The 42,753-nt window shown below is 69.7% G+C and carries 29 protein-coding genes and 1 riboswitch; of the genes, 13 read left to right on the forward strand and 16 right to left on the reverse strand.

Annotation, left to right across the window (positions count from 1 at the left end):
- Positions 1-65 precede the first annotated feature (65 nt).
- The 5 genes from ACFVM3_RS30345 to ACFVM3_RS30365 all read right to left on the reverse strand — a co-directional run bounded on the left by ACFVM3_RS30345 (position 66) and on the right by ACFVM3_RS30365 (position 6,063).
- Positions 66-245, reverse strand: coding sequence for a hypothetical protein (locus ACFVM3_RS30345; RefSeq protein ID WP_378443364.1), 180 nt, complete (start codon positions 243-245; stop codon positions 66-68).
- 39 nt (positions 246-284) lie between these two features.
- Entirely contained in the window at positions 285-1,241 is a 957-nt protein-coding gene (locus ACFVM3_RS30350) for a Ppx/GppA phosphatase family protein (protein ID WP_378443365.1), read from the reverse strand.
- A 204-nt stretch (positions 1,242-1,445) separates the two neighbouring features.
- Positions 1,446-2,486: an LLM class F420-dependent oxidoreductase gene (locus ACFVM3_RS30355; RefSeq protein ID WP_378443366.1), complete on the reverse strand. Its 1,041-nt coding sequence runs from the start codon at positions 2,484-2,486 to the stop codon at positions 1,446-1,448.
- 120 nt (positions 2,487-2,606) lie between these two features.
- Complete coding sequence (locus tag ACFVM3_RS30360) at positions 2,607-4,061, reverse strand: M28 family peptidase (protein ID WP_378443367.1); 1,455 nt, start codon at positions 4,059-4,061, stop codon at positions 2,607-2,609.
- 214 nt (positions 4,062-4,275) lie between these two features.
- Positions 4,276-6,063, reverse strand: coding sequence for an amino acid adenylation domain-containing protein (locus ACFVM3_RS30365; RefSeq protein WP_378443368.1), 1,788 nt, complete (start codon positions 6,061-6,063; stop codon positions 4,276-4,278).
- A 586-nt stretch (positions 6,064-6,649) separates the two neighbouring features.
- Between ACFVM3_RS30365 and ACFVM3_RS30370 the strand changes: the two genes are divergently transcribed.
- Genes ACFVM3_RS30370 through ACFVM3_RS30420 form a run of 11 tightly spaced genes read left to right on the forward strand, consistent with a single transcriptional unit; the run spans position 6,650 to position 24,366 of the window.
- Positions 6,650-10,387, forward strand: coding sequence for a condensation domain-containing protein (locus ACFVM3_RS30370; protein ID WP_378443369.1), 3,738 nt, complete (start codon positions 6,650-6,652; stop codon positions 10,385-10,387).
- An 11-nt stretch (positions 10,388-10,398) separates the two neighbouring features.
- On the forward strand, positions 10,399-14,103 hold the full coding sequence (locus ACFVM3_RS30375; protein ID WP_378443370.1) for an amino acid adenylation domain-containing protein: 3,705 nt from the start codon (positions 10,399-10,401) through the stop codon (positions 14,101-14,103).
- The gene (locus ACFVM3_RS30380; RefSeq protein ID WP_378443371.1) at positions 14,100-14,279 is read left to right on the forward strand and encodes an MbtH family protein; all 180 of its coding nucleotides are present in this window, start codon (positions 14,100-14,102) and stop codon (positions 14,277-14,279) included. Before ACFVM3_RS30375 ends, ACFVM3_RS30380 begins: the two co-directional genes overlap by 4 nt.
- Positions 14,234-15,550: an acetyl-CoA carboxylase biotin carboxylase subunit family protein gene (locus tag ACFVM3_RS30385; protein ID WP_378443372.1), complete on the forward strand. Its 1,317-nt coding sequence runs from the start codon at positions 14,234-14,236 to the stop codon at positions 15,548-15,550. Before ACFVM3_RS30380 ends, ACFVM3_RS30385 begins: the two co-directional genes overlap by 46 nt.
- A gap of 23 nt (positions 15,551-15,573) precedes the next feature.
- Entirely contained in the window at positions 15,574-17,145 is a 1,572-nt protein-coding gene (locus tag ACFVM3_RS30390) for a condensation domain-containing protein (RefSeq protein WP_378443373.1), read from the forward strand.
- Complete coding sequence (gene glyA, locus ACFVM3_RS30395) at positions 17,142-18,494, forward strand: serine hydroxymethyltransferase (RefSeq protein ID WP_378443374.1); 1,353 nt, start codon at positions 17,142-17,144, stop codon at positions 18,492-18,494. Before ACFVM3_RS30390 ends, glyA begins: the two co-directional genes overlap by 4 nt.
- Complete coding sequence (locus tag ACFVM3_RS30400; protein ID WP_378443375.1) at positions 18,494-19,210, forward strand: hypothetical protein; 717 nt, start codon at positions 18,494-18,496, stop codon at positions 19,208-19,210. The genes glyA and ACFVM3_RS30400 overlap by 1 nt, the downstream gene beginning before the upstream one ends.
- Positions 19,211-19,214: 4 nt before the next feature.
- Positions 19,215-21,014: an amino acid adenylation domain-containing protein gene (locus ACFVM3_RS30405; protein WP_378443376.1), complete on the forward strand. Its 1,800-nt coding sequence runs from the start codon at positions 19,215-19,217 to the stop codon at positions 21,012-21,014.
- Entirely contained in the window at positions 21,011-22,309 is a 1,299-nt protein-coding gene (locus ACFVM3_RS30410; protein ID WP_378443377.1) for a cytochrome P450, read from the forward strand. The genes ACFVM3_RS30405 and ACFVM3_RS30410 overlap by 4 nt, the downstream gene beginning before the upstream one ends.
- A gap of 30 nt (positions 22,310-22,339) precedes the next feature.
- Positions 22,340-23,134: a thioesterase II family protein gene (locus ACFVM3_RS30415; protein ID WP_378443378.1), complete on the forward strand. Its 795-nt coding sequence runs from the start codon at positions 22,340-22,342 to the stop codon at positions 23,132-23,134.
- Complete coding sequence (locus ACFVM3_RS30420; protein ID WP_378443379.1) at positions 23,131-24,366, forward strand: MFS transporter; 1,236 nt, start codon at positions 23,131-23,133, stop codon at positions 24,364-24,366. The genes ACFVM3_RS30415 and ACFVM3_RS30420 overlap by 4 nt, the downstream gene beginning before the upstream one ends.
- A 53-nt stretch (positions 24,367-24,419) precedes the next feature.
- On the opposite strand, the gene ACFVM3_RS30425 is transcribed toward ACFVM3_RS30420, so the two are convergent.
- Complete coding sequence (locus tag ACFVM3_RS30425; protein ID WP_378443380.1) at positions 24,420-27,731, reverse strand: DUF885 domain-containing protein; 3,312 nt, start codon at positions 27,729-27,731, stop codon at positions 24,420-24,422.
- Positions 27,732-27,867: 136 nt separating this feature from the next.
- Here ACFVM3_RS30425 and ACFVM3_RS30430 point away from each other — a divergent pair, with 136 nt between their 5' ends.
- On the forward strand, positions 27,868-28,860 hold the full coding sequence (locus ACFVM3_RS30430; RefSeq protein ID WP_378443381.1) for an AsnC family protein: 993 nt from the start codon (positions 27,868-27,870) through the stop codon (positions 28,858-28,860).
- A gap of 252 nt (positions 28,861-29,112) precedes the next feature.
- Here ACFVM3_RS30430 and ACFVM3_RS30435 read toward each other — a convergent pair whose 3' ends face one another.
- The 9 genes from ACFVM3_RS30435 to ileS form a co-directional block, all read right to left on the reverse strand.
- Positions 29,113-30,039: an RluA family pseudouridine synthase gene (locus ACFVM3_RS30435; RefSeq protein WP_378443382.1), complete on the reverse strand. Its 927-nt coding sequence runs from the start codon at positions 30,037-30,039 to the stop codon at positions 29,113-29,115.
- Positions 30,036-30,599 carry a signal peptidase II gene (lspA, locus tag ACFVM3_RS30440; RefSeq protein WP_034319164.1) on the reverse strand — a complete coding sequence of 188 codons (564 nt, stop codon included), beginning with the start codon at positions 30,597-30,599 and terminating at the stop codon, positions 30,036-30,038. The genes ACFVM3_RS30435 and lspA overlap by 4 nt, the downstream gene beginning before the upstream one ends.
- 24 nt (positions 30,600-30,623) lie before the next feature.
- Positions 30,624-31,226: a hypothetical protein gene (locus ACFVM3_RS30445; RefSeq protein ID WP_378443383.1), complete on the reverse strand. Its 603-nt coding sequence runs from the start codon at positions 31,224-31,226 to the stop codon at positions 30,624-30,626.
- Positions 31,227-31,245: 19 nt separating this feature from the next.
- On the reverse strand, positions 31,246-32,586 hold the full coding sequence (locus ACFVM3_RS30450; protein ID WP_378443384.1) for an aminotransferase class V-fold PLP-dependent enzyme: 1,341 nt from the start codon (positions 32,584-32,586) through the stop codon (positions 31,246-31,248).
- A gap of 32 nt (positions 32,587-32,618) precedes the next feature.
- Positions 32,619-32,733, reverse strand: a riboswitch (SAM riboswitch).
- Between the two features lie 128 nt (positions 32,734-32,861).
- On the reverse strand, positions 32,862-33,545 hold the full coding sequence (locus tag ACFVM3_RS30455; protein ID WP_378443385.1) for a M23 family metallopeptidase: 684 nt from the start codon (positions 33,543-33,545) through the stop codon (positions 32,862-32,864).
- Positions 33,546-33,676: 131 nt separating this feature from the next.
- Positions 33,677-35,155, reverse strand: a complete 1,479-nt coding sequence (locus ACFVM3_RS30460; RefSeq protein ID WP_378443386.1) for a potassium/proton antiporter — start codon at positions 35,153-35,155, stop codon at positions 33,677-33,679.
- A gap of 112 nt (positions 35,156-35,267) precedes the next feature.
- Positions 35,268-35,951 carry an ArsR/SmtB family transcription factor gene (locus ACFVM3_RS30465; protein WP_378443387.1) on the reverse strand — a complete coding sequence of 228 codons (684 nt, stop codon included), beginning with the start codon at positions 35,949-35,951 and terminating at the stop codon, positions 35,268-35,270.
- 43 nt (positions 35,952-35,994) lie between these two features.
- The gene (locus ACFVM3_RS30470; RefSeq protein WP_378443388.1) at positions 35,995-37,602 is read right to left on the reverse strand and encodes a penicillin-binding transpeptidase domain-containing protein; all 1,608 of its coding nucleotides are present in this window, start codon (positions 37,600-37,602) and stop codon (positions 35,995-35,997) included.
- A gap of 209 nt (positions 37,603-37,811) precedes the next feature.
- On the reverse strand, positions 37,812-40,973 hold the full coding sequence (ileS, locus tag ACFVM3_RS30475) for an isoleucine--tRNA ligase (RefSeq protein ID WP_378443389.1): 3,162 nt from the start codon (positions 40,971-40,973) through the stop codon (positions 37,812-37,814).
- A 477-nt stretch (positions 40,974-41,450) separates the two neighbouring features.
- Here ileS and ACFVM3_RS30480 point away from each other — a divergent pair, with 477 nt between their 5' ends.
- Positions 41,451-42,002: a hypothetical protein gene (locus tag ACFVM3_RS30480; RefSeq protein ID WP_378443390.1), complete on the forward strand. Its 552-nt coding sequence runs from the start codon at positions 41,451-41,453 to the stop codon at positions 42,000-42,002.
- A gap of 40 nt (positions 42,003-42,042) precedes the next feature.
- Here ACFVM3_RS30480 and ACFVM3_RS30485 read toward each other — a convergent pair.
- Positions 42,043-42,753, reverse strand: a 711-nt coding sequence (locus tag ACFVM3_RS30485; protein ID WP_378443391.1) for a DUF222 domain-containing protein, incomplete at its 5' end; no start/stop codon positions are given.

Consider the following 42,753-nt stretch of genomic DNA (forward strand, 5'->3'; position numbering starts at 1 on the left):
CTATGAACGGTCCTTTCCTTGCAAATTTTGCAAGGAAAGGACCGTTCATAGCACGCGCGACAAGCTCAGTCCGGCGGTTCGACCGGCACTTCGCCGCTACCCGGCACGCCGTCGACCTCCTTGGTCCCGTGCGGGCCGATGTCGGGGTTGGGCGCGCTGGGCACGTCGGTCTTCGGCTGGATCCCGCGAAGGTCGTCGAGGTCTTCTTCCTCGTCCTGCCCGAAGCTCTTCTTGCTTTCCCTCATACGTCCGGGGTACCCGCTCCCGGCCGGATGCGCCAGTCTTCAGGCGGCTTTCGCCGGTTCGCCTTCCAGCGTGACCAGCCCGTCGAGCATGCCGAGCAACAGCCCGTCCCTGGTGGACCACGGGCAGATGGCGACCTGACCACCCGAAAGCGTCAGCAGCGCCTCGGCGACGATCGCACCGGCGAGGGCCTGGTGGGAGCGCTGCCGCGAGATACCCGGCAGTTCGGCGCGGCGTTTCGCGGGTAGCTTCGCCAGCCGCGGGATCCACGCGCGGAGATCGTCGAGGTGCAGTTCCCTGGAGCGGGACGGCCGGTCTCCGGCGAGCCGGGCGAGCTGCCGCAGCACCTTCGAGCAGCCGACGGCGCGGTGGTCGCGGATCTGCGGGAGTACGTCCTGCATCGCGTCGCGGACCTCGTCGAGGACGTGTTCCCGCATCGCCCGCACGACCTTGGGCGACGGGCATTCGGTGGCGAACCAGTCCCTGGTCAGTGACCGGGCGCCGAGCGGCAGGGAATGCGCGAATCCGGCCTCCTCGCCGTCCCCCGCGGCGAGTTCGACGGTGCCGCCGCCGATGTCGAGCACCAGCAGCCCGCCTGCCGAAGCGCCGTACCACCGGCGGGCGCCGACGTAGGCCAGTTCGGCCTCGCGGCGACCGGTGAGGAAGCGCAGCTTGACCCCGCTGGCCTTCTCGACGTCGCGGACGACCTGCTTGACATTGTTCGCGTCGCGGATTGACGAGGTCGCGAGCGGATACACGTTTTCGACACCGTGCTTGGCGGCCATCGTCATCCCCGCCTCGACCGCGGAAGCGACCGCGTCGATACCTCGGCGGGTCAGGTTCCCGTCATCGTCGAGTTCCCGGTCCAACCGCAGCCGCGTCTGGTGGCTCAGCGCGGGGTCGAGCGGAGAACCGCCCTTGGCCAGAACCACCAGCCGCGCACTGAACGACCCGACGTCCAGGACCGCGGCGGACGGCTCGCCGATCTGCTTGCGCACGCGAGGCACCTCACCTTCGTCGCGAACGGATTCCCCCGAGGTCTCGCTTTCACTCCTGATAATGGCGGATTTTCCGGCCGTTCAGGCGTGGTTTACGTGCTCTTTCCACCGGGAGGACGTTTTTTGACCACGAAGGGGGTACACCGGCGCAGGTCAAGTGTACCGGATCGATACAGGTGAGAGGTTCGCCTCCCCGCCGCGTGCCTAACCGATGAGTTCGCGCAGCTTCGAAACCTGCCCGACGCGGGCCTCACGACCGGGCAGCAGCGGGTTGACCACCAGCGTGGTCGCTCCGGCCTCGCGGAAGGCGGCGAGGCGCTCCTTGACATAGCCCTCGGGCCCGATCAGCGAGATCGCCCTGATCAGCTCCTTCGGCACCGCCGCGGCGGCCTCGTCCTTCTTGCCCTCCAGGTAGAGGTCCTGGATGAGCTTCGCTTCGGCCTCGTAACCGTACCGCTGAGCGAGACTGTTGTAGAAGTTCTTGCCGCGTGCGCCCATGCCGCCGATGTACAGCGCCAGCATGCCGCGCAGGTGGTCCAGCAGCCCTTCGACGTCGTCACCGATCGCCAGCGCGGTGCCGACGAAGGTGTCCAGCTCGCCCAGCGACGGGTCGCGCTTCGCCTTGCCCTCGGCCAGCGACGCGCCCCAGACCTCGGCGGCCTTCTCGGGATGGAAGAAGATCGGCTCCCAGCCCTCGGCGAGTTCGGCGGTGAGCGCGACGTTCTTCGGGCCGATCGAGGCCAGCAGGATCGGGATCCGCTCACGCACCGGGTGGTTGATCAGCTTCAACGGCTTGCCGAGGCCGGTGCCCTGCTCGGGCGGCAGCGGGATCGAGTAGTGCGTACCGGAGTGCACCACCTTCTCCCGCCGCCACACCTGACGGCAGATGTCGATGATCTCGCGGGTCCTGCCGAGCGGAGCGTCGTACTTCACGCCGTGGAAACCCTCGATGACCTGCGGCCCCGACGCGCCGATGCCGAGCGTGAACCGGCCGTCGGACACGAAGTCGAGCCCGGCGGCGGTCATCGCGGTCAGCGTCGGCGTCCGCGTGTAGATCTGGAAGATGCCCGAGGCGATCTGGACCCGTTCGGTCTTCGCCGCGACGTAGCCGAGCTGGCTGACCGCGTCGAACGAGTAGGCCTCGGGGACGAAGACGATGTCCAGCCCGGCCTTCTCCAGCTCGACGATGTCCGCCACGCTGTCGGCGAAACCGCCGGCGTAGCTGATCGCGGTCCCGATCCTCATCGGCATCTCCCTTGTTACTGAGCGCTCGCTTAGCGCCAGTGTCGCGTGCCGCCCGCGTGAAGGCAAGACGAGGACGGGAGGGCGGCGAGTGCGCTTGCACACCCGCCGCCCCCGCTCCGGTCAGTGACGACCGTTGACGTCCGCCGTCGTGACCGCGAACCGGCCGACCGCCCAGGCCATGGACCGGCTGAACTGGTCGAAGATGGTCTGGTTCACGTTGTCGTAGCCGTCGCAACGCTGGTGGTAGCACGGATCCAGCATCTGGCCCGCGACACCGCCGAACAGCTCCACCCATTCGGCGGGCTTCACCCGGTCGGACCCGGCGTTCACGCCGCCGGCGGCGATCCCGGCGTTGACGAACGCGGTGTGGTCGGAACGGCCGTCCAGCACCAGATCGACGGTCGGCAGTTTCTGCTCCGCGAAGTAACCCCGGACCAGCTGCGAGATCTTCGTGGAGCCCGCGGGCGCGGGTCCCTCCGGCGTCTGTCCACTGTAGACCTGACGGGCGAAGTTCGGTGAGCCGATCATCTCGAGGTTCAGGTACAGCGCGGTCTGCGTCCGCTGTTCCGGGGTCAGCTGGTCGACGTAGTACTGCGATCCGGAAAGCCCCTTCTCCTCCGCCGCCCACCAGGCGAAGCGCACCTTGTTGCGCAGCAAGGGCGCGTAGCGTTTGAGCTGCAACGCCGTCTCCAGCACGGTCGCGGAAGCGGCCGCGTTGTCATTGGCGCCGGGGGTGGTGTCCACACTGTCCAGGTGCGCGCCCATGACCACCGTGTTGTCCGCCCGCCCGGTCGGCGTGTCGGCCAGCAGGTTGAACGTCTTGGTGTTCGTGTCCGCCCCGCGCAGGTCGAGCCGGACGGTGACCGGCCCGCCCGCCGCGTCGGCCGCGAGCTGCTCCGATTCACCTCGGGGCAGGGTCGCCACCGGGATCTTGGCGTCCTCCGGCGGAACCATGCGGTAGCGCAGATTGAGGTCGGGGTTGGGCGAATCGGCGTTCATCAGCATCGCCACCGCGCCCACCGACGCCGCGGTGAGCTGCTTCTGAGTGATGAAGCAGTCCCCGACCCGAACCAGGACGATCTTGCCGCGAACGTCCTGCCCCGCGTAGTCGGCGGCGGTGCAGCCCGTGTCCTTGACCGCGGGCACCGCGACGGCCGCGGTCAGCCCTGCGGCCGGCGTGGAAACGGTGAACCGGGCGATGAGCGGCCTCAGCGAACGGGGGTTCGGCGAAACCACCTCGGCACGCTCGGAGTGGATGGCGTAGTCGCGGAAGGTGAATTCCTGGCGCTGCACGCGGTAACCCGCCGCCTGCAGTTTCCCGGTCAGATAATCGGCCGAAGCGGAGTAAGCGGGAGACGCCGAATCACGGTGCCCGCCGTTCGCCGCGGTCAATTTCATCAATTCCCGCAGGTGGCTTGCCGCGTTCGCGCCGGTGACCTGCTCCGACATCCGGCTCGCCAGCCAGTCCGCGGTATCGGCGCCGGTCGCCTGCGCCGTGCTCGTGGCCAGCTGCGGCAAGACCAGCGCCGCGGCGGCGATCACCGCCGCGATCCGCTTGGCCGGTGTTCTAGTCATACTGAAGTACCCCCAACTGTTCGTTTCGACGAAGTCGTTCGGTAACCCACGCGCCCGAGGAACCACACCGGAAACCGGTGGGTGCGAAACCGTGTCGAGCCAATTCCCCAGACATGCCGTCCGATTGGTCACGGAAGGCCCCGGTGCAGGATATTCAGCACCGCGAGGTGTCCAATACCGCCAAACTGATGTTCCGTCCGGCGACCCCGGCCGGTCAGAGTTCGACGACCGGAACAGGCGCCGCTCGGTCACCCCCGCCGAGCGCGCGGGCGAGGGCCGCGATCGTCGGCTCTGCGAAAAGCTGGGCGACGGTGACCTCGGGATAATGCTTCCGCAGGCGCGCGAATACCGCCAGCGCCTTGAACGAGTCGCCACCGCTCTCCAGGAACCGCTCGTTCCGCCCGATGTCGGCCCGTCCCAGCACATCCCACCACACCCGGGCGATGACGTGTTCGTGCTCCGATTCCGGCGACTCGGCGGGCGTACCGTCCGGGCCGGGCGGCCGCTCGGCGAGCGCGCGCAATTCCGCGCCATCGACCTTGCCGTTGACGGTGACCGGGATCCGGGGTACCAGGTGGAAACGGCTCGGCACCAGTTCGGGAGGCAGGAACTCCAGTAGTTTCCGACCGAGACCCGCCTGATTCTCGAGGCCGACGACATAAGCGACGAGCTCCATCGGACCGTCGTCCGTCCGTTCACCGGTCACGACCGCCTGGCGGATTCCCGGCAGGGCGAGCAAAGCCGCCTCGACCTCGCCCGGTTCGATCCGGTGGCCTCTGATCTTCAGCTGGCCGTCGGCGCGGCCGAGGTACTCCAGTACACCCCCTTGACGGCGCACGACGACGTCATCGGTGCAGTAGAAGCGGTTCTCCCCGATCCGAGGGAACTTCGCCGCGGTCAGCCCCGGGTCGTCCCGGTAGCCCCGCGCGAGGGACGCACCTCCGATGTAGAGGACTCCAGACTCCCCGTCCGGCACCTCTGCGCGCTGTTCGTCCAGCACCAGGAACTCGGTGCCCGCCAGCGGCAGGCCGATCGGCACCCGGCGCGCACCGGGCTCCACCTCGACCGGGTGCATGGTCACCACGATCGTCGCCTCGGAAGGGCCATATCCGTTGTAGACACGCAGATCCGGGCGGGCGGCCAAGATGGCTTCGGCCAGCCGAGGCGGAAACGCCTCCCCCGCGAGCATGACCGCGCGCGTTGGCAGGACGGCGGCGAGGTCGCCCGCGCCGGCGATCGCTTCCACCTGCGACGGCACCAGGGTCGTCCAGTCGACCGGATGGTCCCGGATCTCCGCGGCGAAGGCGGCCGGATCCAAGATGGTCTCGCGGTCGTAGATGTCGAGCCGGGCACCCGTGAGCAACGCGCCGTACACCGAAACTTTGCCGAGGTCTGCCGCGAAGGTCGTCGCCAGGCCGTAGCTGCGGATTTCCAGATCGCCGAGGCCCCGCCGGAAACCGTCGAGGTAATTGGCCACCGCGCCGTGCGTGACCTCGACCGCTTTGGGTTTCCCGGAAGAACCCGAGGTGAAAACGAGGTAGGCCAGCTCGTCGGGTGTCCGGCCGGGATCGACGCGATATTCGGCGAAAGCGGTGCGTTCGGCCACGACCACCCTGTCCCGCAGGGCATCGGGCAACCTGCTTTCGTTGTGTTCATCGACGACGACGGCCACCGGTGCCGCCAAAGCGAGCACCTCGGCCAGCCGCGAATCCGGATGCGCACTTTCGAAGTGGACATAAGCGGCACCGACCGCCCATGCCGCCGCCACGCCCATCACCGACAAGGGCGAACGATTCACGAGAATCGCCACCACCGTGCCCGGACCGGCTCCGAGCTCACGCAGCCTTTCCGCGATACCACCCGCGGCAGCGCCCAGCTCGGCGTAACTCACCGTCATTCCGCGGTGCCGTACGGCCGCCCGTGTCCCATTCACCGAAATCGTGTGCCGTACCAGCTCCGCCACGGTCGAGGTGCGGTTCTCCCGCACAGGTAACGTCGACACTCGCCCTACTCCATTCTCGTGAAAAACTTTCCGGCGCCACTGACGCGCACGGCATCGCGTGTATGTTGAGCTGGGCAGGAGCGGCAAGATCGAATGTGATCGTAGCATAATAGAACGATTCACCGGGGCACATCGATCGTCCGAAGTAGTCACTCTCCATTGATTACCGACCAGGCTCACCTGGGGATATATAGACACGATCGGGAACCCGACACCCGATCGTGCTCCTTGACGAGCAATACGCGAGTGTTACAGTCGATTTGATCGCGACACGCGATCAAGGGGGAACGGGGGGCAGTGCACCGATACTCACTTTCTCTTCATGGCGGAACCGCTGCGGGAAACTGGGGTTGACCAGCGTATTTCTCTCCGCCACCGAGCTCACACCTGGGGCGCCACGAGTTCGGGCAAGCACCACGGTCATCCGGCCTTCCATGACCTGATGCGCCGAAAAAGATTTTCTCGGGTGATCGATTAATCACCTCTTCGCAGGATGCGGATCAGCGCGTCCTGGCGTTTCCCGTGCCCGGCGAACGCGGCGACCTTCAAACCCGAGATCCGAGAGCGAGGAGAATCAGTGTCAGGCGTGGCCGACATTTCTGTCGCGATCATCGGCGTTTCTTACGAATTCCCCGGTCACCCGGATTGGGATTCGTTGACCGCCCTCCTCCGTTCCGGCACCGATCGCGTGGGGCGGATGCCCGAGGACAGGGCCGCGGAAACGGGGCTGGAACCGGACTCCGACGGGCAACCCGGCGCATGGCTGAACCACATCACCGGATTCGATGCCCGGTACTTCGGAATATCGCGAGCGGACGCGGAACTGATCGACCCGCGCCAGCGCCGAATGCTCCATTTGGCCGTCGGCGCGCTCGGCGACGCGGGTTACGCGCCCGCTGAACTGCGGGGCAGCGACACGGCCGTCGTCGTCGCCGCGTACGGCGGGACGGAACCCACGCTCCGGGAATTACTACCCGACGACCTCGCGGCACAAGGGCCCGCGGTCATCGGCAGCATGCCCGCCTATTCCGCCGGGCGGATCGCCTACCACCTCGATCTGCGTGGCGCGGCCACGGTGGTGGACACGGCCTGTTCCTCGTTCTTGGTCGCCTTGCACGAAGCACGGTGGAAGGTCGCGCGGGGCGAAAGCTCTCTAGCCCTCGTGGGCGGCTTCGAGCTCATCCTCGGCCCGCCGCCGCGACGGCCGGAAAACGGCGACGGGCTCGGCGTGCTGTCACCGAGCGGCCGCTGCCGCCCGTTCGACGCGGAGGCCGACGGCACCACGTTCGGCGAGGGCGGCGGTTTCGTCGTGCTCAAAAGGCTTTCCGACGCGCGCCGGGACGGCGACACCGTGTACGCCGTCCTCCGCGGAAGCGCCGTGAACCAGGACGCGGGGCGCGCCAACGGACTCACCTCACCCAGCCCCACCGGACAGGCCGAGGTGATCGCGAAGGCGTGGCGCGACGCCGCTGTCGGACCGGCCGATATCGGTTACCTGGAAGCACACGGCACGGCGACCCGGATCGGTGACCCGATCGAACTGCAGGGTATCGGCCAGGCCGTCGCCCGCTGGCCGGGGTACACCGGGCAGATCCCGATCTCGTCGGTGAAGGGCAACTTCGGTCACCTGGACTGCATGGCCGGATTCGCCGGTCTTCTCCGCGTGCTCGCCCAGTTCCGCGACGGCCGGTTGTTCCCGACCGCGCATTTCCAGCAGGCCAATCCCTTGGCGGATTTGGCATCTGGACCGGTTCGCGTCCTCGGCGAGGTCCAGGACTGGCCGGGCGGGACGCCCAGGATCGCGGGTATCAGCAGCTTCGGGCTCAGCGGCACCAACGCGCACGTCGTGGTGGAAGAAGGCCCGCGCCCGGTTCCGCCCTCCTCGCCGGACCGCCCTGCCACGATCATGATCTCGGCCCGCGATCGGGCAGGCTTGCGCGACCTCGTCGGTCGGCTGCGTTCGGCTATCGCGGAACCCGGCGGGGCGGGCATCGGCGACCTCGCGCGCCAGCTGGCCATCGGTCGCGAGCATTTCGCGCATCGGGCCGCGTGGGTCGTACGCGACCGGGCCGCGCTTTCCCGTGAGCTGGCCGGGGAACTCGACGAGACGGTGGTGGCGACACCGCCGCCGGTCGTACTGGCCCTCGGTGGCGAACACACGCCACCCGGCGTGGAGACGCTACTGGGCTTGGCCCGCGACTATCGCGGGTTCGCCGACGTCACCACCGCGGCGAGCGCGATCAAACCGGCCGAGAGCTGGTCGATGACCGAACGGGCGGCGATCCACTCCGCCGGGCTCCGTTCGGTTCTGGCGGACCTGCGGATCGTCCCGGTGCTGGTGCTGGCCCACGCGTCCGGCGCCGCGGGCGTGGCGTTCGCCGAGGGCGGCCGCGACCTGACGGTGACTCCGAACGCGGCACCGCCGGACGGCACCAAGCTGCGCGCGGCGCTGGCCTCCGTCCCCGACGAAGCGATCGTGCTGGACCTCGCCCCCGGCAGCGAGCTCAGCATCGCGTTGAGCGGCCACTACCCCGCCGCGAACGTGCGGCCCGCCGGAACCCCGGCGGAGCTACTGCGCGTGCTGTACCTGCTGGGCTTCACGCCGGATTGGCGGTCCACGCTGCCGTCTCCCCGGATCCGATCGAGGCTGCCGGTGGCGCCGCTGCTGGACGAGCACTGCTGGCCGCTCGAGACGACACGGCCCGACACCACCCCGACGCCGGAATTGTCGGTGGCGGAACAGGTCCTCGAATTCGTGCGGTCTGTGCTCAAGGAGCCCGACACCACGCTGGACGACGACTTCTTCGCGATCGGTGGCGATTCGCTCAACGGCACCCGGCTGGTGAACCGGATCAACGAGCACTTCGGCACCGACATCGCCGTGCTGGATCTGTTCGACCACAGCGACATCGGCGGGATCGCCGAAGCGGTCGAGGAGGAACTCCCGGAACCGTCGCCCGCGCCGAGCATCCCCGCCGCCGAACCCGCCGCGTCCGGACCGTTGTCCGGGCAGCAGTTGTCGATCTGGGCGGCCGGGCAGCTCGACCCGGAATCGAACGCCTACAACGTGCCGGAGATCCTGTTGTTCGACGGCGTCGTCGAGGCGGGCTTGATCCGCGAACGGCTGGCGGCGCTGACCCGCAGGCATCCGATGTTGCGGGCTGTCCTGCGGGACACCGAATCCGGCCCGCGTCAGGTCGTGGAGGCGGACAGGACCGTCGAGCTGGAAGAGATCCGGCTCGACCTCTCCCACCGGCCGTACGCCGTCGCACGGGCGGAACTGGAGGCCGGTCTGGCCGGACTTGTCCGGCCGCCGCTTTCGCCCTACGACCGGCCGGTCCGGGCCCAGCTCGTCCGGATCCGGTTCGCCGACACGGAGCGGGACGCGCTGACGCTGACCGTGCACCACCTCTTCTGCGACGGCTGGTCGTGGCGGATCCTGCTGCCAGAACTGATCCGTGGGCCGTCCGGCGACGCTCCCGCCCGCACCTATTTCGACCTGGTGCGTGAACAGAGCGAAACGCTGGCGGGCGAACGCGGACGGCGGCTGACCCGGTTCTGGACGGACTACCTCGGCGGCGCGCCCGAAGCGCCCTTGCCGACCACCCACCGGGAACAGGTGATCATGCCCGGCTCCGGTGGGGTGCTGCCCCTGGAGCTGGACGCCGTCCTGTTCGACGGGCTCAAGGAACTCGCCCGGCGGGAGCGCGCGACGGTGAACATGGTGCTGCTGGCCGCGTGGTCGGTCCTGCTGTCGAAGATCACCGGCGTCCCGGACCAGAGCGTCGCCATCCCGGTCAACGGCCGAGGGCAGCAGGACGAGGAGGTCGTCGGCTGCTTCGTCAACACTGTCGCGATCCGCTCGAAGCCGTCGCCGGACACCGGGTTCACCGACTATCTCGCCGAGATCCGCGGCTCCCAGCTGGCCGCGCTCGCGCACGCGGACCTGCCCACCGACCGGATCGTGCGCCTGGCACATCCGCGGGGCAGCGCCATGCTCGCGACGACCAACTTCGCCTACCACGCGGGGGTCGAGCGGATCGCGGAGTCCTTCGGCGACGGCGGGCCCGGCGTCGAACTGCTCGACGTCGACCCGTCGGCGCCCGCTTTCCCGATCAGCGTGTCGATGCTGGAGTACGGCGCCGAACTCCGCGGCCGGGTCAAGTACGCGGCCGACCTCTTCGACCGGGAGACGGTCGAAGGGTGGCTGACGGATTTCGAAGCCTTGTTGCGGCGGTTGACCGAGAACGGCGAAAAGGAGTCACTCCAAGAGCTGACCGGCGCCGCACCCGCCGGCGTCGCACTGCCCGATTTCCGGTTCTGAGAGGGAGCGGTATGAGCATCAGTTTCAGCCCATCGGCGAGCCGCGACGGCGCGTTGCGGGACGGTGACACCGCCGTCGCGGGGCTTTTCGACGCGCTCGGCGCCGAACCTGCCGAAGCCTCCGCGAACTGGGCCGCGGGCACGGCCGGACGGCTGGCCGCGATCACCGGTGGCGATCCCGTCCTCTGCTGGACGGTCGTCGCGGCCGCGACCGCGGTCGTGTTGCGGCGATTCGGTGCGTACCAAGGCATCACCCTCCAGGCCGGGCCTCCGTCGGGTGAACGGTTCCCGCTGTTCCTCCGGCCCCTGCCCGAGCTGACCGTGCGGGATTGGCTCGGCGAGGTCCGCGTCGCGGTCGCCGAAGCGATGACGCACGAGACGCCCGGCGAGAGCCACACGCTGGAACTCGTCTGGGGTGACCGGCCCGGCACGGCCCCGCTGGCGCTCGCCTGCGACGCGCACGGCGTCCGTGCCCGCTCGACGCTCGCCGACGCGGCGCGGCTGCGGTATCTGGTCGACGGGATCGGGATCGTGCTGGAGGAGGGCCTCCACGACCTGAGCCGGACGGTCAGCGAACTCGGCGTGCTCGACGACGCCACGACGGCGCTGCTCGCCGGATTCAACGAAACCGCTCCGCTGGACAGCACCGTCCCTTATCGGGAACTGCTGCTGCGGCAAGCACACCTGGCGCCCGGCGCCCCCGCCGTCGAGGACGACACCGAGTCGTTCGGTTACGCGGAACTTTGCCGTCACGCCACCGCGATCGCCCTGCGACTGCGGGCCGAAGGCATCGGCAGGGAAAGCCTCGTCGCGTTGGCCGCCCCGCGTGACGCCTGGTTCCTGGTGACGGCGGTCGGGATCCTCTTCGCGGGGGCCGCGTACATGCCGGTCGACCCGGCCACACCACCGGCGCGGCAAACGGATCTGATCGAGCGGGCGGACGCGCTCATCGCCGTCCCCGGCGTACCGGGACCGGCCGGGCGGCCGCGATTCGACTTGGCGGAACTGCGGAACGCGCCAGACGGAGACGTCACCGACCTCGGCCCTGCGCCCGAGCCCGGCGACCTCGCCTACGCCATCTTCACGTCCGGCTCGACCGGGCGGCCCAAGGGTGCCTGTATCGAACACCGGTCCTTCCTCAACCTGCTGGCCACCCGGGTGCCCGACTACGGGCTGAGGCCCGGCACCATCGTCCCGCAGACCGCGCCGCTGACCTTCGACCTCTCGATCTGGCAGATGTTCGCCGGTCTCACCGCCGGCGCGACCGTGCGGGTCGTCCCCGACGACACCGTGCGCGATCCGGCCGCGCTGCTCGCGCTCGCCGTGCGGCACCGGTTCGGCTGCCTGGCACTGGTGCCGACCTACATCGCGGTCCTGCTGGACGAACTCCGCGACGATCCAGGGCTCACCGCGAGCCTGCGCGAGCACCTGAAGCTGATGATCTCCACTGGAGAGGTCCTCAGCCCCGGCCTGGCGGCCCGCTGGCACGACCGGTTCCCCCGCGTCCCGCTGCTCAACGCCTACGGCCCCGCCGAGGTCGCCGACGACACCACGGGCGGCCCCGTCGGCCCCGACGAGCCACGGCACACGCCGATCGGGCTGGTACTGCCGAACGTCACCGTGCACATCCTCGACCCGGATCAGCGGCCGGTGCCGCCGGGCGTCACCGGGGAGATCCACATCGGCGGGCGCAGCGTCGGACGCGGCTATCTCGGCGAACCCGCGATGACCGCGTCGTCGTTCGTGCCGGATCCGTTCGCCACCGTTCCCGGAAGCCGTCTGTACCGGACCGGCGACCTCGGGTACTGGCGCGCGGACGGCGCGGTCGTCCTGCTCGGCCGGGCGGACAGCCAGGTCAAGATCCGCGGCAGGCGGGTCGAGATCGGCGAGATCGAGCACCTGCTGGAGACCTCGCCCGACGTCGCGAGGGCCACCGTCGAACTGCTGGACGAACACGGTCTCGCCCGGCTGGTCGCCTTCGGCACCGCCGCTCCCGGCAGGCGGCTCGACGCCGAAGAGCTGCGGCGGTTCGCCGCCGAACGGCTGCCGGACTACATGGTCCCGAACCAGGTGATCGTGCTGGATTCCTTGCCCTGGAACGCCAACGGCAAGGTCGACCGGCGGGCATTGCGGGCCGTGGCCGCCGAGAAGCGGGCTCACGAGGAGTACGTCGCGCCGCGCACCCCGGTGGAGGAAACGCTGTGCGAGGTGTGGGCGGCACATCTGCCCACTGCGGACCGGATCGGCATCCGGCACGAATTCTTCGCGCTCGGCGGAGACTCGATCGTCGGGATCCGCATTGTGCAGGAGGCCAAACGGCGCGGTATCGCGCTGCGGCCGCGGCACATCCTGGAACACCCGACGGTGGAGAACCTCGCCGAGGTAGCCATCCCGTTCGAGGACCTGTCCGAAGCGAACGGCGAGCCGAACGCCGACAGCGGCCCTCTCACGCCCGCTCAGCTGTCCTTCCTCGCCCGTGAGGTGCCGAACCCGGATCACTGGAACCACGGCGTTTCCTACGACCTCGGACGCGGCTACGAGCTCGGCGAGATCACGGCCGCGGTGCGGGTGTTGGCCCGGCGGCATCCCGCGGTGCGCACGCGGCTGGACCTGACCGGTGAGCCGCGGCAGTACGCGTCGCCGGAAGCGCCGCCGGTCACCGAATTCGACCTGACCGGGGTGCCCGCCGCCGAGGTGGAGGAGCGGGCGCATCGAGCGGCGACCGAACTGCACGAAACGCTCGACCTGCGCTCGGGCCCCGTGGCGCGGTTCGGTCTGCTGAGGATCGACGGCGCACCGGACCGGCTGGTCGTGGTGATCCATCACCTGATGGTCGACCTGTTCTCCTGGGATCTGATCACCGACGAGCTGTCCGCGATCCTCCGCGACGGAGACGACGGCGCGCTCGCGCGGCCCGGCCCGTCCCCGGCGGCGTGGGCGGCGGCCTTGACCGGCTACGTGCGGACCGATCCGACCCGGCTCGACGTGGGCCACTGGCTCGACCGGGACTGGTCGGGCACCGCCCAGGTCGTCCAGGACGGTGTCGCGGGGGTGGAAGGCGCCGTCGGCGACGTCCGCACCCTGCTGGACGAAGCGGCGAGCCAGGCCATCGCGGAGACGGCGCGCGAACGCGGGCTCTCGGTCTACGAATGCCTTCTCGGCGCGCTCGGCACCGCGTTGCGCGAGTGGACCGGCGCCGACGGCGAGATGCTGGTCCAGCTCGGCGGACACGGCCGTGAGGACGTCCTCGACCTCGACCCCGGCCGGATCGTCGGGTACTTCAACTCGGCTTATCCGTTCGCGTTGCCGCTTTCCGCGGACTCGGCCGAGATCGCCGCGCTGCACCGCGCGGTACCCGGCCGCGGCTTCGACTTCGAGACGGCGCGGTTCCTGCACCCGGACGCGGAAGTGCGGGCCCGGCTCTCGGCGCTGCCCAGACCGCGGCTGTTGTTCAACTTCTGGGGTACACCCGCCTATCTCGCGGAGACCGGGAACGATGGCGCGCTCGGCGCCGTGCGTATCGAAGGCACCGGCGCCGACCGCGATCCCGCCATGCCCCGGCCGTACGCGCTGGAGTGCTACGCGGTCTTCGCCGGCTCGCGGTTGTCCGTGTCCTGGTTGCACAGCGCGGATCTGCTGCCCGCCGACCGGGTCCGCGCCCTCGCGAACGCCTTCATCGATGCCCTGCCGACCCTTCGACCCGGGAGCCTGTCGTGAACTACACCGTCGTCGTCAATCACGAAGAGCAGTACTCCGTGTGGCCCGCGGCCACCACTCCGCCCGCGGGATGGCGCGAAGTGGGCTTCAGCGGCACCAGGGACGCCTGCCTCGCGCATATCGCGACCGTGTGGACCGACATCCGGCCGGTGTCGGCACGAACGGCCGCTCGATGACCGGACCGCTCGTCGTCGTCTACGACCAGGGCGCGGCGCCACCGGGCGAGATCGCGGTCGGCCTGGCGTCGTGGACGCCCTGCCTGTTCGCGATCCCGGTCAATGAGCACACCACCGCGATGCGCCCGCTGCTGGAGCAGTTCGGCCGGGTCACCGCGATCGAGTCCGTCGACGGCGCCGCGCGGGAACTGGCGGCGCGGGGCGCGGCGGGCATCGTGACCTACAGCGAGAAAGCCCTTCGGCTGACCGGGGCGCTCGCCCGCGCGCTCGACCTGCCGTACCTGGGCGAGCAGACGCTGACCTACCTGACCGACAAGGCGAAACAGCGATCCGTGTTGCGCGCGGCCGGTGTCGACGCCGTCCGCTTCCATCCCGTCACCGCTCCGGAGGACTGGGCGGCCGCGGTCGCCGAGACCGGCCTGCCCGCGGTGCTGAAGCCGCTTTACGGCGGCGCCAGCATGAACACCTACCTGATCCGCGACGGCGCCGACGGCGAAGCGCTGGCCCGGAGGCTGCTCTCCGGGGGCGCGCCCGGCTACGACCCGGCGGGCGGGCTGATCCTGGAGGAATACCTGCCTGGTCGGGATTGCGGTGCCTTCGGCGACTACGTCTCAGTGGAGAACGTCGTCGTAGCCGGCCGGATCGACGATCTCGCGGTCACCGGGAAACTGCCGATGGTGCCGCCGTTCCGGGAGACCGGCCGGTTCTGGCCGTCGCCGCTCGGGCCCGCCGAAGACGGTGGGATGCAGGCCATCGCGCGCCGGGCGATCGCCGCGCTCAGCATCACCACCGGGCTGGTGCACACCGAGTTCAAGCTCACCCCGGACGGCCCGCGGCTGATCGAGGTGAACGGACGACTCGGCGGCGGCATCAGCGAGCTCTCGATCCGCGCCCTCGACGTCAACCTGATCGAGATCGGCGGGCGGATCGCCCTCGGCGAGGACGTCCGGGTGCCTCCGCCGCCGCACGACGCGGTGTTCTTCCAGCAGTTCCATCCGGCGCCGCGGCGCGAATGCGTGCTGGACGGCATCGACGGAGGCGAACGCGTCCGCGAACTGCCGGGGGTGAGCGTGTACCGCCCGTTCGGCAAACCCGGCACCACGTTGCCGGGCGGCGTGCACACGCACGAACTCGACATGACCATCGGCCGCGTCGGCGACCACGCGGAACTGGCGGGACTGACCGCGGCGATCAGCGGACGGCTGATGTTCCGCTTCACCTTCGAGGACGGCCCGCGCGCCGTCAGCGGCGCGGAGATCGGCGCGCTGTGACCACTTCCCGGAGCGAGAAGACGATGACTGACACCACCGGCCACACCGAAGACGCGCTGGCCGAGATCTGGCGGGACGTGCTCGGCGTCGAGCGGGTCGACAACGACGCGGACTTCTTCGCGCTGGGCGGGGATTCCCTGCTCGCGCTGAAGGTCATCGGAGCGGCGGCCGAGCGGGGCATGCACCTCACCCTGGTCGACCTGTTCCGGAATCCGACCGTGCGCGGTATGTCCTCGGCGCTGGGATCAGGACCGGAGGAGGAGCACGAAGAACTGCTCTCCCCCGAAGACCGGGCGCTCGTCCCGGACGGCGCGGAGCGGGTCCACCCGGCCACCCGGCTTCAGCTCGGCCTGATCTACGAATCGCTGCTCAGCGGCGGCGAGCTCTACCACGAAGTGGTGTCGCGGGTGGTGAACCGCCCACTCGTCGAAGAGATCCTCGCGAAGGCGCTCGCGAAGGTGTCCGCACGTCATCCCTCCCTGCGCGCCGGATTCGACCTGGTGTCCTTCAGCGAAGCGATGCAGGTCGTCCGAGAGGTAGCCACGATCCCGCTCGAGATCGCCGACCACCGCGGCCTGGCCGAGGACGTCGTCGCCGAACGGCAAGAGCAGGTGATGACGTCACTGGCGCTGCCGTTCGATCCGGAGACCGCGCCGCTGATCCGTGTGCACGCCGCGGCGCTCGACGAGCGCTCCTTCCGGTTCTCCCACGCGTTCCACCACGCGATCATGGACGGCTGGAGCGAGTCGCTGTTCGTCAGCGAAGTGGTCCGTGTGTACGACGCCCTGCTCGACGGCGGCACCGTCGAGCTGGGCACGCCCGCACCCGCCGAGGACTACGTTCGGCTCGAACGCGCGGCCTTGAGCGACACGGAGGCGCGCGCCTACTTCGAAGCATTGCGGCCGCATCTGGGCGCGGAACCTCCCTCGGCCACCCCCGAATTCCGCAAGATCGGCTTCACCCTGCCGTCCGACCTCACCGCCGCGCTGACGAAACGCTCGGCGTCGTGGGGCGTACCGCTCAAATCCCTGATGCTGGTGACCCACGCCGCCGCGGTCGCGGCCATCATCGGCGACCCGGCACCGGTCATCGGGGTTCCGGTCAGCGGCAGACCGGAGGTGACGGGCGCGGACCTGACCATCGGGCTGTTCCTCAACTATCTCCCGCTGCGCCTCGCGCTGACCGGAAGCAGCTGGCGGGAAGCGGCGGATTCGGCGCTGTCCGCCGAGAACACGCTTCTCCCGTACCGGCGCTTCCCCGATTCCGAGGTGCGCAAGCTGCTCGGCCGCCGTCCGTTCGACTCGGCCTTCAACTACGTCCACTTCCACGCGCGCGACGACCTGCTCGAATCCGGTCTGCTGCGACCGGAGGAGGACATGCGGGAGAGGGCCGAATTCCCGATCCGCGTCGAGGCGCTCAACGAACCGCGCGCGGGCGGCGTCCACTGCGAGATCACCGTGGATCTGAACCGGTACGGCAACGACGCCCTTGACCGGCTGCGTGACGGCCTGCTCACCGCGGCGGACCGGCTCGCCTGCTCCCCCGCCGACCCGGTTTCCCTGCCGGGTGCCGCCTTCGACAGGAGCGAAACATGACCCTCGCGAACATCGCGGATTTCGCCGGCCGCGCCCCGCACGGCCTCGCCCGGGCCGATCCGGAGCTGTTCGACCTGATCGAACGCGAACGCCTCCGCCAGGACGGCACCCTCGCCATGATCGCGGCCGCGAGCGTCGCGGATCCGTCGGTGCTCGAGGCCGCCGGATCCGTGCTCGGGAACACGACCGCCGAAGGCTATCCGGGAGCGCGTTTCCACGCCGGGAGCGCGATCGTCGACGAGATCGAAGAGCTGGCCATCGATCGCGCGCGGCGCGTGTTCCACGCCCGGTACGCCAACGTGCAGCCGCATTCGGGCAGCAACGCCAATCAGATCGTCCTGTTCGGCCTGCTCTCCCCCGGCGACGTCATCCTGGGCATGGATCTCAGCGCGGGCGGGCATCTGACGCACGGCGCGACCGCGTCGGTCACCGGCCGCTACTTCACTTCCGTCTCCTACGGCACGGATCCCGCCGGGCTGATCGACTACGACCACGTCGCCGGCCTCGCACGCGATCACCGGCCGCGGGTGATCGTGTGCGGAGCCAGCTCCTATCCCAGGACGATCGACTACGCCCGGTTCCGGGAAATCGCCGACGAGGTGGGCGCGTACCTGCTCGCCGACATCTCCCATGTGGCCGGGCTGATCGCGGCGGGACTGCACCCGAGCCCGATCGACCACGCCCACATCACCACCACCAGCACGTACAAACAGCTCTACGGCCCCCGCGGCGGCCTGATCCTGCTCGGCAAGGACGCGGACACGCCGGTCGGCGAGCGGAAGGGCCGTCCGCTCGCCGACGTGATGCGCAACGCCGTCTTCCCCTACTTCCAGGGCACACCGGCGTTCGACGCGATCGCCGCCAAGGCCCGCGCGCTCGATCTGGTGCTCACCCCCGAATTCCGCGCGCTCGCCCAGCGCATCAGGACCAGCGCCGACGCACTGGCCGCCGCGCTGCTGGCCGCCGGGTACGAAGTGCTCACCGGCGGCACCGACAACCATCTCGTGCTGGTCGACGTCGGCCGCGCCGGGCTCACCGGGGTGATCGCGGAACAGGCACTCGAGTCGTGCGGCATCGTCGCCAACAAGAACGTGATCGACGGTGACCCCCACGGCCCGCTGGTGACGAGCGGATTGCGCTTCGGCACGAACATCCTCGCCGCCCGCGGCCTGACCGACGCCGCGGTGGTCCGCTGCGCCGGGGTCGTGGACCGGGTGCTGTCCGCCGTGCGACCCGACGGTACCCGGGCATGGCAACTCGACGAGACGGTCCGCGCCGAGGTCGAGGCCTCGGTGCGCGAACTCTGCGCCGAGTTCCCGCTACGTCAAGTCCATTCAGGACAATCCTGATGAAGGTCAGGATCGGCGGCGCCTACAACGGGCCCGCCGACAGCGCGAACGGCGGCTACGCGTGCGGCGTGTTCGCCGGGCTGGCCGCGTATTCGGAGGCGACCCCTCCCGCGGTCACCCTGCACGCCCCGCCGCCGCTCGGGACCGACCTGGAGGTCCGGGCGGGAGCGCGGCGAACCCAGGTGTGGCACGGAGAACGCCTGATCGCGACCATCGGCCCCGAAGCCGGGAAGGTGGACGAGATCGAACCCGTCACCGTCGCGGAGGCGGAACAGGCGGAAGCGGGATTCGCAGGCAGGGAAGGGCATCCGTTCCCCACGTGCTTCGTCTGCGGCGTCGAACGCGAGCCCTCCGGCGGTTTCCCGGTGACCCCGGGCAAGGTCGACGGCCGTGACCTGGTGGCGTGCACCTGGACGCCGGAGGCGGGCGACGACGGGGAAGTGCCGTCCGCGCTGGTGTGGAGCGTGCTCGACTGCCCCGGCGGCTGGACCGGCGACCCGGTCCGGGAACCGATGGTGCTCGGGCGGATGAGCGCGATCGTCCACAAGCGACCGTCACCCGGGCGCGCGCACGTGATCGTCGGCAGGCTCCGGCGGCGGCACGGCCGTACCGCCAACGTCGGCACCGCGCTCTACGACGACACCGGGCGGCTGCTGGCCCAAGCGGCTTCGGTCTGGATCGCGCTGGATTCCGGCAAGCGGGAAAAGAAGGGATGACACAGTGTCCACCACATCCACCATGGAGGAACGCACCCTCGAGGCCGCGCCCGCGCGGTCCATCGTCGACGCGTTCGGACAGCGGGCCAGGAAGAACCCGGGAGCCGTCGCTGTCACCGATGGTGCCAAAGTCCTGAGCTACGGCGAACTCGACCAGTCGTCGGCGACGCTCGCGACCGCGCTGCGCGCGGCCGGTGTCGTACCGGGGGACGCCGTCGGCATCATCCTGCCGCGTTCGGCGGACCTCGTGGTCCTGTTGCTGGCGGTGCTGAAGGCAGGCGCCGCCTACCTCGTACTCGACCCGAACACCCCGGACGCACGACGCGACACGATCCTGCGCGACGCCGGTTCCCGGCTCGTGATCACGGAAGAAACCATCGAGGCGCCGGAAAGTCCGTGGCTGACCTTGAAGGAACTGTCCGCCCGTGCCGGTGAGCCGGGCGCGGCGGTCGAGGTCTCCGGCGAACACACCGCATACATCGCTTACACCTCGGGTTCGACCGGTGTGCCGAAGGGCGTGGTCGTGCCGCATCGCGCCGTCCTCCGGCTCGTCGTCGGCGCGCGCTACCTCCCGGTCGGACCGGACGACGTCTTCCTCCAGTTCGCGCCCGCCGCGTTCGACGCGTCGACCCTCGAATTCTGGGGAGCTCTGCTCAACGGTGGCAAGCTCGTCGTCGCACCGGCGGGAGAACTGCGGCCCGCCGACGTGGCCGCCCTCGTCCGGAAGGAGAAGATCACGGTCCTGTGGCTGACCGCGGGACTGTTCCACCAGGTGATCGAAACAGCGGCACAGGATCTGACCGGGCTGCGGATCCTGATCGCGGGCGGGGACGTTCTTTCACCGTCGCATGTGGACAGAGCCATCGAAGCACTGCCGTCCACCACCGTCCTCAACGGCTACGGGCCGACCGAGAACACGACGTTCACCTGCTGCGCCGTCCTCGATCGGCCGGTGGGCACCCGCTCCGTCCCGATCGGCCACGCCATCACCGGGACCAGGGTGTACCTGCTCGACGAGCACGGCGCCCCGGTGCCGGACGGGGAACTGGGTCAGATCCACGCCGCCGGACTCGGTCTCGCGCACGGCTACCTCGGCGCGCCGAGCGCGACCGCGGACCGTTTCCTGCCCGATCCCTTTTCCGGTGTCCCCGGCGATCGCATGTACGCGACCGGTGATTTCGGCCGCCGTCTGCCCGACGGGCAGGTGGAGTTCGCCGGCCGCAACGACCGGCAGGTCAAGATCCGCGGTTTCCGTGTGGAGCCCGCCGAAATCGAGACCGCGCTGCGGACCCACCCGGAGGTGCGCGACGCCGCGGTCCTCGCGCTGCCGTCTGGCACCGGCCACCGGCTGCTCGCCTACTACGCCTGCGACGACACGATCATCACCGCCGCGCTGCGGGCCCATCTCGGGGAATCCCTGCCGCCGTACCTGATCCCCGGCCGGTTCGTCCGGCTGGACGAACTCCCGCTGACCGCGAACGGGAAGGTCGACCGCGACGCGCTCGCCGGGCTGCCGCTCCCGGAACGGGGCGACCTGAGCACCGACTACCGGGCGCCGGGAACCCCGCTGGAGGCGTGGCTGGCCGAACTCTGGGCGGATCTGCTCCAGATCGACCGGATCGGCGTCGACGACGACTTCTTCGAGGCGGGCGGGCATTCGCTCGTGGCGGTCCGCCTCACCACCGAGATCAGCGACGCCCACGACGTGGACATCCCCACCTACGCGTTCTACGAGAACCCGTCCGTGGCGGAACTCGCCGCGCTGATCGACGGTGAGACCTCACGCGGGAAGGAACCCCGATGAAGATCAGCGCCGACGACACGGCGGTGGCCCCGCACGAGATCGGGGAGGCGGACCTCCACGCGCCGACGCTCTACGGATCCGGTGATCCGCATCCGATCTGGACGGCCATGCGCCGGCACTCCCCAGTGCACCGGCAGGAACTGCCCGACGGCCGCTCCTTCTGGTCGGTCACCAGGTACCACGACGTCAACGACGTCCTGCGCGACCACACCCGGTTCACCTCGAACCGGGGCACCCTGCTGTCGATCCTGGGCGGCCGCGACCCGGCGGGCGGCAAGATGATGGCGGCCAGCGATCCGCCGGTGCACACCTCGATGCGGCGGCCGATGATGGACATGCTTTCGGCACGGGCGTTGCGGCCGATGGTGCCGAAGGTGCGGCGGGTGGTGAATCGCATGATCGCGCCGCTGGCGGCGGGTTCGTGGAACCTCGCCAGGGCGGCGGCCGATTTCCCGATGGCGTTCACCGGGACGCTGATGGGACTTCCCGAAGCCGACTGGCCACGGCTCACCCGCCTGACCACCATGGCGGTCGCGCCGGACGATCCGGAATTCCGCCAGGGCAAGGGCGGCGGCACGCTGGCTTCCGCCCACCACGAGCTGTTCTCGTACTTCTCGGGCGAGGTCCGGCGCCGCGCGGGCGAGCCGGGCGACGACCTCGTGGGGTCGCTGATGCGGATGCAGGTCGGCGGGCGCGCTTTCCGGCACGACGAAATCGTCTACAACTGCTACAGCCTGCTGCTGGGCGCGAACGTCACCACACCGCACGCCGTCGCGGGAACGGTACTGGCCCTCATCGACCATCCCGAGGAGTACCGGCGCGTCGCTGCCGACCCGGACCTGGTCACCGGAGCCGTCGAGGAAGGGCTGCGCTGGTCGTCACCGGCGAATCACTTCATGCGGTATGTCGTCCAGCCCACGGAGATCCGCGGAGTCGAACTGCGCCGCGGTGACGCCGTCGTAGCCTGGCTGGGATCGGCGAACCGCGACGAGGAGGTGTTCGCCGACCCGTTCCGCTTCGACGTCACCCGCTCGCCCAACCGGCATGTCGCCTTCGGTTTCGGCCCGCACTACTGCATCGGCGCTCCCCTCGCGCGGATCGCGCTGCGCCTGCTGTTCGAGGAGATCGTCGGGAAGGTCGCGGAATTCCGGCTGGACACCCCGGTCGAGCACCTCACGTCCAATTTCGTCGCGGGCATCAAGGACATGCGTGTCTCCGCCCGTTTACGCCAAGGTGCCGCGGAAGAACTGGAGGAAGCGATCTCGGCCGACGGGCCGGTTCCGGTGACCCGCTGATCCTCCCATCGCTCTCTTCACGAGGTGATCATGTCTTCCCCGACTCCAGCCAAACCGCAACGCGTCCTGTTACGCAGGCCCCGGGCCGATCCGGCCGCCCGCCTGTTCTGTTTCCCCTACTCCGGCGTCGGTGCCTCGATGTACAACCGATGGCCGGCGTTCGCCGGCCCCGCCGAGATCTGCCTCGTCCAGCCGCCAGGCCGCGAGAACCGCATCAAGGAACCGCATTACGGCACCTACGAGCAGCTGGCCGAGCAACTGGCGGACCAGTTGCTGCCGTATTTCGATCGCCCGTTCGGCTTCTTCGGGCACTGCGGCGGCGCGCTACCCGGTTTCGCGCTGGCGTCACTCCTGTGGGAGCGTGGCCTGCCGACGCCGGACCGGTTGTTCCTCTCCTCCCAGGTTTCCCCGCACGATGGCCCGTTCGGCCGGTTCCTCGAATTGACCAACGCCGAACTCGCGAACGAACTCACCGCGTTCGTGGGGAAGCTCGGCGGAAACCTCAGTCCGGACATGATCGCGATGGGATTGCGAGTGCTGCGCAAGGATGTCGATGCGAACAAGGCCTACCACCTGGACACGCCGGTGAAACTGCCGACGACGATCCACGCGATCGGCTGGAGCGACGACGTCGAGATCCGGCCGGAGCAGAGCACCGGCTGGGCCGAGTACACCGAACCAGGCCGGTTCCGGCAGGTCGTGCTGGAGGGCGAGCACCACGCGTTCCTCCACGCGCCACCGGCTTTGCTGGACGAACTGGGCTCCGGGATGGCCGCGGCCGTCGAAGGCCGTCACGCCTTCGCGGGGTCGGGAGGCGTGGCGTGAGCGACCCCGCCGTCACCGCCGTACCCGCCATGGTCCGCCGGCTCCTGATCGGCCGGACGCTTTCGTTGCTCGGCACCGCGATGATCCCGACCGCGCTGATCCTGGCGATCATCGAGGCGACCGGGTCCGGCACCGCCGTCGGTGTCGTCCTGGCCTCCGAACTGATCCCCCAGCTGCTCTTGCTGCCGGTCGGCGGCGTCATCGCCGACCGCGTCCGGCCGCAGCGGCTCGCGTTCGCCACCGACGTGGTGCGCGGCCTGGCGCAGCTGGCCATCGGCGTCGAACTGCTCATCGGCTCGGCCCAGCTCCTGCACCTGTCGATCCTTTCGGCCATCGCGGGCGCCGCCATCGCGCTGGGCACCCCGACGATGTCGCCGCTGGTGATCTCGACCGTGCCGGAACGCGACCGGTTGCGCGTCAACGGGCAACTCGGCGTCGCCAGAGGGCTGGCACTGGTGGTCGGGCCCGGCATCGTGGGAGCCCTGATCGTCACGGTGGGCGCGGGATGGCTGTTCGTGGCCATCGCGCTCGTGTTCTTCGCCGGCGGCTCGATGCTCGGCGGTCTCCGCACCGCCGCCCGTCCGCCGAGGAGCAAGGAGGCCACGTTCTTCCGCGACCTGGCCGAAGGCTGGTCCGAGGTCCGCAAACGCCGCTGGTTCTGGACGAACCTGCTGGGACACGGGGTTTCGAACCTCACCGCCGGCATTTTCATGACACTGGGCCCGCTGATCGCCATCCGCGTACTGGGCGGCGAGATCTCGTGGGTGATCATCTACCAGTGCGGCATGGTGGGCATGATCGCCGGCGCGTTCGTGGCGCCGCGCCTGTCACTGGCCCGGCCGCTGATCGCGACCTCGCTCGGTGGCGCGGTGTTCGCCCTGCCGCTGGCCGCGTTCGCCATCCCCGGTCCGGTCTGGCTGAACGCCGCCGCCTATTTCGTGGCGATGTTCGGACTGGGGATCCTCAACACGCTCTGGCAGACGGTGATGCAGCAGCAGTTCCCACCGCAGACCTTGGCCAGGGCAGATTCCTACGACGCGCTCCTGTCCTTCGCCGCCCGTCCGCTCGGGCTCGCCCTCGCGGCCCCGGTGGCGGCGATGACCAGCGAGGCGGGCGTCCTGATCGGCGCCGCGGTGCTGGTGGGCGCGTTCAATATGGGACTGCTGGCACTGCCGGACGTCCGCCGGATGCGGTTTCGCGCTTCCCCTGACAAGGAAGACGCCCTCGCCTGACGGCTTCGTGACGCGGTGGCCGGGGCTCGCGGAGCCCCGGCCACCGTGTCAGGTCACTGCGCGGCCACCCAGGCCTTCACCACGTCGTCCAGCACCCGCAGCGGGAGGATCCCGTTGCTCAGCACGACCTCGTGGAAGCCCTTGATGTCGAACCGGTCGCCGAGCGCGGCCTCGGCCTCGGCACGGATCCGCTCGATCTCGAGCCGTCCCACCATGTACGACAGCGCCTGCCCTGGAACGGCGGCGTAGCGGTCGATCTCGGCCTCGATCTCCACCCTGGCCATGGGCGTGTTCTCGGCCAGGTAGTCGACGGCCTGCTGACGGCTCCAGCCGAGCGCGTGCATCCCGGTGTCGACGACCAGCCGTCCGGCACGCATCGAATCCTGCGTGAGCATGCCGAACCTGGTCAGGTCGCTGGAGTACAGGCCCATCTCGTCGGCGAGGCGCTCCGAGTAGAGCCCCCAGCCCTCGACATAGGCGTTGACGTCGGCGTGCCCGCGCAGCATCGGCAGGCCCTTGAGCTTGTGCGCGATGCAGATCTGGAAGTGGTGCCCCGGAACGGCTTCGTGGAAGGCGATCGCCTCGCTCGTGTGCTTCGGGCGCTGCTCGGCCTCGTGGGTGTTCGCGTAGTAGGTGCCCGGCCGCGAGCCGTCGAGCGACGCCTCGATGTAGTACGCCAGCGTGCCGCCGGGCGCCTCCGCCGGCGGGACCGGCTCGACCTGGCACCGCTCCTCGGGCACGGTAGAGAACCACTGCGGGGCAACGGCTTCGGCGCGGGTGATGGCGTCACGCGCGGCGTCGAGCAGTTCTTCACCGTCCCGCCAGCGCAGGGCTGGGTCGGTGCGCAGCCGCTCGAAGATCTCCTCGAGATCCTTGGTGCCGAAGATCTTCCCGCCCAGCTCGCGGTACTGGTCCGCCAGTTTCGCGATCATGTCGAGACCGGTGTCGTGCAGATCCTGCGCGGTGCGCTCGGTGGAGGTGTGCGCGCGGATCAGCGCGGCGTACTTCTCCTGCCCGCCGGGGAGCGCGCAGAGACCTGGCTCGGTTTCAGGCTTCGCCACGGGACGCAGTTCGTCGGCGAGGAAGTCGCGGTACCGCGTGTAGGCAGGCCGGACGACCTCGGCCAGCAGCCGGTCCCGTTCGGTTTCGTAGCCCTCCACGGAAACGGACGCGGTGAGCGCCAGTGGATCCCCCGCCTCGTCGCCGAGATAACGCTCCACGTAGGCGATCCCGCCTTCGACCAGGAAGCCGGGCGGGACCAGCCCGTCGGCAGCGGCCGCGCGCTGGCGCACGATCAGGGCGTCCAGATAGGCACCCATGCCTTCCAGCCGCTTCAGGTAGCCGCGCACCTTTTCCTCGTCGTTCAGCGACAGGACGGCGAGTTCGTTGAGCATGAACAGCGCGGGCGACGCCAGCCCGTCGCTGACCGAGAACTCGGCGGCGCGTGAGTCGATGACGTCGACCATCGCCTTCGCCTGCTGGATCACGACCTCGCGGGTGACCGCCTCGGCCGGGGAAAGGCCGTCGGTGTCGAGGGCTTCGGCACGCTCGGCGATGGCGACCGCCGTCGCGCGCTGCGTGGCCGCGGCCTCCGCGCTCGGATCGGGCAGCGCGCCTTCGTCGCCGGGGAGCCCGAGCAGGGAACGCCACAGCGGAAGTTCCTCGAACTTGAGCTCCATCAGCTCGTCGGCCAGACCGTTCGGGGTGTCGCCGTGGCCGGCGACCCAGTCGCGGACCACGCCGTCCAGCACCGAGAGCGGCAGTGCGCCACCGCCGAGCACGACGTCGTGGAAGGCCTTGATGTCGAACCGGCTCCCCAGTTTCAGCTCGGCCTCGGCACGGATGCGCTGGATCTCCAGCCGTCCCACCATGTACGAGAGCGCCTGACCGGGGAAGGCGATGTACCGGTCCACTTCGGACTCGATCTCCACCGGCGCCATCGGCGTGTTCTCGGTGAGGAAGTCGATGGCCTGGCGACGGCTCCAGCCCAGCGCGTGCAGCCCGGTGTCGACGACCAGCCGTCCGGCGCGCATCGAATCCATGGTCAGCATGCCGAGCTTCGCGACGTCGTCGGAGTACAGGCCCATCTCGTCGGCGAGGCGCTCGGTGTACAGGCCCCAGCCCTCGGCGTACGCGGTGAAGTCGCCGATGCGGCGCAGCAGTGGGAGCTCGGTGAGCCCCTGCGCGAGGCTCAGCTGGAAGTGGTGACCGGGAATGGCCTCGTGGAACGCCGTCGCCTCCGCCGCGTGCCGGAACCGCTCCTCCGCCTTGTGGGTGTTGGCGAAGTAGATCCCGGGCCGGGAGCCGTCGATCGCGGGCCACATGTAGTACGCGGCGGGCGCGCCGGGCGCGGATTCGGCGGGAACCGGCTCGACCGTCCACGGCTGCGGCGGGATCCGGCCGAACCACTTCGGCGCCTCGGCCTCGGCCCTGGTGATGGCCGCGCGGGCGGAGTCGAGCATCTCCTCGGCACCGGACCAGCGCAGGGCCGGGTCGGAGCGGAGCTTGGCGAAGATCTCCTGGAGGTCGCTGGTGCCGAAGACCCGCGAGCCGTACTCGCGGTACTCGGCGGCGAGGCCCGCGATCACGTCGAGCCCGGTCTGGTGCAGCTCACGCGGGGTGCGGTCGGTCGTCGTGTGCATCTCGGCGAGCAGGGCGTAGATGCGCTCGCCGTCGGGCAGCCAGCAGACGCCGGGCTTGTCCTCGGGACGGCCGTGCGGCGCGATCTCCTTCGCGAGCACCTCGCGGTACTCCGCGATCGCGGGCCGGACGACGTCACGCAGCAGCTCGGCGCGGCGGGTCTCGAAGTCCTCGTCGGGCGCGGGCTGGCGCAGCAGCGGATCGGCCGACGGCTCGGCGAGGTGCCGGTCGAGGTACGCGACGGCGGCGTCGACGAGGTACGCGACCGGGACCAGGCCGCGGGCGACGCCGTCACGGTGCCGCTGCGCGGCCTGCCGCAGGTACTCCGGGATCGCGGCGATCCGCCCGAGGTGCGCCTCGGCCTGCTCGCCCGACCCGACCGACATCATCGGCAGCACGGTGAGCACCTCGGCCGCGGGCGAGATGAACAGGTCACTGACGGTGAACTCGACGAACCGCGAGTCCAGCAGGGCGATCCTCGCCCGCGCCATCGCGATCAGGACGTCACGGGTGGTCTTCTCCTCCGCGCTCAAACCGTCGGTGGCGAGTGCCTCGGCCCGCTCGGCGAACCCGGCCAGCCGCGCGCGGAAGGCGTCCCCCGCGGCCTCGCTGAGATCGCTGAGCCCGGTCGATTCCGGACGGAATCCCTGCAAAGCGGGCATGACCGGCTCGGCGTCGAAGAGGGCTTCGACGAACTCGTCGGCGAGGGCGGAGACTTCGCTCATGTTTTCTTTCCCCAGAGGTCGATGGAGGCGGTATCCCCGACCCTAATGGAGACCGCGTACTACCGAAGCCGGGTTTTGCCGCGCTCGGACGGCCTCTCCCCGCGGCGCCGAGAGCGAGACGGTAGCGTTCCCGGACGTGGCCGTGACCGATCCCGTGGACATCCGCCTGCTCGCCGCCCTCGCGGACCTGGGCAAGGCGGCCGTACACGAACTCGCGGCCAAGGTCGGGATGGACCCGCGCGAGGTCGCGTACCGCCTGGTCGCCCTGTCCGGCAGCGGGTTGCCGCTGCTCGTGGGCGTGGAGAGCGACCCGAACGGGCTGCGGGCCGCCATCGCGGGCGCACCGCCCTCCTGGGCTCAGCAGCCACCACAGCCCCAGCAACCTCCGCAGCCTCAGCGTCCGCCGGGGCATTCGGGGCCGCACAACCTCCAGGGCACCCCCTCCGGCCCGTACAACGTTCAGGGAACGCCGTCGGGCGCGTACAACGTGCACGGCACGCCGTCGGGCCGCTACCCCGGCCCGCCGTCGGCGCCGGTGCGCCAGCCGATGGCGCCGCCTCCGCGGCCGCCCGTCCCGCCGCAGCAGCAGTTCGCGCCGCCCCCGATGGCGCCCGCCGACCCGGTGATGAGCACCTGGGGAGTCCCGCAGACCGCGTCCTGGGCGCGCGGCGACGAACAGCAGGTCACGCCGCAGGCCGCGCCGGAGGGCAAGAAGGGCCGGACCGGTGACGTGATGGAGACCCAGGGCCTGGAGGGCGAGCAGCTCACCGTCCAGCTGCTCGAGGTCCAGGACCCGGCGGACTACCTGTTCAGCGCCGCGGGCTACTCGCTGGAAGCCGGGGAACGGTCGGTCGTGGTGCACACCGAGATCACCAACCGCGGGAACATCCCGTTCGTGTCGCTGCCGGACAACTACCTCGAACTGCTCACCGCGGACGGCAAGCCGATCGCGAAGGCGCCGGTCTCGCTGACGTCGCGGCCGCCGCACAAGATCGGCGTCCGGCCAGGGGAGACCCTGGGTGGGCACACCGTCTACGTGCTGCCGGACTCGACCCGCGTGGTCGCCGTGCGCTGGTCGCCACGGCCCGAGCCGGACGAGCGCACGCTGACCTGGTCGATCGAGGACTGACGCGCGCGGGCCGCGGCACTGGCACGCGAGGGTCCGTGAAGGCCTCAACAGTCACAGAAACCCCACACGTCACAACTGTCGCACGTGAAGGCCCGTTGACGCAGCTCAGCCGAGACAACCGGCCCCTTCGCGACTAGCCGGATACCGACCCCCGTCCTCCTCAAGTACATGAAGGGGTCCTTCACGGAGCTGGGCGCAAGGAAGGGGGCCTTCATGTACTCGGGTGCGCCGCGGCCAGCACGCGGAACGGGGCTAGTTCTCGTCCTGCAGGATCCGGAGCGCGTTGGCCAGGTCGTCGGGGTACTCCGACTCGAACTCGACCCAGCGCCCGTCGGACGGGTGGGCGAAGCCGAGCGTCTTCGCGTGCAGCCACTGCCGGGAAAGCCCGAGCTTGCGCGCCAGCACCGGGTCGGCGCCGTAGGTCAGGTCGCCGACGCACGGATGCTTGAGCGCCGAGAAGTGCACACGGATCTGGTGCGTGCGCCCGGTCTCCAGTTTGATCTGCGCCAGCGACGCGGCACGAAAGGCCTCGACGACCTCGTAGTGCGTCACGCTGGGCCGCCCGCCCTGGACGACGGCGAACTTGTAGTCGTGCCGGGGGTGCCGGTCGATCGGCGCGTCGATGGTGCCGCGTGTCGGGTCCGGGTGGCCCTGCACGATGGCGTGGTAGCCCTTGTCGACGGTGCGCTCCTTGAACGCGCGCTTCAGCACGGTGTACGCGTGCTCGCTCTTCGCCACGACCATCACGCCGGTGGTGCCCGCGTCCAGCCGGTGCACGACGCCCTGGCGTTCGGCGGCGCCCGAGGTCGCGATGCGCAGCCCGGCGGCGGCGAGCCCGCCGACGACGGTCGGCCCGGTCCAGCCGGGGCTCGGGTGCACGGCGACGCCGACCGGCTTCGAGATCACCACGATGTCGTCGTCGTCATGCAGGATCTTCATGCCTTCGACGGGTTCCGCGACGACCTCGATGGCCGAGGCGGGATCGGGCAGCGTCACTTCGAGCAGTCCGCCGGCGGTGAGCCGGTCCGATTTCCCGGCCGGCCTGCCGTCGAGGAGGACCTCGCCGGATTCGGCCAGCTCCGCCACGACCGTGCGGGAAAGCCCCAGTAGTTTCGCCAGTCCCGCGTCGACGCGCATACCGTCGAGCCCGTCGGGAACGGGCAACATCCGCGCGCTCATTCGCTCGCCGCCTTCTTTTTGTCCTTTGTAGACGTTCCATCGTAGTCCTTGCCCAGCAGGGAAAGGATCACGATGAGCACGCCGCCGACACAGATCGCGGAGTCGGCGACGTTGAAGATCGCCCAGCCTTGCCCGTTCGGCGCGAACGCGGAGATCATGTCGACCACATGCCCCTGCAGCGGGCCGGGGGCGCGGAAGATCCGGTCGGTCAGATTGCCGAGCGCGCCCGCCAGCACCAGGCCGAGGCCGATGGCCCAGCCGACCGAGCGCAGCCGCCGGGACAGCCAGACGATGGCGATCACGACGGCGATCGCGACCAGCGCGAGCACCCAGGTCAGCCCGGTCGCCATCGAGAAGGCGGCACCGGGGTTGCGCACCAGCTGGAAGTACACGAGCCCGCCGAGAAACTCGACCGGCTGCTTGCCCTCCAGCGTGGACACGGCGATCTGCTTGGTGAGGAGGTCGATCCCCCACAGCACCGCGGCGACGGCGAACACCACGGCGACGCGCTTCTTGGGCAGCGGTGGCGACGGTGGCGCCGTTTCGGGCTCAGTACTCACCGCCCTATTGTCCACTGAGCGTGTTCAGGACTCCTCGGCGGCCGTCTTCGGCCTGCGCAGCAGGGCCGCGAACGCCCCGGCGAGCACGACCAGCGACGAAAGCACGAGCGCGAGCTGTCCTTGGGCGAGCACGACCGCGCAGAGCACGAACGCCGCGGCCACGACCAGCACCAGCACGCTGCGCTCCAGCCAGGCGAGCCCGGCAAGGCCGAGCGTCAGCAGGATCGCGCTCCGGGTGTCGCCGTCGAGTTCGAGTTCCCAGTAAGCGACCAGATCCGCCAGCACGATGACGACCAGTCCGCCGAGCGCGATCGCGGCGACCTTCCACCAGCGCAGGGTCTTCGTCCGGAAGGCGTAGAACAGCACCGTGCCGAAGTAGACCGCGAGGACGGCGAACAGCCAGCCGTCGTTCCGGCCGGCGATGTCGAACGGCATGTCCAGCGCGGCCGCGGTCTCGCGGCTCATCTCCACACCGTGGAAGCCCACGTACCCGAACGAATGTCGTTCACCGGCGGGCGCGTAGGCGAACCAGCCCCCGGACCACATCCCGCCGAAAGCCACCACCAGCAGCTGAGCGAACCCCAGCAACGCCAGCGGAAACCAGTAACGCGGTCGCTCGTTCCCCATGCGGGGTGAGGGTAGTGGGTCAGGCGCAGAACGGGGGAAGCTCCCGCGGATCGTTCTCCGGCACCCAGCGGCCCTCCGGCTTCTCGTACCGCCAGCGCGCCCCGCGGGCGACGATCTGGCGCAGCGCCAGGACGAGCCGGTCCACATGCTCGGTGGTGCTGCCGAGCCCGAGGCTGACCCGCACGGCCTGCTGCCCCGTCGAACCGGCCACGGCGATCAGCCGCTTCGTCGCCACGTGTGCGCAGAACGCGCCGTCCCGCACGCCGATGCCGTACTCCGCGGAAAGCACCGCTGCGAGCCAGCCCGGGTCGAAGCCGTCGACGACGAAGCTGAGCGTGCCGACCCGGTCGACCGGCGCGTCGAACAGCCGCAGTTCGGCGAATCCGGGGATCGCGGCGAGGCCGCGACGCAGGCGCGCCAGCAGTTCCTCCTCGTGGGCGACGATCCCGTCCCAGTTCGCGGCCAGGGTCTCGCAGGCGACGCCGAGCGCGTAGACGCCGACGGTGTTGGGCGAACCGGCTTCGTGCCGCTCGGGACCGGAGTTCCAGACCACGGAGTCACGAGTGACGAGTTTCGTCGCGCCGCCACCGGCGAGGTACGGCTGAGCCGCGCGCAGCCAGTCGGCGCGGCCGATCAGCGCGCCGGCCCCGAAAGGCGCGTACAACTTGTGCCCCGACAGCGCGACGTAGTCGACGTCCAGTTCGCGCACCGAGATCTTCCGGTGCGGCGCGAGCTGTGCCGCGTCGAGCGCGATCCGGGCGCCGTGCCGCCGTGCGACGGCCGCGATCTCCTTGACGGGCAACAGTTCCCCGGTCACGTTGGACGCACCGGTGAGCACCACGAGCCGCGGTCCCTGCGGGCAGTCCGCGAGCGCTTCGTCCACAGCGGACACCGCGGCGAGACGGGTCCGCGGGGTTTCGATCCGGCGGACGTTCGGTCCCTTCCACGGCAGCAGCGCGGCGTGGTGCTCGGTGTCGAACACGACGACGGACGTGTGCTTCGGCAGGCTGCGCGCGAGAAGGTTGAAGGAATCGGTGGTGTTGCGGGTGAACACGACGGTGTCGGTCGATCGCGCGTCCACGAAATCGCGCAGGATTCCGCGCGTGCGCTCGTAAAGCTTGGTCGAGACCTGCGAAGCGAACCCGGCGCCGCGGTGCACGCTGGCGTACCACGGCAGGAATTCGTCGACCGCGGAACGGACCTTGTCCAGACAGGGGGCGCTCGCCGCGTGATCGAGGTTGGCGTAGCCGATGTCGCCGCCGGTGACCAGCGGAACCCGCAGTTCGGCACCCGCGACCGCCGGGATTTGGTGCGTGGCAACGGTTTCAGCGGAAACGGTGCGTTCGAGAGCGAGGGTCATCGTCATCCTCCGGGTCAGGGGACCCGACGAGGATCCCGCGCTTGCCCGTCGCACCACGCGACGAGCCAGGTCCTCACCCGGGGCACCCCACCGCGGTAGGAGGGTTGCCGGTCAGCTAGCCGGGGCTTGACGCTGACACTCGTGACCTAGGAACGAAGTTAGCGGATGGGCGGGCGATCGAGCCAGCCCTCGTCCGCATCTTGAGACGCCGCTCACGTGTTCCGCAAGCGGGAAGAACCGCTGCCCGGCGCCGCGCCGCGCCGGGCAACGGCAGGTCAGACCCGGAATCGGCCGGGCAGCGGGACGGTCGCGCGGGAGGAGATCTCGGTCGCGGTCCCCGAGTACTGATCGGTGCCCGCGGTGAACTGCCAGCCGCCGAAGGTCTTGCCGTCGACGGCCTCGCCGTAGGCCTCGGCGATCTTGGTCGAGACCTCGTCGTAGGACAGGCCGTTCCAGTTGCCCGCGCCGACCCCGAAGTCGCGCGAGTCGCCGCCCTGCGCGGCGGCCGCGGGCAGGGTCCACAGGGTGAAGTGCACGTGGGCGCCGGTGCTGCTGCCACCACAGGGCAGCGCGTTGCCGGTCCGGCCGAGAGCGTCGCCCGTGGCGACCTTCTGGCCGTCGATGACCGAAATCCCCTCCAGGTGGTAGTACCCGGTCCGCCAGCCGCCGTCGTGGTCGACGGTCACCCAGTCGCCGCCGGAACAGTGCTGGATCCGGACCGTGCCGGCCAACGGGGCGCGAACGGTCTTGTCCCCGGGGCTGAAGTCGATGGCGTTCTTCACCCCGGACGTCCCGTTGTCCGAGTGGATCCCCGCCGAGTAGACCGACTGGCCCGCGTCGAAGGGCAGCCCGAAGGCGGGAAAGGCCCCGGCCGCGGTCGCCGTCGGAGCGGCGAGAACCACTCCGACGAGTGCGGCAGTGACCCCCAGACCGGCGAACCGCACAGGAAGTTTCGTCACCTTGCGTACTCCTTACCCCGTGACACTCACCCATTCGATGGAGTCGATTGCGGGGAAAGTAATCCAAAAGGAGTACAAAAGGGAAGAAGTTTCTGAGATCAACCGACGAACAGCTGGTGCCGGTTCGTGACCTACTGGCCGGATTCGCCCTTCCACCTGGCGAGGCGCCCCGCACGGTCGACGGCCCGCAGGCGTCGTTCGGCCGCGTCACGGGCCTCGACGGTGGTCACGACGAGTAACTGGTCGCGTTCCTGGAGCCTGGTGTTCTTGTTCGGCGTGAAGCCGGAGCCGTCGCGGACGAGGAGGCTGATCGTCGCCCCCACCGGCAGCCGCAGTTCGGCCAGGTAGACGCCGTGCATCTTCGATCCGGTGTTGATCCGGACCTGCAGGAGTTCCGCGCCCATCTCGTCGAGCGGCGCGGAGTCGACGTCGATCTCGTGCGCCTGGGCATGCTGCGCGAGCCCGAGCACTCTCGCGAGCGGGGTCAGCGTCGCCCCTTGGAGCAGCGTCAGCACGATGACCAGCACGAACACCGCGTCGACCAGCTCCTGCGCGCCCGGCACGCCGGACGACAGCGGGATCAGCGCGAGCACGATCGGGACCGCCCCGCGCAGCCCGGCCCAGGACAGGAACACCTGTTCTCGCCAGGGGATCTTGAACGGCAGCGCCGACAGCAGCACCGACAGCGGGCGCGCGAGCAGCAGCACGACCGCACCCGCGACCAGGCCTTGGACCAGGCTTTCGAAGATCCTGCTCGGCGAGGCGAACAAGCCGAGCAGCACGAACAGGCCGATCTGCGCGAGCCAGCCGAGCCCTTCGGCGAAGGACAGCGTGTCCGAGCGGTGCGGCAGCTTCGAGTTCCCCAGCACCAGGGCCGCGACGTAGGTGGCGAGCAGGCCCGACGCGTGGGCGAGCTGCCCGCTCGAATACGCCACGACACACACCGCGACCGTGGCCAGCGGGTACAGGCCGGTGGCGGGAAGCGCCGCCCTGCGCAGCGCGAACGCGCCGCCCCAGCCGAAGGCCAGGCCGATCACCAGCCCGGCGGCGAGTTCGTAGACCACCAGCAGCGGCAGCGACCAGTCGATGGTCGTCCCCTCGGCGAGGACGACGACGGCGATGTAGGCCGGGGCGTCGTTGATCCCCGACTCGATCTCCAGCGCGCCGACGAGCCGCTTGCCGATCCCCGCGGATCTCAGCACCGAGAAGACCGCGGCGGCGTCGGTCGAGGCCAGTACCGCGCCCCACAGCAACGCCATCCGCCAGTCCAGGCCCAGCAACCAGTGCAGGGCGGCGCCGGTGACCGCGATACTCACCACCACGGCCACTGTGGACAGTGCGATTCCGATGCCCAGCGAGGGTTTCACGGCTGACCACCGGGTGGTGAGGCCACCTTCGGACAGGATCATCACCAGCGCGGCGAGGCCGAGCGACTGGGTGAGCTCGGGGTTGTCGTACTGGATGCCGAACCCGGCCTCGCCGAGCAGGACCCCCATCCCCAGGTACAGCAGCAGCGAAGGAAGGCCGACCCGGATCGACACCCGGACGGCGATCACGGCGACGAGCAGTACGGCGCCACCGGTGCCGAGGATGAGCGGGAGTTGCTCCATGTCGCCTCCCGTTCCGGTCGCCGTGAGGGCTCCAGAATAGTGAGGCGGTGCTCGTCACTCGTCCGTGTACCGGTCGAAAAGCGTCCGGATCGCCTGTGTTACAGACTGTCCATTAGGGACTGCGCAGGGCCACCAGGTCCACGCCGAGCTCCGCGAACGGTTTTTCCGCCGCGGGCAGGACTTTCACCGCGCGGTTGCCCTCACGGGACAACCAGCCGGCGCTCACACCGTGGGACAGTAACGCCGCGGGGAACCGGCCCGCCAGATGATCACGCCGGACCGTCCAATCCAGACAGTCGCGCAGCATAGGCCGGCGACCGCCACCGATCTCCACCCCGAGCGCGCCGAGCACCTCCCGGCCGCGATCGGTCAGCGTCAGGCCCCCGGTTTCGTCGATCAGCCCGGCGGCGAGCATTCCGTCCCGCAGCGCGACCCCGACCGTCCCGGCGAGGTGGTCGTAGCAGGTCCTCGCGAACTCGAGCCGCTTCACCCGCACGGACGACCGCAGGCCCTTCACCGGCCGGTGTTCGGCGTGCTGCGCCAGATGCTCGATGAGCTCCGCCACCCGGGGGTCGGCTATCCGGACGTAACTGTGCCTCCCCTGCTTGACCCGCACGACGAAACCCGCTTCGGCCAGCTTCGTCACGTGCTCGCTCGCCGTCGACGCGGCCACCTCGGCCGCGCCCGCCAGCTCGGTCACCGTCCAGGCACGCCCGTCGAGCAGCGCGAGACACATCGACGCGCGGCTCGGATCGGCGAGCACGGCCGCGACCTCGGCCAGGGCGATCGTCTCCATGCGCCCACCGTAGAAGACCCACGGTTCGGCGACCGCCGAAGCCTCAGCCAGCCAGGAACTTCTCCGCCAGCCGCACCGCGGGCTTGGAGTCGTTGGAACCTTCGAGCATGACGGCGAAAGCGACGTCCCCGCGATAGCCGACGAACCAGCCGTTGGCGTCCGCGCCCGACCCGAACTGCGCCGTCCCCGTCTTTCCGAAGACCGCTCCGCTGCCCTTCAACTCCTTCGCGGTACCAGTCGTGCAGACTTCGCGCATCATCGCGCGGACCTGGTTCAGCACCCCGGCCGGCGGGGCCTGGTACCCGGCGTTGACCTTGGTCTCCAGGCCCTGCCACAGCTTCGGGACCACCGGCTTCCCCGTGGCGACCGTCGCGGCCATGAGCGCCGCGCCCAGCGGGCTGACCTGCACCCTGCCCTGCCCGATCCCGGCTTCGACCTGCTCGTCACCGCCGACGGACGGCTCCACCTTCCCCGTCTCCGTCGCGAGCCCCGGAATCTCGAAGTCGGCGTTGAGACCGAACTGACTCGCGGCCTTGGCGAGACCGTCCGCGGGAAGCTGCTTGGCGAGCCGCCCGAAGGTGGTGTTGCACGACGCGGCGAACGCCGTCTTCAGCGAGACGGTCCCCAAGTCGAACCCGTTGTCGTTCTTGAGCGTGCGGGTGCCGATCTGCTCACTGCCCGGGCAGGCCAGCGGGGAGTCGGCGGTGACCCCGCCCTGCTGCAACGCCGCGGTCGCCGTGGCGATCTTGAACGCCGAGCCCGGCGCGTAGAGACCACTGAGCGCCTTCGGCTGGTTCCCGGCGGCGCCGTTCTGCGCGACGGCCAGCAGTTCGCCCGAGGTCTTCATCGCGACGATGATCGCCGGCCCTCCGAAGCCGTCGACGGCTTTCTGGGCGGCGGTCTGGGAGGCCACACTCAAGGTCGAGACCAGCGGTTTGCCGGTCTCGACGGCCTGCCCGAAGAGTGTTTCGACCGGTTTGCCGGAGGCGTCGACACGCGACACGGTGACGGTGGCCGGGGTTCCGGTGCCGCCGTTCTGCTCGGAGGCGACCTCGGACAACGCCCTCTGAAGGATCGGCGCGACCCCCGCCGCGTCACCGCCGACGAGGGCCTTGCCGTCGCGGTCGGCCACGACCGGTTTGGCCGAAACCGGCGCGACGGCGAGCCGCTGCCCGGCTTCGAGCTTCGGGTGGATCACCGACATCGCCCAGCGGACGACCCACTTCCCGGCGTTGCGCACCAGATCGAGCTTGCCTTCGTATTTCCACACGCTGCCGCCGCCGAAAGTCCACGCGGCGTGGAAGGTGGCCGACGTCGAGGGCGCGTCACCCGGCGTCGTCGGGACCTCGCCGAGTGACGTCTTGACCGAGGCCCCGTTGAGCGCGTTCCGCGTCGCGGTCAGTGCGGCGGTGGCCGCCGCCGGATCGTCGACCGGGGCGGTGGTCAGGTCTCCCGTGTCGAACAGCCGCAGAAACCGGGTGGCGACCTGCGCGGGGCTCTCCTGCGCGTTCGCGGTGGACTCCCCCGGCCCGCCTCCGGAGGCCGCGGGCGCCCGGTCCTCCTTGATCAGCAGCACCACCGCGGCCACCACGATGGCGACGACCGCCAGTGCGGCGCCGATCAGGATGCCTCTTTTCCGGGCAGGACTCATGGATTCGCTCTCCCCCAGTGTGGCGCGCCCCTCGCGCGCCCCCGGGCGCCAGCCTGCCGATTTCCCCCGCGCAAGGCGCGCTTCGGACGGGAAAGCGGCTATTCCGAATCCTTTTCGTGATCCCGGTGATCGGGACCTTCGGATGCTATGAAAGGTCCTTTCCTTGCAAATTTCGCAAGGAAAGGACCTTTCATAGCGCTCGCGAGGGGTCAGGCCTTGGCGACCGCCACGGTCACCTTGGTGCCCTCCCCGACCGTCCCGGCCGAGCCGTCGGCGACGTCACCGTACGCCACCGAAGTCGCCAGCGTCTCCGAAGCGATGAACTCCTCGTGCGTCTTCGCGGCCGTGACCACGTCTTCCGGCGCGTCGACCGTCAGCGCGATCCGGTCGGCGACGTCGAGCCCGGCGTCACGGCGCGCCTGCTGCACGACCCGGACCAGGTCACGGGCCAGCCCTTCGGCCGCCAGATCGTCGGTCACCTCGGTGTCGAGCAGCACCAGTCCGGCGCCGCCGGGCAGTTCCGCGGCCGCGCCGCCGCCCTTGGCGACCAGACGCCGGTCGTACTCGCCTTCGACGAGCTCGATCCCGGCGGCCACGACGGCGCCGCTCTCCGAGGTCGTCCACTCACCGGCCTTGACGGCCTTGATCACCGTCTGGACGTCCTTGCCCAGCCGCGGTCCGGCGGCGCGGGCGTTCACCGCGACCTCGAAACCGCCGTGCGCGGCGACGTCCGTGGTCAGCTCGACGGATTTGACGTTGACCTCGTCGCGCAGGATGTCGGTGAAGTCGCGCAGTGAGTCGGCCTCGTGCGCGGCGACGACCAGCTTGGCCAGCGGCAGCCGCACCCGCAGCTTGTTCGACTTCCGCAGCGAGAGCGCCGAAGACGCCACCTGACGCACCCGGTCCATCGCCGTCACCAGCGCCGCGTCGGCGGGCAGGTCGAGCGCGTTCGGCCAGTCGGTCAGGTGCACCGAACGGCCGCCGGTCAGCCCGCGCCAGACGACCTCGGTGGTCAGCGGCAGCAGCGGCGCCACCACTCGCGACGTCACCTCCAGCACGGTGTGCAGGGTGTCGATCGCGTCCTGCTCGCCCGCCCAGAACCGGTCGCGCGACCGGCGCACGTACCAGTTCGTCAGCACCTCGAGGAAGTCACGGACGGTCGAACAAGCGCCGGCGACGTCGTAGGTGTCGAGCGCGTGCTCGACGTCGGTCACCAGTTCGTGCGTCTTCGCCAGGACGTAGCGGTCGAGGATGTGCTTCGAATCCGTGCGCCACTGGCCTTCCACACCCTCGGCGTTCGCGTAGAGCGCGAGGAAGTAGTACGAGTTCCACAGCGGCAGCACGGCCTGGCGGACGGCGTCGCGGATGCCCTTGTCGGTGACGACCAAGTTCCCGCCGCGCAGGATCGGGCTCGCCATCAGGTACCAGCGCATCGCGTCGGAGCCGTCGCGGTCGAAGACCTCGTTGACGTCCGGGTAGTTGCGCAGCGACTTGGACATCTTCTGGCCGTCCGAGCCGAGCACGATCCCGTGCGAGATGCAGGTGCGGAACGCCGGCCGGTCGAACAGCGCCGTCGCCAGCACATGCAGGACGTAGAACCAGCCTCGGGTCTGACCGATGTACTCGACGATGAAGTCGCCCGGGTAGTGGTGCTCGAACCACTCGGTGTTCTCGAATGGATAGTGCACCTGCGCGTACGGCATCGAACCCGAGTCGAACCAGACGTCCAGGACGTCCTCGATCCGGCGCATGGTGGACTTCCCGGTCGGGTCGTCCGGGTTGGGCCGGGTCAGCTCGTCGATGAACGGCCGGTGCAGGTTCTCCAGCCGCACGCCGAAGTCGCGCTCGATTTCGTCGAGCGAACCGTAGACGTCCGTGCGCGGGTACGCCGGGTCGTCCGACTGCCACACCGGGATCGGCGTGCCGAAGTAGCGGTTACGGGAGACCGACCAATCACGGGCGTTCTCCAGCCACTTGCCGAACTGGCCGTCCTTGACGTTCTCCGGGTACCAGGTGATCTGCTGGTTCAGCTCGACCATCCGGTCCTTGAACTCGGTCACCGCGACGAACCACGACGAGACGGCGCGGTAGATCAGCGGGTTGCGGCAGCGCCAGCAGTGCGGATACGGGTGCTCATAGGTCTCGTGACGCAGCAGGACCGCGCCCTGACGGCCGGCGGAGCCGGTGCCGTTCTTGAGATCCTTGATGATGTTCGGGTTGGCGTCGAAGACCTGCTGGCCCTCGTAATCCGAGACGGTCGCGTCGAACTTGCCCTGCGCGTCCACCGGGGTGACCGGGACGATCCCGGCCGCGTCGGTGACGACCTTGTCCTCTTCACCGTAGGCGGGCGCGATGTGGACGACACCGGTGCCGTCCTCGGTCGTGACGTAGTCCGCGGACAGCACGCGGTGCGCGTTCTCGTGCCCGGCGAAGTACGGGAACGGCGGGGCGTAACGGGTTCCGAGCAGCTCGGTGCCGGTGTAGTGCCCCACGACCGTCGGCTCCTCACCAAGCTCGCGGGCGTACGCGGCGACACGCGCTTCGGCGAGCAGGAACCGCTTGCCGTCGGATTCCACCACGACGTACCGCACGTCCGGGTGCACCGCGGTCGCGAGGTTGGACGGGAGGGTCCACGGAGTCGTGGTCCAGATCAGGAGGTACGTGCCGTCGAGCTCGTTGTCGTTGCCCTCCAAGCGGAATCCGACCGTGACGGCCGGGTCCTGGCGGCTGGCGTAGACGTCGTCGTCCATGCGCAGCTCGTGGTTGGACAGCGGGGTCTCATCACGCCAGCAGTAGGGCAAGACGCGGTAGCCCTCGTAGACCAGGCCCTTGTCCCACAGCTGCTTGAACGCCCAGATGACCGACTCCATGTAGGACAGGTCGAGCGTCTTGTAGTCGTTGTCGAAGTCGACCCAGCGAGCCTGGCGGGTGACGTAGTCCTGCCATTCGCCGGTGTAGCGCAGCACGGACTCGCGGCACGCCTCGTTGAAGACGTCGATGCCCATCGCGTCGATCTCGGACTTCTCGGTGATCCCGAGCTGGCGCATGGCCTCGAGTTCGGCGGGAAGGCCGTGGGTGTCCCAGCCGAAGCGGCGCTCGACGCGCTTGCCCTTCATGGTCTGGTAGCGGGGCACCAGGTCCTTCACGTACCCGGTGAGCAGGTGACCGTAGTGCGGGAGACCGTTGGCGAACGGCGGGCCGTCGTAGAAGACGTACTCGTTCGAACCGTGGACGCCGGGGTCGCGGGCGTCGATCGACGCCTGGAACGTCCGATCGGATTCCCAGTACGCGAGGACGCGCTTTTCCGACTCGGGGAACGAAGGCTGGGACGGGACGCCGGTCTCGCCGTCCACCTGTGCCTTGGGATACATCTTCGGTGCTCCTCGCGGTTCGTCTCTCTCGTACGGGCTCGCGCCCACACGGGGACGAGACGGCCGTTTCCGGCGCGTTCCGCGGTACCACCCCGCTTGCCCGGCCGGTGGTGTTCCGGCTGGGCCGCTCATTCGACGGCTGTGACGGGCCGTACCCGTCCGGTTCTACTGGGGGCCCGTTCCGCTGAGACGCGGGCCCTGTTCTTCCGGAGGCTCCCCGGTGATGGCCGGATCGGTGCCAGTTGATTCAAGGGTAGCGCGCGGGGGCAACCGGGTTGTCCGGGGTGGGCTCATCGTTCGTGGGCCTGCCCCGGCGTCTCCGCCATGGGCATACTCGTGGAGCTCCGAGAGATGGCGCGTGGCGGAGGGTTCACCGACGAGCCCGTCGTCCTGCCCAGGGATTCTGCTCCAGGCTCGCGTCCTCGGAACCGGCGGCACTGTGCAGTGAGAGGTCGACGGCATATCGATACTGCGGACATGACGCGAGACGACTGGCTGACCGGACAGGCACGGACCTTCACCGCGCTGCGCGGCAAGCGGGTCGACAGGTGGACCGGCGTGGAGATGGCACTGCGGGACGATGTGGCGGGAACCGGCCCGCGATTCGCCGACCCCGACGTTCCCTGCCTTCAGCTGTACTGGCTTCAAGCGTGGCTGGACGACGGCAGCGCGGTGGAGATCGACACCTATCAGGGCGACGACGGCTTCGGCCTCTGCGGCCACCCGTCAGGCAACAGGTCCGACGACGGCCGTTGGGACGGGATCTTTCGCTGGAGACCCCTTCCCGAGTTGCCCACCGGCCCGGTCGAGCAAGTCGCCGTCTTCCACGAGCGGCATTTCCCGGCCGAGGTTCACTTCCGGATCGGGGCACGGCCACTCGCGCTGGTCGCGGGTGAACTGGAGGAGACGCACGAGGGCGGGCTGGTCTTCCGACGGCTCGACGAATCGGTCCTCGCCTTCACCGATCTTGTCGCGGTTGACCGCGTCCCTTGGAACACGGCACGGCAAGTCCACCCCGCAGTCTTCTGAGAGCGCGGGCGTGTAGGTCGTTATACGGTCGCGGATCGGCCTATGTCCTGAGGTGCATGGTGTTCCGTCTCGGTGTGCCGGTGGGGTCGAGGTAGGCGGGTGGGGTGAATTCGGGGAGTCCGTCTTGGGCGATCTGGACTGTCCATTCGCTGTGGTGGATCAAGCGGTGGTGCTTGGTGCAGAGGAGCACGAGGTTGTCGATTTTCGTTTCTCCGTGGTGTCGCCAAAACACGATGTGGTGGGCGGTGCAGCGGGGTACGGGCATGTCACAGCCGGGGAACGCGCAGCCACCGTCACGGATCGTCAAAGCGTACTTTTGCGCCAGGGACACGGTGCGTTTCGACCGGCCGATGTCCAAGGGTTCGCCTGCGGTGCCGAGAACGCCCGGTCGGACGCGGGCGTCGCAGGCGAGGATCCGGGCATCGGTCGCGCTGATCGGCCCGACCAAATCCAGGTGCGCCTCGCCGAGGTCCCGCATCAGATCTTCGTAGGACATGGTGACGAGGATGTGGGTGGCCTCGCCCGCCTGACCGGGAAGGTTGCGGCTGGTGGTCTTCAACCGCACATAGTCGGTGAAGGCATCCCCATAGCGCTCATCCTGGCTGCGGGAGTCCCGGACCCCGTCGATCGCCTTGTGCGGCTTGGCCATCGGATCCAGAGCGGACTTCAGGCGGGCGTAGGTCTCCAGGTCGAGTCTGCCCTTCAGGCCCAGCGTGCCGTCGCGGTGTGTGACGAACCGCAGCTCTGGGCG

The sequence above is a fragment of the Amycolatopsis sp. NPDC057786 genome, assembly GCF_042797905.1.
Classification (GTDB): domain Bacteria; phylum Actinomycetota; class Actinomycetes; order Mycobacteriales; family Pseudonocardiaceae; genus Amycolatopsis.

Coding starts and splice junctions, on each gene's coding strand:
- ACFVM3_RS30345 (WP_378443364.1), bottom strand. CDS start 245: ATGAGGGAAAGCAAGAAGAGCTTCGGGCAGGACGAGGAAGAAGACCTC.
- ACFVM3_RS30355 (WP_378443366.1), bottom strand. CDS start 2,486: ATGAGGATCGGGACCGCGATCAGCTACGCCGGCGGTTTCGCCGACAGC.
- ACFVM3_RS30360 (WP_378443367.1), bottom strand. CDS start 4,061: ATGACTAGAACACCGGCCAAGCGGATCGCGGCGGTGATCGCCGCCGCG.
- ACFVM3_RS30375 (WP_378443370.1), top strand. CDS start 10,399: ATGAGCATCAGTTTCAGCCCATCGGCGAGCCGCGACGGCGCGTTGCGG.
- ACFVM3_RS30390 (WP_378443373.1), top strand. CDS start 15,574: ATGACTGACACCACCGGCCACACCGAAGACGCGCTGGCCGAGATCTGG.
- glyA (WP_378443374.1), top strand. CDS start 17,142: ATGACCCTCGCGAACATCGCGGATTTCGCCGGCCGCGCCCCGCACGGC.
- ACFVM3_RS30400 (WP_378443375.1), top strand. CDS start 18,494: ATGAAGGTCAGGATCGGCGGCGCCTACAACGGGCCCGCCGACAGCGCG.
- ACFVM3_RS30410 (WP_378443377.1), top strand. CDS start 21,011: ATGAAGATCAGCGCCGACGACACGGCGGTGGCCCCGCACGAGATCGGG.
- ACFVM3_RS30415 (WP_378443378.1), top strand. CDS start 22,340: ATGTCTTCCCCGACTCCAGCCAAACCGCAACGCGTCCTGTTACGCAGG.
- ACFVM3_RS30425 (WP_378443380.1), bottom strand. CDS start 27,731: ATGAGCGAAGTCTCCGCCCTCGCCGACGAGTTCGTCGAAGCCCTCTTC.
- ACFVM3_RS30435 (WP_378443382.1), bottom strand. CDS start 30,039: ATGAGCGCGCGGATGTTGCCCGTTCCCGACGGGCTCGACGGTATGCGC.
- ACFVM3_RS30445 (WP_378443383.1), bottom strand. CDS start 31,226: ATGGGGAACGAGCGACCGCGTTACTGGTTTCCGCTGGCGTTGCTGGGG.
- ACFVM3_RS30450 (WP_378443384.1), bottom strand. CDS start 32,586: ATGACCCTCGCTCTCGAACGCACCGTTTCCGCTGAAACCGTTGCCACG.
- ACFVM3_RS30460 (WP_378443386.1), bottom strand. CDS start 35,155: ATGGAGCAACTCCCGCTCATCCTCGGCACCGGTGGCGCCGTACTGCTC.
- ACFVM3_RS30465 (WP_378443387.1), bottom strand. CDS start 35,951: ATGGAGACGATCGCCCTGGCCGAGGTCGCGGCCGTGCTCGCCGATCCG.
- ACFVM3_RS30470 (WP_378443388.1), bottom strand. CDS start 37,602: ATGAGTCCTGCCCGGAAAAGAGGCATCCTGATCGGCGCCGCACTGGCG.
- ileS (WP_378443389.1), bottom strand. CDS start 40,973: ATGTATCCCAAGGCACAGGTGGACGGCGAGACCGGCGTCCCGTCCCAG.
- ACFVM3_RS30480 (WP_378443390.1), top strand. CDS start 41,451: ATGACGCGAGACGACTGGCTGACCGGACAGGCACGGACCTTCACCGCG.